Raw genomic sequence first — 55482 nt, 5'->3', positions numbered from 1 at the left:
CCCGGACAAGCTCGATATCCGCCTGGACTGGGATCATCAGTGGCTGCGTCTGAGCATTCGCGATCATGGTGCCGGCGTACCGCTGGCCATCGCCGAGCAGCTTGGTCGCCCCTTCTTCACCACCAAGGGCAAGGGCTTCGGTCTTGGATTGTTCCTCAGCCAGGCCAGTGTGACGCGTGCCGGTGGTACGGTTAAGTTGTATAACCATGAAGAAGGCGGCACCCTCACCGAATTGAAGTTGCCGCGAGCCTATGGCGCGGCCTGACAAGGAATACCCAGCATGAGCGACGAGTCCCTGTTCGAAGGTGAAGAGCATCCCCATCTGCTGCTGGTCGACGACGACCCCACCTTTACCCGCGTGATGGCGCGCGCCATGAGCCGCCGCGGTTTGCGCGTATCCACCGCGTCCAGCGCCGAAGAAGGCCTGGCGCTGGCCAAGGACGACCTGCCGGATTACGCCGTGGTCGACCTGAAGATGGAAGGCGACTCCGGCCTGGTGCTATTGCCCAAGCTGCTGGAGCTGGACGCCGAGATGCGTGTGGTGATCCTCACCGGCTATTCCAGCATCGCCACCGCGGTGGAGGCCATCAAGCGCGGTGCGGCCAACTACCTGTGCAAGCCGGCCGATGCTGACGATGTGCTCACTGCGCTGCTCTCCGAACACGCCGACCTGGACAGCCTGGTGCCGGAAAACCCGATGTCGGTGGACCGCCTGCAATGGGAGCACATCCAGCGCGTGCTGGCCGAGCATGAGGGCAACATCTCCGCCACCGCACGCGCCCTGGGCATGCACCGCCGCACGTTGCAGCGTAAATTGCAGAAGCGCCCGGTTCGCCGCTGAGGCGCTGCAGCGTATCGAGCGTGCTTTTTGTAAGAGCGGCTTTAGCTGCGAAACATCTGGCTCAGCGGCCTGGCCGCGGGTGAAATGCAATGCCCCCAGCGATCTGCGCGAGCGAATATTGGTGTCCTGTGCCCATGGCCGATAAATGCTTAGCCAGCTAACATAGGTCGTCAGACAACTCTGGTGCCCTATGTTCGCCGTCGCAGCACAAACCCTCGCCATCACTGCGCCCGTGTTCGCCATGCTGTTTCTCGGCGTGATACTCAAGCGTGTACGCTGGATCGATACCCCCTTCATCGATACGGCCTCGAGCCTGGTGTTTCGCGGCACCATGCCGACCCTGCTGTTTCTTGGCGTAGTCAAGGCCGACCTGGATGCGGCCATGCAGCCGCAACTGCTGACCTACTTTTTCCTGGCTACCGTGGCCTCGTTCTTCGTTGCCTGGGCCTGGGCGATCTGGCGGGTACCGTTCGAGGACCGTGGTATCTACACCCAGGGTGCCTTCCGTGGTAACAACGGCATTGTCGGTCTGGCGCTGGCCACCAGCATGTATGGCGACTACGGTCTGTCGGTCGGCTCACTGCTCGCGGCGCTGGTGATCCTCTGCTACAACGCGCTCTCGGCCGTCGTGTTGGCCATCTACAGCACAGGCGTGAAGCCTGGTGCCAAGGCCATCGTACGCAGCATCGTGACCAATCCGATGATCATCGGCGTGCTGTTGGCCGTACCGATCGCCTACTGGAAGATCCCGCTACCGCAGTGGTTTCTGACCTCGGCCGAGTACTTCGCGCAGATGACCTTGCCGCTGGCGCTGATTTGTATCGGCGGCACGCTGAGCCTGGCGTCGCTGCATCGCAGCAGCGGCACCGCGATCGGCTCGGGCATGATGAAAATGGTCTGGCTGCCCCTGCTGAGTACCTCTGGCGCCTGGCTGTTGGGCTTTCGCGGCGCGGACCTGGCAATCCTCTTCCTCTATTTCGCCAGCCCCACGGCGGCGGCCAGCTTCGTCATGGCCCGTGCAGTGGGCGCCAACCATGAGCTGGCGGCAGCCATCATCGTGATCACCACGCTGGCGGCGGTGGTCACCACCAACATCGGTTTGTTGTTGTTGCAATGGGGTGGCTGGATCTAGAGGAAGCGGTCACCAGCTTTTATAGGGTGCGCCGTGCGCACCGATGGCTCTGACGGTTGGTGCGCACGGCACACACTACGAATTGGTGTTGTTCTGCCACTCGTCGATCACTTCCTGCGCCGCGCGGAAGGCATCGATGCTGGCTGGTACACCAGCGTAAACCGCGCAGTGCAGCAGAGTTTCGCGAATTTCCTCGACGGTGCAGCCGTTGTTCAGCGCGCCACGCACATGGCCTTTGAGTTCCTGCGGGCATTTCAGCGCGGTCAGCGCAGCCAGGGTGATCAGGCTGCGTGTCGCGCGTGGCAGGCCGCTGCGCGTCCAGACGCCACCCCAGGCATGTTCGTTGACGAAGTCCTGCAATGGCTGGGTAAGCTCGGTGGCATTGTTCAGGGCGCGATCGACGAATGCATCGCCCATCACTTCACGACGTACCTGCAGACCGCGGTCATGGTTCTCGCTCATGTTCACACCTGCTCGCCGCGTTGTTTGTGCCAGGCGCGCCCGGCGATGATTACCAGGGTGATGGCGGTCAATGGCAGCACGTAACCCAGCATGGCTTCGCCCATCACGTCAGCGAAGGGGCGCCCCGTGGAAGACAGGATCAGGTAGAGGGTGTAGGCCACGTAATACGCCAGAAACAGTAGACCTTCCCAACGGTTGATGCGGTAACCGGCGAAGAAGATCGGCAGGCATGCAACGGCGACGGCAATCATGACCGGGAAATCGAACGCCAGGGCATTGGGCGACACCGAAATGGCGGTCGGCGAGACCAGCGAGGCCAGGCCCAGCACGCAGAGCAGGTTGAAGATGTTGCTGCCGACGATATTGCCCACGGCGATATCGCGCTCACCCTTGATGGCGGCGATGATCGAAGTGGCCAACTCCGGCAGCGACGTGCCGACAGCGACAACCGTCAAACCGATGACCAGCTCCGAAATTCCCAGTGCTCGTGCAAGCGTCACTGCGCCTTCGACCAGGAAGTTTGAACCTGCCACCAACAGCACCAGGCCGGCGATGATCAGGCCCAGGTTGACGGCCCAGGCGTAGGGCTTGGGCGCCTCGTCGAGGCCGAATTCCTTGGCGAATTCGTCATCATCGCCGCCCTTGTCCTTGCGCGCGCTGTAGATCAGGAAGCCGGTGTAGGCCAGCACACCACCGAACAGCAGAGTGCCGTCGAGGCGACTCAGTTCGCCGTCCCAGGCCAGGCCAAAGGTGACCAGGCTGGCGCCGATCATGATCGGCACGTCGAGGCGGATCAGCTGGCGCGAGACGACCAGCGGTGCGACCAGGGCAGTCACACCGAGAATCAGCAGGACGTTGGCGATATTGCTGCCGATCACGTTGCCGATGGCCAGATCGCCACTGCCGTTGAGGGCCGATTGCACGCTGACTGCGGTTTCCGGCGCGCTGGTGCCGAAGGCCACCACGGTCAGGCCGATCACCAGTGGCGGAATGCCGAACTGTGCGGCCAGCTTGGCGGCGCCGCGTACCAATACCTCGGCGCCGGCAACCAGCAGCACCAGGCCGGCGATCAGGTAGACATAGGTCATCAGGGTCATTGCAGGGTAGCTCCGAAAAAAGTGCGGTTAGTGTAGCGATGGCATTATTGGCTGCTAGATGCGCCAGAAAGATTTTGTTGCCAATTGTTCCTCAGTCCAGTGCTTCGACCCTGACCGGCACCACGCCTGCGCGCAGCATGTCCAGTTGCGTTGCGGCGGCCCGGGAAACATCGATAACCCGGCCGCGCACGAAGGGGCCGCGGTCGTTGATGCGCAGTACCACGTTGCGGTTGTTGTTGAGGTTGGTCACCCGCACGCGTGTGCCAAAGGGCAGGGTGCGATGCGCGGCGGTCAGCGCGTTCTGATCGAAACGTTCGCCGCTGGCCGTACGCTGGCCGTGGTGGCGGTCACCGTAGTAGGAGGCCTTGCCGGTTTCGCTGCCGCCTGGGCCGCCGCCGAACGTGGAGCAGCCGCCGAGCAGGGTGAGAGCGCCGAGCAGGGCAAGGGTCTGTAGCCTGGATAAAATCCGGGGCAGTGAAGGTTCCCGGATTGCATCCGGGCTACGGATCATCATGTTCATGGACTCCATAAAAAAACGCCGGGCGCGCCGGGCGTCGTTGCAGCTAGCGTAAGCGAGCCGGTCCGGCTCAGCCTTCGAGCTTTTTCTTCAGCAGTTCGTTCACTTGCCCCGGGTTGGCCTTGCCCTTGGAGGCTTTCATGGCCTGCCCGACGAAGAAGCCGAACATCTTGCCGCGCTTGGCTTCGTCGCTGGTGCGGTACTGCTCGACCTGTTCGGCGTTGGCCGCCAGCACTTCGTCGAGCATCTTCTCGATGGCGCCGGAATCAGTGACCTGCTTGAGGCCCTTCTTCTCGATAATCTCGTCGGCGCTGGCGCCTTCACCGGCGGCCAGGGCTTCGAAGACCATCTTGGCGATCTTGCCGCTGATGGTGTTGTCCTTGATGCGCAGGATCATGCCGCCCAGTTGCTCGGCGGACACCGGCGACTGGTCGATCTCCAGGTTGTCCTTGTTGAGCAGGCTGGACAGCTCGCCCATCACCCAGTTGGCCGACAGCTTGGCATCGCCGCAGGTCTTCTCCACCGCCTCGAAGTAATCGGCCAGTTCGCGGCTGGCAGACAGTACGCTGGCGTCATAGGTGGACAGGCCGAACTGGCTCTCGAAGCGCTCGCGCTTCTGCGGCGGCAGCTCGGGCAGTTGGCTGCGCAGTTCATCGAGGAAGCTGCGCTCGATCACCACCGGCAGCAGGTCCGGGCAGGGGAAGTAACGGTAGTCGTTGGCTTCTTCCTTGCTGCGCATGGAGCGGGTCTGATCCTTGTTCGGATCGTACAGGCGGGTTTCCTGCACCACCTTGCCGCCGTCTTCGATCAGCTCGATCTGGCGCTGCACTTCGTGGTTGATGGCCTTCTCGATGAAGCGGAACGAGTTGACGTTCTTGATCTCGGCGCGGGTACCGAACTCGGCCTGGCCCTTGGGGCGCACCGACACGTTGCAGTCGCAACGCAGCGAGCCTTCGGCCATGTTGCCGTCGCAGATGCCCAGGTAACGCACCAGGGCATGGATGGCCTTCACATAGGCCACCGCTTCCTTGGCCGAACGGATGTCCGGCTCGGAAACGATTTCCAGCAGCGGCGTGCCAGCGCGGTTCAGGTCGATGCCGCTCATGCCCTGGAAGTCTTCGTGCAGGCTCTTGCCGGCGTCTTCTTCCAGGTGTGCGCGGGTGATGCCGATGCGCTTGACGGTGCCGTCTTCCAGGGTGATGTCGAGGAAGCCCTTGCCGACGATGGGGTGATCCATCTGGCTGGTCTGGTAGCCCTTCGGCAGGTCCGGGTAGAAGTAGTTCTTGCGCGCGAAGACGTTACGCTCGGCAATCTCGGCGTCGATGGCCAGGCCGAACTGGCAGGCCATGCGCACGGCTTCGGCGTTGAGCACCGGCAGGGTGCCGGGCATGCCGAGGTCGACCCGGCTGGCCTGGGTGTTCGGTTCGGCGCCAAAGGTGGTGGCGCTGGCGGAGAAAATCTTCGATTGGGTGCTGAGCTGAGCGTGAATCTCCAGCCCGATGACGGTTTCCCATTGCATAAAAGTGTTCCTCAGAATCCGCTCGGTGCTTGTTTGTGCCAGTCGCTTACCTGCTGGTACTGGTGTGCGACGTTGAGCAGACGACCTTCCTGGAAGTAGTTGCCGAGCAGTTGCACGCCCACCGGCAGGCCATCGACGAAGCCGGCCGGCATCGACAGGCCGGGAATGCCGGCGAGGTTGGCGGTGATGGTGTAGATGTCTTCCAGGTAGGCGGATACCGGGTCGGCGTTCTTCTCGCCGAGCTTCCAGGCCAGGTTCGGCGTGGTTGGGCCGAGGATCACGTCGACGTCCTTGAAGGCCGCGACGAAGTCGTTCTTGATCAGCCGGCGGATCTGTTGGGCCTTGATGTAGTAGGCATCGTAGTAACCGGCGGACAGCGCGTAGGTGCCGACCATGATGCGCCGTTTCACTTCGGCGCCGAAGCCTTCCTCGCGCGAGCGCTTGTACAGGTCCTGCAGGTCTTTGGGGCTTTCGCAGCGGTAGCCGAAGCGCACGCCGTCGAAACGCGACAGGTTGGAGCTGGCTTCTGCTGGCGCGATCACGTAGTAGGCTGGAATCGCGTGCTGCATGTTCGGCAGGCTGATGTCCTTGACGGTGGCGCCGAGCTTTTTCAGCTCCTCGACCACGGTCATCACCTTCTCACCGATGCGTGTATCGAGGCCGGCGCCGAAGTATTCCTTGGGCAGGCCGATGCGCAGGCCGGCCAGCGGCTGGGCGAGGGCGGCCATATAGTCATCGACCGGCTGATCGACACTGGTCGAATCCTTGGCATCGAAACCGGCCATGGCGCCGAGCAGCAGGGCGCAGTCCTCGGCGGTGCGGGCCAGCGGGCCGCCCTGATCGAGGCTGGAGGCGTAGGCGATCATGCCCCAGCGCGAGACGCGGCCATAAGTCGGTTTGATGCCGGTTAGGTTGGTCAGCGCGGCTGGTTGGCGAATAGAACCACCAGTGTCGGTGCCGGTCGCGGCAGGCAGCAGACGCGCGGCTACCGCAGCAGCTGAACCACCCGAGGAGCCTCCCGGTACGCGGCTGGTGTCCCAAGGGTTCTTCACCGGGCCGTAGTGGCTGGATTCGTTGGCCGAGCCCATGGCGAATTCGTCCATGTTCAGCTTGCCCAGGGTGACAGTTCCGGCGGCGGCCAGTTTCTCGACCACGGTGGCGTCATAGGGCGCCTTGAAACCGGTGAGAATTTTCGAACCGCAGCTGGTCAGCACGCCATTGGTGCAGAACAGGTCCTTGTGCGCGATCGGCGCGCCGAGCAGCACACCGTTTTCACCGGCGGTGCGGCGGGCGTCAGCAGCCTTGGCCTGTTCGATGGCCAGATCTTCGGTGACGGTGATGAAGCTGTTGAGCTGCGGGTCGAGTTGCGCGATACGCGCCAGCAAGCTGCGGCTCAGCTCTTCGGCGGAGAATTGCTTGTCGGCGAGGCCGCGGGCGATCTCGGCCAGGGTCAGTTGATGCATGTCGGGCCCTTTCCTTTATTCGATGACTTTCGGCACGAGGTACAGACCGCTTTCCACGGCCGGGGCGATGGCCTGGTAGGCGTCGCGCTGGTTGCTCTCGGTGACCACGTCGGCACGCAGGCGCTGGGTGGCTTCCAGCGGGTGGGCCAAGGGTTCGATGCCCTGGGTGTCGACCGCCTGCATCTGGTCGATCAGGCCGAGAATGCTGTTCAGGGTCTCGGTGGTTTGCGGAATATCGCCTTCGTTCAGACCCAGGCGGGCCAGGTGGGCGATTTTTTCCACCTCGGAGCGTTCAAGCGCCATCGGGGGTTCTCCAGTGGAAGTGTGACAGAGAGGGCATCGGTAAGCGGCTGCAGGGAACGGATGTCGCGAGCCAGCAGTCAAAGGCCGCGATGTGCAGCCACAAGGCCCGGAAAAACAGGCAATCTACCATATTGCCGCCTTGCTCAAAATCCCTGCCGTTGTTAGAGTTTGCCGCACTTTTTACCTGCGCGTTTTCCGCGCCTGGCCTTCACCCACGCGTTGCCTAGGGTCCCTTCCTAATGTTCAAGAAACTGCGTGGCATGTTTTCCAGCGATCTGTCGATCGACCTGGGCACTGCCAATACCCTTATTTATGTGCGCGAGCGCGGTATCGTCCTGAATGAACCGTCCGTGGTCGCCATTCGTACCCACGGCAACCAGAAGAGCGTCGTGGCCGTCGGCACCGAGGCCAAGCGCATGCTCGGCCGTACGCCGGGCAACATCTCCGCGATTCGCCCGATGAAGGATGGCGTGATCGCTGACTTCAGCGTCTGCGAGAAGATGCTGCAGTACTTCATCAACAAGGTTCACGAGAACAGCTTCCTGCAGCCGTCGCCGCGCGTGCTGATCTGCGTGCCGTGCAAATCGACTCAGGTCGAGCGCCGCGCCATTCGTGAATCGGCCCTGGGCGCCGGTGCCCGCGAAGTGTTCCTGATCGAAGAGCCGATGGCTGCTGCCATCGGTGCTGGCCTGCCGGTTGAAGAGGCGCGCGGTTCGATGGTCGTCGATATTGGTGGTGGTACCACCGAGATCGCCCTGATTTCCCTGAACGGCGTGGTCTATGCCGAGTCCGTGCGTGTCGGTGGCGACCGCTTTGACGAGGCCATCATCACCTACGTGCGCCGCAACTACGGCTCGCTGATCGGTGAAGGCACTGCCGAGCGTATCAAGCAGGAAATCGGCACCGCCTACCCGGGCGGCGAGATTCGTGAAGTCGACGTACGCGGCCGTAACCTGGCCGAGGGCGTGCCGCGCAGCTTCACTCTGAACTCCAACGAAGTACTCGAAGCACTGCAGGAATCCCTGGCGACCATCGTTCAGGCGGTCAAGAGTGCGCTGGAGCAATCGCCGCCCGAGCTGGCCTCGGACATCGCCGAGCGTGGCCTGGTGCTGACCGGCGGTGGCGCGCTGCTGCGTGACCTGGACAAGCTGCTGAGCCAGGAAACCGGTCTGCCGGTGATCGTCGCCGAAGACCCGCTGACCTGCGTCGCCCGCGGCGGCGGCAAGGCCCTTGAAATGATGGATCGCCATGCCATGGACCTGCTCTCTACCGAGTGAGTCCCACGGCTGTGGACGCTTGCCGTGCCGCCTCCGGGCGGCACGCGCATATTCGAGCATTGCAGTACACTCGGCCCAACCTTCGCCAGACCGGTTCGTCCTTCGCATGAATTCGCGCGCTTTTCGCCCTCGTGGCGCACAAGGAGCAGCTCATTAAGCCGCTCTTCGCCAAAGGTCCCTCGCTGGGCATTCGCATGCTGGTATTTGCCGTCTTGTCGGCAGTGCTGATGGTGGTCGATGCCCGCTTCGATGGGCTCAAACCTGTGCGTAGCATGATGGGCATGGTGCTGACGCCTTTGTACGAGCTGGCGGAAATGCCCGTGCGGGCCTGGGAAGGCGCGACCCAGCAAATTTCCTCGCGCAGCGAATTGCTGGCCGAAAACGAGAAGCTCAAGGCCGAAGCCCTGTTGCTGCAGCGCCGCCTGCAGAAACTGGCGACCCTTACCGAGCAGAACGTGCGCCTGCGCGAGCTGCTCAATTCTGCCGCGCTGGTGGACGAGGAAGTGCTGGTCAGCGAACTGATCGGCGTCGATCCCAACCCTTACACGCACCGCATCCTGATCGACAAGGGTGAGAAGGACTGCGTCGACGAGAGCAAGAAAAACTGCGTGTTCCTCGGTCAGCCGGTGCTCGATGCTCGTGGTCTGATGGGCCAAGTGGTGGAAGTCATGCCCTATACCTCGCGCGTGCTGCTGCTTACCGACAACACCCACAGCATTCCTGTACAGGTCAACCGTAACGGCCTGCGCGCCATCGCTGTCGGCACCGGTAATCCAGAGAGCCTCGAACTGCGTCATGTCGCCGATACCGCCGATATCAAGGAAGGCGATCTGCTGGTCAGCTCCGGCATGGGCCAGCGCTTTCCGGCTGGCTACCCGGTAGCCACGGTCAAGGAAGTCATCCACGACTCCGGCCAGCCATTCGCTATCGTTCGTGCCACGCCGACCGCGGCGCTCAATCGTAGCCGCTACTTGCTGCTGGTGTTCTCCGATCGTCGCAGCCCCGAGCAGCGTGCCACCGATTCGGCCCAGGCTCAGGAGGCTGCCGACCGCGAGGCCGCGCAGGAACGTACCCAAGGTGAGCCGGCGCCAGAGTCGAGCGTCGCTCCGGCCGCGGACACGCCCGTACAGGAGGCGAACTGATGGTCGGTGTAAGGTCCCGTAATGGCTGGGTTATCTGGCTGACCCTGGCTTTCGCGCTGCTGCTTAGCGTGGCGCCGATGCTTGAGTTCATGCAGGTTGGCCGTCCGCTGTGTGTCGCCCTTATTCTCACCTACTGGGTGCTGGCGCTGCCGCATCGGGTTGGCCTGACCACTGCCTGGGTGCTTGGTTTGGCACAGGATGTGTTGCTCGGCACGCTGCTTGGGCAAAACGCGTTGATCCTCACCCTGATCACCTTTCTGGTGCTGAGCCTGCATCAGCGCCTGCGCATGTTTCCCATGTGGCAGCAGAGCATGGTGCTGATGGTGGTGTTCGGTCTCGCCCAGCTGGTTCAACTGTGGCTCAACGCTCTGACCGGCAGTCGTCCACCAACCCTGGCTTTCATTCTGCCGGCACTGGTCAGCGCTCTGCTGTGGCCTTGGATCTGCGTCATCCTGCGTGGATTGCACCTGCGCCTCAACGTCAACTGAACGCGGCCTGCCGCACGGCTGGCCGCGGTTCGCCAAGGGAGATACCCGCATGGCCGAGCTGTTTCTGGCCTCCGCTTCGCCCCGTCGCCGTGAATTGCTGGCTCAGATCGCTGTGCCTTGCGTCACGCAAATCGCCTCGATAGATGAAAATCCGTTGCCAGCCGAGCCGGCGGCAGCCTATGTAGAGCGCTTGGCGCGTGAGAAAGCGCGTGCCGGTCTGCTCGCCTTGGGTGGGCGCAAGGATGCCGTGGTGTTGGGCGCCGATACCGCTGTGGTGCTCGATGGGCGCATTCTGGGTAAACCAGCGGATTTCGCCGAGTCACGCGCGATGTTGCAGGCGCTGTCGGGGCGTAGCCATCAGGTGATGACGGCCGTGGCACTGGTCGATGGCGACCGCGAGGCGGCGCGGGTGGTCAGCAGTGAGGTGAGCTTTCGCCCTATCGGCGAGGCGGAAATCGAGGCGTACTGGGCCAGCGGCGAGCCATGTGACAAAGCAGGAAGTTATGGTATCCAGGGGTTGGCGGCCGTGTTCGTCAACCGCTTGCAGGGTAGCTATTCCGCAGTGGTCGGCCTGCCGCTGTGCGAAACTGCGGAGCTGCTTGGCGAATTCGGTATTGCCTGCTGGCAGTTGCCGGCGAAAGGGCCGCGCTGAGAACCCAGACGGTGGCAGCATAGAGTAGTTTTTGGACGTGCCCGAAAGCTTGAGTCCGCGGGGCGGTGCAGTAGCCCGGCCGGCATGATCACCAGGATGGATGCATGAGCGAAGAGATTCTGATCAATATCACGCCGATGGAGTCGCGCGTGGCGGTGGTGGAAAACGGCGTGCTGCAGGAAGTGCACGTCGAGCGTACACAGAAGCGCGGCATCGTCGGCAACATCTACAAGGGCAAAGTGGTGCGCGTGCTGCCCGGCATGCAGGCGGCTTTCGTCGATATTGGCCTGGAGCGTGCGGCCTTCATTCATGCTTCCGAGATTTCCACCCGCGAAGGAGCGGCGGTGGAGCCGATCAGCGCCCTGGTTCACGAAGGGCAGAGCCTGGTGGTGCAAGTCACCAAGGACCCCATCGGCAGCAAGGGCGCGCGCCTGACCACGCAGTTGTCCATCCCTTCGCGTTATCTGGTGTACATGCCGCGCACCAGTCATGTCGGTATTTCCCTGAAGATCGAAGATGAAGCCGAGCGCGAGCGCCTCAAGCAGGTAGTCGCCGATTGCGTCGCCGCCGAAGGCATCGAGGAAGCCGGTGGCTTCATCCTGCGCACCGCAGCCGAAGGTGCTGGCGCTGATGAAATTCTGATCGACATCCGTTATTTGCGTCGCCTCTGGGATCAGATCGGCGCGCAGATCCAGAATGCCAAGGCGCCTGTGGTGATCTACGAGGATCTGTCCCTGGCGCTGCGTACCTTGCGTGACCTGGTCAGCCCTCGTACCGAGAAGATTCGCGTGGACTCGCGGGAAACCTTCCAGAGAATCACCCAGTTCGTTGCCGAGCTGATGCCGGAGATTGCCGATCGCCTCGAGCATTACCCCGGTGAGCGGCCGATCTTCGATCTGTACGGTGTCGAGGATGAAATCCAGCGCGCACTGGAGCGCAAGGTGCCGCTGAAGTCCGGCGGCTATCTGGTGGTCGACCCTGCCGAGGCGATGAGCACCATCGACGTCAACACCGGCGCCTTCGTTGGCCATCGCACGCTTGAGGAAACCATCTTCAAGACCAACCTCGAGGCCGCTACCGCGATTGCCCGTCAGCTACGCCTGCGCAACCTGGGCGGCATCATCATCATCGATTTCATCGACATGGAAGATGAAGAGCATCAGCGCCAGGTGCTGCGCACCCTGGAAAAGCAGCTCGAGCGTGATCACGCCAAGACCAACATCATCGGCATCACCGAACTCGGCCTGGTGCAGATGACCCGCAAGCGCACGCGCGAAAGTCTCGAGCAGATTCTCTGCGAGCCCTGCAGCGCCTGTCAGGGACGCGGCAAGCTGAAGACGCCGGAGACCATCTGCTACGAGATCTTCCGCGAGATTCTGCGCGAAGCCCGTGCCTACCAGGCGGAAAGCTACCGGGTGCTGGCCAATCAGAAGGTAGTCGATCGCCTGCTCGATGAAGAGTCGGGCAACGTCGCCGATCTGGAAGCCTTCATCGGACGTACCATCAAGTTCCAGGTGGAAACCATGTATTCCCAGGAACAGTACGACGTGGTGCTGCTCTGAGCGCGGGGGCTGTCGAGGTGAGCGCCCTGGCGCGCCTCTTTTCGGCGCTGCTGCGCTGGGGCTTGGGCTTGTGCGCCGCTGTGTTGGTGCTGGCGGCGCTGTACGTCAGTCTGGGCCGTGAGCTGGTGCCGTTAGTAGCCGAATATCGGCTCGAGCTGGAAGACCGTGTCACGGCGCAGTTGGGTGTGCCGGTGCGCATCGGTCGCCTCGAAGGCCGTTGGCAGGGTTTTGCCCCGGTACTGGAGGCGCATGACGTGCGTCTGGGTAGCGACGAGGAAGGCTTGAGCCTGGAGCGTGTACGACTGGTGCCGGACGTGGGCGGTAGTCTGCTGGCCCGCCAGCCGCGCATCGCCCACCTGCAGTTCGACGGTCTGCAGCTGAACGTACAGCAGAACGCCGAAGGTGGCTGGCAGTTACAAGGGATGCCGCAGCGCAGCGGTCCCGAGGTGAATGTCGAGCAGCTACTGGAACAGTTGCAGATCGTTCACCGCATCAGCCTGCTCGACAGCCGTGTGGTGGTGCAGCCGCTGGATCAGGAGCCGCTGCTGCTCAGCTACGTCAACCTGAGCCTGCGCTATGGCAACAACACTCAGCGTCTCGACGGCCGCCTGCTGCTGCCTGATGGGCAACCGGTGGCGCTGCGTTTGCGCACGCGCATGCAGCCCGAGAGTTGGCGCGAGGCACAATCCGAGCTTTATCTAAGCCTGCCGCAGAGTGACTGGGCTGCCTGGCTGCCGAAATCGCTGCTCGGTGACTGGCAGTTACAGCGTCTGCAGGCTGGTGGAGAGCTGTGGCTGGAGGGCCAAGGCCTGGCCCTGGACAAAGGTGCCTTGCGCCTGCATGCCCCAGAGCTGGTCGGCGGCCAGGCCAAGTATGAAGCGGTGACGCTCAAGGACCTTGCCTTCAACGCCTTTTTCACTCAAGACAAGCAGGGCGCGCGGGCGCAGATCGACTCCCTGGCTCTGACCCATGGTGAGCAGCGCATCGGCGAATTGCATCTGAACCTGAAGCAAAAGGATGTGGGCGAGGCTGACGAGCGCTGGGCGCTGACGGCTGATCGTCTCGATCTTGCGGCCTGGGCGCCGCTGGTGCAGGCGCTGGTGCCGATGCCCGACAAAGCCCGCGATGTCTTGGGCGAACTGGCGCCGGTTGGTGCGATCAACAACCTGCTGCTCGATTACTACCCTCGGCGTGAAGGTGCCGAACGCCTGCAGTTCGCCGCCAATCTGGACAAGGTGGGCATTCAGGCCTATCACGGCGCGCCGGCCGCCGAGAACGTCACTGGCAGTGCCTCGGGCAATATGTTCCAGGGCGAGCTGCGCCTGAACAGCGAAAATTTCGCCCTGCACCTGGATCAGCTGTTCCCCAAGCCCTGGCGCTATCGCCATGCTCAGGCCCGCTTGAGTTGGGACTGGAGTGAAACCGGCCTGACCTTGTACAGCCCCTTCATGCGCGTGGATGGCGAGGAGGGGCAGGTCGCCGGTGACATGCTGATCCGCCTGTTGAGCGATCCCGAGGCCGAAGACTACATGGACCTGCGCGTCGGTATGCGCGACGGCGATGCTTCTTATACCGAGAAGTACCTGCCGAGCCGCGCGCCAGGCATGAGCGCCGAGCTCGATCATTGGCTGAAAACAGCGATCCGTGCGGGGCACGTCGAAGAAGGCTACTTCCAGTATCAGGGCTCGTTGAACAAGGGCGCACCGTTGGGCGCGCGCAGCCTCAGTCTGTTCTTCAAGGTCAGGGATGCCGAGCTGGCCTTCCAGCCCGGTTGGCCTGCGTTGCGCGAGGGCGTGGGTGAGGTGCTGATCGAAGACGATGCAGTGCGCGTGCGCCTACAGAGCGGGCGCTTGCAGGAAAGCCAGGTCAGCGATGTCGTGGCCAATATTCCGCTGTTGCACGACGGCAAACCACCACGTCTGCAGCTCGACGGCAAGGTGCAGAGCAGCCTGAGTGACGCTATCAAACTGTTGCAGGAAGCGCCTCTGGGGACCGCAGAAATCTTTGCCGGTTGGCAAGGTGAAGGGCCTCTGGCCGGTCGTCTGCAGCTGGATATTCCGCTACAGAAGGGGCAGGCGCCTGGTGTGGTGGTGGACTTCGCCACTGAGGGCGCAAGCCTCAAATTGGCCAACCCCGACCTGCAGCTGAGCAAGGTTCAGGGTTCATTTCGCTTCGACAGCGCTGCCGGGTTGAGCGCGCCGGATGTTCGCGCCGAGGTCTTCGGGCGTCAGGTGCGCGGCAAGATCAGCGCCGAGGGCGCACGTGGGCAGGCGCGCACGCTGTTCGATCTGCGTGGACAGGTCCAGGTCGATACCCTCAGCCAGTGGCTGGGTGGGCCGCAGAAGCTGCCAGTCAGCGGACTGCTGCCTTATCGCCTGCGCCTGACCCTGGATGGCGATGACAGCAAGCTGCGTGTCGACTCCAACCTGCGCGGTGTGGTGGTCGACCTGCCCGCGCCTTTCGGTAAGACGGCGCAGCAGGAGCGGGATACCGATTGGCGCATGACCCTCTCCGGGCGTGAGCGCCGTTACTGGGCGAACTATGGCGAGCTTGCCAGTCTGAGTCTGACCGCCCCTCCGGGAGCGCTGGCTGACGGCCGCGGTGAAGTGGTGCTCGGCGGCGGGGCCGCAGGGCTGCCTCCAGGTCAGGGCTTGCGTGTGCGTGGGCATCTGGATGAGTTGGACCTGGACGCCTGGAAGCAGCTCGGCAGCAATCATCCGGTCAAGGTGGATGCCGACAGCCAGCGCCTGTTTCGCAGTGCGCGACTGGATATCGGGCGTTTCCGCGGCTTTGGCCAAGAGGTCGAACAGCTGACCCTTGGTCTGGCGCGAGAAGGCCAGGGCTGGGCCTTGCAACTCGACAGCGAGCTGGCGGCCGGACGTGTGCTGTTGGCCGATGCCGAGGGTGTGCCTATACGTATCGATCTGCAGCACGTGCGGTTGCCGGCGCCAGATCCTGAGGCGACCAAGGCCAGCGATGCGCCTGATCCTATGGCCGATATCGACCCTCGACAAATTCCGGCGCTGGATATCGCCATCCAACGCGTGCAGCGCGGTGACAAGGTACTGGGCGCCTGGTCGCTCAAGGTACGCCCGGAAGCGCAGGGTGTGCGTTTCGATGAGCTCGACCTTGACCTGCAGGGGCTGAAAATCGGCGGTAGCGCTGGTTGGCGAGGCACGCCAGGCAGTACGCGCAGTTGGTACAAGGGGCGTCTGCAGGGCAAAAATTTGGGTGAGGTACTGCAAGCTTGGGGGTATGCGCCTAGCGTGACCAGCGAGAGCTTCCGCCTGGATGCTGACGGCAACTGGCCGGGGTCACCCGCGTGGTTTTCGCTGAAGCGCTTCAGCGGTAACCTCGATCCTTCGCTGCGCAAAGGTCAGTTTGTCGAGGTGCAGGGGTCTGCACAGGCACTGCGCGTGTTCGGCGTACTCAACTTCAACTCCATCGGTCGTCGTCTTCGCTTGGACTTCTCCGATCTGTTGGGCAAGGGCCTGAGCTACGATCGGGTCAAAGGCAACCTGCAGGCCACTGATGGTTTACTTGTGACCAATGAGCCGATCACGATGACTGGGCCTTCGAGCAACCTCGAGCTTAATGGCAATATCGATGTGCGCAACGAACATATTGACGCCAAGCTGTTGGTGACCCTGCCGGTGACCAACAACCTGCCGCTGGCGGCGTTGATCGTCGGCGCTCCGGCGATTGGTGGGGCGCTGTTCGTGGTGGACAAATTGCTCGGCGACAAGGTCGCCCGCTTTGCCAGTGTGCAGTACGACGTCAAGGGTCCGCTGCAGGACCCGGAGATCAGCTTCGACAAGCCCTTCGAAAAACCGCAATGAGGTTACGTCTTGGCGTAGGCTGTTACATCAAGCCGCATAGAGTGTCGCCATGAATCTCGCCGTAATCCAGATGGTCAGCCAGGACGACGTGCAAACCAATCTGCGCCTGGCTCGTCGCCTGCTGGAGCGTGCCGCGCAGGGTGGTGCGCGCCTTGCCGTGCTGCCGGAGAACTTCGCGGCCATGGGTCGCCGCGACCTGGCTGCCATCGGGCGTGCCGAGGCATTGGGAGAGGGGCCGATACTGCCCTGGTTGAAACGCGCTGCGCGTGACCTCAGTTTATGGATAGTGGCCGGCACCTTGCCGCTGCCCCCGGACGATGATGCCGACGGCAAACCGCGCGCCTGCTCGCTGTTGATCGATGATCAGGGCGAGCGTGCCGCTCGTTACGACAAACTGCATCTGTTCGATGTCGATGTGGCCGACAATCGTGGGCGTTATCGCGAGTCGGATGATTTTGCCCATGGCCAGCGTGTCGTGGTGGCGGATACCCCCGTGGGGCGCTTGGGGCTGACCGTGTGCTATGACCTGCGCTTCCCTGAGCTGTTCAGTGCGCTTCGCGAGGCCGGCGCCGAGCTGATCAGCGTGCCGGCGGCGTTCACTGCGGTGACCGGTGCGGCGCACTGGCAGGTATTGACCCGCGCCCGCGCCATCGAAACCCAGTGCTATGTGCTGGCAGCCGGGCAAGGCGGTGAACACCCTGGTCAGCGTTTGACGTTCGGCCATTCGGCGATCATCGACCCATGGGGCCAGGTATTGGCCGAGCAGGCTCAGGGGGATGGGGCCTTGCTGGCTCCTCGCGATGCCGCCGAGCAGGCGAGCATTCGCCAACGTATGCCGGTGCAGCAGCACCGCCGTTTTTTCTTGTCGGACGTACCGCGTCCGATCGTTGTGGAGTGACCATGAATACGATGTTGCAATCCGTCAGCGAGCATCTGCTTGCACCCGGTAACCTGACTTTCGACAGCCTCAGCAGCGTGCTGGGCGAAGTCGCAGGGCCTGGCATCGATGCCGCCGATCTGTACTTTCAAAGCCAGGTCTCGGAAACCTGGGTGCTGGAGGATGGCATCGTCAAGGAAGGCAGTTTCAACCTCGATCAGGGGGTTGGGGTGCGTGCCCAGTCCGGTGAGAAAACCGGCTTCGCCTACAGCAATGCCATCAGCCTCGATGCGCTGACGCAAGCCGCCCAGGCCGCACGTTCGATCTCGCGCGCCGGCCAGCAGGGCCGCGTGCAGGCGTTCGTCAGCCCGCATGTAACCCAGCTGTATGCCGAGGGCAACCCGCTGGATGTCATGGGCCGTGCCGAGAAGGTCGAGCTGCTGCAGCGCATCGACCGCGCCACGCGCGCACTCGACCCGCGTATCAAACAGGTTACCGTGAGCCTGGCTGGAGTCTGGGATCGTATTCTGGTGGCGGCACATGACGGCAGCCTAAGCGCCGATATCCGCCCGCTGGTGCGTTTCAACGTCAGCGTCATCGTCGAGCAGAACGGTCGTCGCGAGCGCGGTGGGCATGGCGGTGGCGGACGTACCGACTACCGCTATTTCCTGGAAGAAGACCGCGCCATGGGCTACGCCCGCGAGGCGCTGCGCCAGGCGCTGGTCAACCTTGAAGCCATCGCTGCACCCGCTGGCAGCATGCCGGTGGTGATGGGTGCCGGTTGGTCCGGTGTGCTGCTGCACGAAGCGGTCGGCCACGGCCTGGAAGGCGACTTCAACCGCAAGGGCAGTTCGGCCTACAGCGGTCAGGTCGGGCAGAAGGTCGCTTCCAGCCTGTGCACCATCGTCGACGACGGCACCCTGGCCGGGCGTCGCGGCTCGCTCAGCGTCGACGATGAAGGCACGCCGACCCAGTGCACCACGCTGATCGAGAACGGCGTGCTCAAGGGCTACATGCAGGACAAGCTCAATGCCCGCCTGATGGGCGTGGCCGCTACCGGCAACGGTCGACGCGAGTCATACGCGCACCTGCCGATGCCGCGCATGACCAACACCTACATGCTGGCTGGCGAAAGCGATCCGGAGGAAATCATCCGCTCGGTGAAGAAGGGCATCTACTGCGCCAACCTTGGCGGCGGTCAGGTCGATATCACTAGCGGCAAGTTCGTGTTCTCCACCAGTGAGGCCTACCTGATCGAGGACGGCAAGATCACCGCGCCGGTCAAGGGCGCCACTCTGATTGGCAATGGTCCGGAGGCGATGAGCCGCGTGTCCATGGTCGGCAATGATCTGGCGCTGGACAGCGGCGTCGGCACTTGCGGCAAGGACGGTCAGTCGGTGCCAGTGGGCGTCGGGCAGCCGACGCTGAAGATCGATGCGATCACCGTAGGCGGCACCGGTGCCTAATGCGATGCAGGCTCAACGCAAGCCGCGGTGGATTTCATCAAGCTCGCGGATGTACTTGAACACCTTGCGCGCGGCGGCTGGCGGCTTGTTGCGCGCGGCTTCGTGCTGCGCGTGACGAACCAGGCCGCGCAGGTGCTGAACATCAGCGTCCGGGTAGAGCTCGACGAAGCTCTCCAGCGCGCTGTCGCCCTCGGCGATCAGGCGGTCGCGCCAGCGTTCGAGAGCGTGGAAACGCTCGTTGTACTCGCGGGTGGAGCTGTCCACCTGGTCGAGCATGGCAACGATCGCGTCGACATCCTGTTCACGCATCAGCTTGCCGATGAACTGGATGTGGCGTTTGCGCGCGGCATTGGCGGTATGTTTCGGCGCTTCGGCAAGCGCGCGGCGTAAGGCATCGGTCAGCGGCATCTTGGCCAGCAGATCCGCCTTGAGCGTGGTCAGTCTCTCGCCAAGGTCCTGCAGGGCATGCAGTTCGCGTTTGACCTGGGATTTGCTCTTCTCCAGGGAGAAGTCGTCGTAGGAATCAGACATGGGGTGGGTCCAGAGGGAAACGCCGCCATGATAGCAGTAACCGTGGCTGCCGGCCCGTGGGCGGGGAGTCGAGAGCAGGCCTTGGGTTTCGCATAAAGAGTGCCTGCGCCAAGAGAATCGGGAGTGGTTATGAGTGAAGTAGAACGTATCGGGCCGCAGGCCTTGCCAGTGCTGCAAGAGCAGGTCGAGGCCATTCTCGCCGAAGCCAGGCGCCAGGGCGCCAGTGCCTGCGAGGTGGCGGTTTCGGCTGGTCAGGGGCTGTCTACCACGGTGCGTCAGGGCGAGGTGGAGACCGTCGAGTTCAATCGCGACCAGGGTTTCGGCATCACCCTGTACGTAGGCCAGCGCAAGGGCTCGGCCAGCACCTCGGCCACCGGTATCGAGGCCATTCGTGAAACTGTGGCAGCGGCTCTGGCGATTGCCAAACATACCAGCGAGGACGAGTGCTCCGGCCTCGCCGATGCTGCGCTGATGGCGCGCGAGCTGCCTGAACTGGATCTCTATCACCCCTGGTCGATCACTCCGGAGCAGGCGGTGGAGCAGGCGCTCACCTGTGAGGCTGCGGCTTTCGCGGCAGACAAACGGATCAAGAATGCTGACGGCACCAGCCTCAATACCCACCAGGGCTGCCGTGTGTATGGCAACAGCCACGGTTTCGTCGGCGGTTACGCCAGCACCCGTCATAGCCTCAGCTGCGTGATGATCGCTGAGGGCGATGGGCAGATGCAGCGCGACTACTGGTACGACGTCAATCGTCAGGGTGAACTGCTGGCCGATGCCAAGGGCATCGGCCAGCGCGCCGCCGCGCGCGCGGTCAGCCGGCTTGGTGCGCGCCCGGTGCCGACCTGCGAAGTGCCGGTGCTGTTCGCCGCCGAATTGGCTGGTGGACTGTTCAGCCACCTGCTGGCGGCAATCTCGGGTGGCAACCTGTATCGCCAGTCCTCGTTCCTCGAAGGCGCCCTCGGTCAACGCCTGTTCCCCGAGTGGCTGACCCTTGACGAGCGCCCGCATCTGCCGCGTGCGCTGGGCAGTGCGACCTTCGATGGCGATGGCCTGGCCACCTACGCCAAGCCCTTTGTGGAAAAGGGCGAGCTGGTCTCCTACGTGCTCGGTACCTATTCCGGGCGCAAGCTGGGTTTGCCGAGCACCGCCAACTCCGGCGGCGTGCACAATCTCTTCGTCACCCATGGCGATGAGGATCAGCAGGCGCTGATTCGCCGCATGGACCGCGGCTTGCTGGTTACCGAGCTGATGGGCCAGGGACTGAATCTGGTCACCGGTGATTATTCCCGCGGTGCGGCAGGCTTCTGGGTGGAGAACGGCGAGATCCAGTTCCCGGTACAGGAAGTCACCATCGCCGGTAATCTGCGCGACATGTTCCGTCAGGTCGTTGCCGTCGGTCGTGACCTCGAGCGTCGCGGCAATATCTCCACCGGCTCGGTGCTGATCGAGAAAATGACCGTCGCCGGCAGTTGAGTCGGCAGAAACGACAAGGCCACCTGCGGGTGGCCTTGTCGTTTTTATCAGGAGGAGTTACTCGCCTTCGTCGAAGTAGTTGTCGATCAGCGCGACCAGAGCGTCCAGGGCTGGTTCGTCCTGCTCGCCCTCGGTGTACAGATGCACCGGGGTGCCCTTGCCGGCTGCCAGCATCATCACCGCCATGATGCTCTTGCCGTCTACCAGACTGTCGGCGCTGCGGCCGATGCGTACCTGGCAGGGGTAGGTGCTCGCCACGCCGACGAACTTCGCTGCGGCGCGGGCATGCAGGCCAAGTTTGTTGATGATGGTGATTTCACGTGCTGGCATCGCGGCAGGATTCCTTAGCTGAGGTCGCGGTGACGCACCTGGACGTTCTTCAGCGAGTCTTTGAGTGCCTGGCTCAGGCGGTTGGCCAGGTACACCGAACGGTGGTGGCCACCGGTGCAGCCAATGGCGATGGTGACATAGGCGCGGTTGCTGGCGGCGAAGCGTGGTAGCCATTTTTCCAGGTAGGCGAGGATGTCTTGATACATCTCTTCGACCTCCGGTTGCGCGGCTAAATAGTCGATCACCGGTTGATCCAGCCCGGAATGGTCGCGCAGCTCCGGTTTCCAGTAAGGATTGGGCAAGCAGCGCGCATCGAACACCAAATCAGCGTCCACTGGCATGCCACGTTTGAAACCGAAGGATTCGACGAGAAAGGCAGTGCCGGTCTGTGTCTGGCCCAGCAGGCGCAGCTTGAGGGTGTCACGCAACTGATAGAGATTTAGCCGGGTGGTATCGATCTTCAGGTCGGCACGATCGGTGATCGGTGCCAGCAGCAGGCTTTCGTACGCAATGGCCTCGGCCAGCGAGCGGTTGTCGTTGGTCAGCGGGTGGCGCCTGCGGGTTTCGGAAAACCGCTTGAGCAGGGTTTCGTCTTCGGCATCGAGATAGAGCACATCGCAGCGGATGTTGCGTTTGCGCACTTCATCGAGCAGCTCCGGGAAGCGCTTGAGCTGGCTCAGCAGGTTGCGCGCATCGATAGAGACGGCCACCTGCGGCAGCAGCATGTCGCTATGCGGCAGGAAGCGCTCGGCAAGATCCGGCAGCAGACCGGCTGGCAGGTTATCGATGCAGTAGAAGCCGTTGTCCTCAAGTACATCGAGGGCGGTGCTCTTGCCCGAGCCCGAGCGACCGCTGACGATGATCAGGCGCATGTTTATTAACCGTTCTGAATGTCCACGACGACCTGAAAGAGATCTTCGCCGCTGTTGGCCCGGCGCAGACGTTCACGTACATCCTGGCGATCGAGCATGCTGGCAATCTGGCGCAGCAGTTCGAGGTGCGCATCGGTTGCCGCCTCCGGCACCAGAAGTACGAACAGCAGATCGACCGGCACGCCGTCGATGGCGTCGAAGTCGACTGCCGTCTCCAGGTGCAGGACTGCACTGATCGGGGCACTGCAGCCAGCCAGGCGGCAGTGGGGAATGGCAATGCCGTTGCCGAAGCCGGTGGAGCCAAGCTTCTCGCGGGCGATGAGGCTTTCGAAGATGTCCTGGGCATCCAGGTCGGGCAGATCGCGTGCAACCAGATTGGCGATCTGTTCGAGCACACGTTTTTTGCTGCCGCCCGGCACGTTCACCAGGGAACGGCCGGGGGTCAGGATATTTTCAAGTCGGATCATGGATAGGGAATGTCAGCGGGCCGTGGCGCCTTGCAGGCGTTCGAGCTGCTTTTCCTTGTGCTTGATGAGTTGACGGTCGAGTTTATCGGCCAACAGGTCGATGGCAGCGTACATGTCCTGATGTTCGGCATTGGCGACGACTTCGCCGCCGGCGATGTGCAGGGTGGCTTCGATCTTCTGCTTGAGTTTTTCGACCTCCATGGTCACCTGTACGTTGGTGATCTTGTCGAAGTGGCGTTCCAGTCGGCCCAGTTTCTCGCCGATGTAGTCACGCAGGGCGTCGGTCACATCCAGCTGATGTCCACTGATGTTGACTTGCATACCGCTTTCTCCTTGTTGCCTTGTGTAAGAGACGGGTCCTATTCGACCCGTCGCCGGAACACTTTGGCCTGAAGACCTTGTGCCTTCAGTCGATCTGGCCTACATCAGTCGCTTGCGCTCACTGGAGGGCGCTATACCGAGGGACTCGCGATACTTGGCGACCGTCCGACGGGCGACTTGGATGCCTTGTGCCTCCAGTAAACCAGCGATCTTGCTGTCACTCAATGGCTTTTTCGCGTTTTCCGCAGCAACCAGTTTTTTGATGATGGCGCGGATCGCGGTGGACGAGCATTCGCCGCCTTCAGAGGTGCTGACGTGGCTGGAGAAGAAATATTTCAGCTCGTAAATACCGCGTGGCGTGTGCATGAATTTCTGCGTGGTCACGCGTGAGATCGTCGACTCATGCATGCCCACCGCCTCGGCGATGTCGTGCAGGACCAGAGGCTTCATCGCCTCGTCGCCGTAATCGAGAAAACCACGTTGGTGCTCGACGATCTGCGTGGCCACTTTCATCAGCGTTTCGTTGCGGCTCTGCAGGCTCTTGATGAACCAGCGTGCCTCCTGCAACTGGTTGCGCATGAAGGTGTTGTCGGCGCTGGAGTCGGCGCGTTTGACGAAGCCGGCATACTGCGGGTTGACCCTCAGTCGTGGCATGGCTTCCTGGTTCAGTTCCACCAGCCAGCGGTCGTTGTGCTTGCGCACGATCACGTCCGGTACGACGTATTCCGGCTCGCTGGACTCGATTTGCGAGCCCGGTCGCGGATTCAGGCGCTGGATCAGGTCGATGACCTGACGCAGCTCGTCTTCCTTGAGTTTGGTGCGGCGCATCAGCTGTGCGTAATCGCGGCTGCCGAGCAGTTCCAGGTAATCGCCGACCACGCGCTGGGTTTCGCTCAGCCAGGGGGTGTTAGCGGGCAACTGACGCAGTTGCAGGAGCAGGCATTCGCGCAGGTCACGGGCGCCGATACCTGCTGGTTCGAACTGCTGGATGCGGTGCAGCACCACTTCCACTTCATCCAGTTCGACATCCAGTTCGGGGTCGAAGGATTCGGTCACTTCCTCGAGGTTTTCTTCGAGGTAGCCGTCGTTGTTGATGCAGTCGATCAGGGTGGCCGCGATCAGGCGATCCTTGTCCGACATGGGCGCCAGGTTCAGTTGCCAGAGCAGGTGGCTGTGCAGACTTTCGCCGCTGGAGGTGCGAGTGGTGAAGTCCCACTCGTCATCATCGTTGCTGGGCAGGCTGCTGGCGCTGGTCTGGTAGATGTCTTCCCAGGCGGTGTCGACTGGCAGCTCGTTGGGAATGCGCTCGCCCCAGTCACCTTCTTCCAGGTTATCCACCGTCGGGGTGGTTTCCTGGTAGCTCTCTTCCTTGTTCGGGGTCGGAGTGGCGCTTTCGGCGCCATCAGCCATTGGATCGCTGTTGTCGAAGTCGTCGCCTTCTTCCTGGCGCTCGAGCATGGGATTGGACTCCAGCGCCTCCTGGATTTCCTGTTGCAGGTCCAGGGTAGACAGTTGGAGGAGGCGGATAGCCTGTTGCAGCTGCGGGGTCATCGTCAGCTGCTGGCCCATCTTGAGGACTAGCGATGGTTTCATTGCAGACCTTAATTTACTGGCGAGTTACGCCTTCCACATCAGGGCGCCGAAGCGCCGCCAGGAAGCAAATTATATGCCTGAATTTCTCGTTTTTGCCTAGGGGTTGCAATATTTCTGTAGCGAAATAGCCGGCGACCTACAGGCGGAACTCGTGGCCCAGGTATACCTCTTTCACCGTCTGGTTGGCGAGGATGGTCTCGGCGTCACCTTCGGCGATCAGTTGCCCATCGTTGACGATGTAGGCGGTTTCGCAGATATCCAGGGTTTCGCGCACGTTGTGATCGGTGATCAGAATGCCGATGCCCTTGGTCTTGAGGTGATGGATGATCTGCTTGATGTCGCCAACCGAAATCGGGTCGACACCGGCAAAGGGTTCGTCGAGCAGAATGAACTTGGGGTTGGTCGCCAAGGCTCTGGCAATCTCTACGCGGCGTCGCTCACCGCCGGACAGGCTCATGCCGAGGCTGTCGGCGATATGGTGGATATGGAATTCCTGCAGCAGGTTTTCCAGCTCCGCCTGGCGTCCGGCGCGGTCCAGGTCCTTGCGCGTTTCGAGAATGGCCATGATGTTGTCGGCCACCGACAGTTTGCGGAAGATCGACGCTTCCTGCGGCAGGTAGCCGATGCCCGCGCGAGCACGGCCATGCATGGGCTGATGACTGACGTCGAGGTCGTCGATCAGCACGCGGCCTTGGTCGGCGCGCACCAGGCCGACAATCATGTAGAAGCAGGTGGTCTTGCCGGCACCATTGGGGCCGAGCAGGCCAACGATCTGACCGCTTTCGATGCTCAGGCTGACGTCACGCACGACCTGGCGGCTCTTGTAACTTTTCGCCAGGTGTTGGGCTTTGAGAATGGCCATTACTGCTGCTGATCCGCGGGTTTGTTCTTCGGTTGGATGACCATGTCGATACGCGGGCGCGGTGTGCTGACGTTGCCGCCTGTAGCGCGGCCGGCGTTTACGATCTGGCGGCGGGTGTCGTAGACGATCTTCTCGCCTTCGAAGGTATTGCCTTCCTGAATCACCTTGGCCTGGTCGATCAGTACGATGCGCTCATTGCTGGCGAAGTACTGGATGGTCTTGCCGTAGGCCTTGACGATGTCCTTGTCCACAGCCGGCTTCTGCTCGTAGTAGGCCAGGTTGCCGACCGATGTGAAGACGTCGATGTCGCCACTGGCGGTCTGGGTGATGGTGACGGTGTCGCCCGTGATCTTCAGGGTGCCCTGAGTGATGATCACATCGCCGCGGTAGACGGCTACACCTTGTCGGTCATCCAGTTCTGCGCTGTCGGCCTGGATGCGAATCGGTTGATCGCGATCCGATGGCAGTGCCCAGGCAGCCGCGCTTCCCAATGCGGCGCCGAGGCTGAGAATCAGGGGGAGGGTATTAACGAACCTCATGCTGGCCTCTTACGTTGGACTGCAGGAGCATCCTGCCGTCATTCAAGTACGCTTTCATTCCTTGTGCCGTGGTTACCCCGTTGGCCGCGACGATTCTAACGGCTTGCTCGGTCTGCGCATATTCCTTGTCAGGAATAACGGTCATGCGGCTGCTGGTGATGATGGTTGGACGGTTCTTGGCGTCGGTGCGGGCGATGCGCACGTCGTCGATCAGTTCTACCTCGACGCCGCCGGGCGAGACTTCGGCACGCTGACTGGTGACTTCCCAGGGCAACTCGGTGCCGCGATATAGCTTCAGCTTGGGGGTATCGACCAGGGTGATATCGGTGCTTTTGATGTGTTCGAGCTTGTCCGCGGTCATGCGGTAGTGCAGTTTGCCGTCATCCTGGAACTGCACGGTACGCGCGCCTACCGCATAGAAGTCGACGACGCTGTCATCGCTGGCCTGCTGGGTCAGGCGCGCGCTGTCCGGGGCAAGGTTCCAGTAACCGAGTGCGGCCACGACGACTGCAATCAGAGCAAAGATCAGGGTATTGAGGATTTTACGCGGCATGCTGTTCTCTACAGGTAGGCGGCATGGGCCGCATCCAGTGTGCCTTGGGCACGCATGATCAGTTCGCAGAATTCCCGCGCCGCACCATCACCGCCGCGCGCCTGGGTTACGCCGTGGGCATGCTGGCGGACGAAGCTGTCGGCGCTGGCCACGGCCATGCCCAATCCGACACGGCGAATCACCGGAAGGTCCGGCAGGTCGTCACCAAGATAGGCGACCTGTTCATAGCTTAGGCCGAGTTCGGCGAGCAGGCCGTCGAGTACCACGAGTTTGTCTTCACGACCCTGGAACAGGTGCTGGATGCCCAGGTTGTTGGCGCGGCGCTCCACCACTGGTGTCTTGCGGCCGCTGATGATGGCCGTGCGCACGCCCGAGTTGATCAGCATCTTGATACCGTGGCCGTCGAGCGTGTTGAAGGTCTTGAACTCGCTGCCGTCTTCGAGAAAGTACAGGCGGCCGTCAGTCAATACGCCATCGACGTCGAAGATCGCCAGTTTCACGGCGCGTGCGCGCTGCAGCAGTTCGTTCATTACATCACTCCCGCGCGCAGCAGATCGCCGAGGTTGAACGCGCCGATCGGGCGATCATTGCCGTCGACTACCACCAGGGCGCTGATCTTGTTGTCTTCCATGATCTTCAGGGCTTCGGCGGCGAGCATCTCGGCGCGAATGGTCTTGCCATGCGGCGTCATCACGTCGTCGATCCGGGCATCGCGTACATCGATGCCCTTGTCCAGTGCGCGGCGCAGGTCGCCATCGGTGAAGATCCCGGCCAGATGGCCATCAGCCTCCAGGACGGTGGTCATGCCCAAGCCTTTCTGGGTCATTTCCAGCAGGGCGTCACGCAGGCTGGTGCCGCGGGTGACTTGAGGCAGGCTCTCGCCGCTGTGCATCACGTTCTCTACCTTGAGCAGCAGGCGCCGGCCAAGGGCGCCGCCCGGATGGGAGAAGGCGAAGTCTTCGGCGGTGAAGCCGCGCGCTTCGAGCAGGGCGATAGCCAGGGCGTCGCCCAGTACCAGGCTGGCAGTGGTCGAGGAAGTGGGTGCCAGGTTCAGCGGGCAGGCCTCCTGCGAGACGCGTGCATCCAGATTGACCTCGGCGGCCTTGGCTAGCGGCGACTCAGGGTTACCGGTCATGCTGATCAGGCGGATACCGAGGCGCTTGATCAGTGGCAGCAGGGTAACGATCTCGGCGGTCGAGCCAGAGTTCGACAGTGCCAGAACGATGTCGTCCTTGGTGATCATGCCCATGTCGCCATGGCTGGCTTCTGCCGGGTGGACAAAGAACGACGTGGTACCGGTGCTGGCCAGAGTTGCAGCGATCTTGTTGCCGATATGCCCGGACTTGCCCATGCCAACCACGACCACGCGGCCCTTGCAGCTGAGAATCAGCTCGCAGGCCTTGATGAAGTCGGCATTGATACGGGGCAATAGCTCCTGCACCGCTTCAATTTCGAGGCGGATGGTGCGCTGCGCGGAATCAATCAGGTCGCGGGTCTGGTTCATTGAGTAAGGCTGTCGGGCGAAAAAAGACGGGGATTATAAACGGAAAAGCTTCCCGCGCTCACCCTCGGTGCAACGAGCCAACGTCGAAACTGTCGCAAGTCTGAACGCCGCTTTGGGGCGCTATTGGGCGGCATGTTCGGCAAATGCTATAGTTCGCGGCCATTTTGGCCCTCTCTGGATGGTGCGTGTCTTCGCTTCTGGAGGCGGCGTCTGCCAGGAAGGCCTTATTTTCAAGGAGTTCAGATGAGCGCCGAGCACGAGTACGCGATCGAGTTGCAGGGCGTCAGCTTTCAGCGTGGCGCGCGATCGATTTTCGACAAGGTCGATATCCGCATTCCGCGCGGCAAGGTCACCGGCATCATGGGCCCCTCCGGCTGCGGCAAGACCACGCTGCTGCGCCTGATCGCTGCCGAGCTGCGTCCTTCTGCAGGCGATGTTCGCGTCGACGGAGTCAGTCTGCCGAAGCTCTCGCGCGACGAACTGTTCGATATGCGCAAGCAGATGGGCGTCCTGTTCCAGAGCGGCGCGCTGTTCACCGATCTCGATGTGTTCGAGAACGTGGCGTTCCCTCTGCGCGTACACACCAAGCTTCCTGAAGAAATGATCCGCGACATCGTCCTGATGAAACTGCAGGCCGTCGGCTTGCGCGGGGCGCTGGATCTGATGCCGGACGAGCTGTCTGGCGGCATGAAGCGCCGTGTCGCGCTGGCCCGAGCCATTGCGCTCGATCCGCAGATTCTGCTGTATGACGAGCCGTTTGTCGGTCAGGACCCCATCGCCATGGGTGTTCTGGTGCGCCTGATCCGCCTGCTCAACGATGCACTGGGGATCACCAGCGTGGTGGTGTCTCACGACCTTGCAGAAACGGCCAGCATCGCCGACTACATCTATGTCGTCGGTGATGCTCAGGTGTTGGGGCAGGGCACTCCGGCCGAGTTGATGGAGTCGGATAATCCGCGTATTCGCCAGTTCATGAAGGGCATTCCGGATGGGCCGGTGCCGTTTCATTTTCCAGCGCCGGACTACCGCGAAGATCTGTTGGGGAGAGGTTGATGCGCAGAAATTCACCGCTCGAACGGCTGCGGCTGTTCGGTCGTGCGGGTATCGATGTGGTCGCGACACTGGGGCGTTCGGTGCTGTTTCTGGTCAGCGCTCTGTTCGGTCGCAGCCGTGCCGGCAAGCCTTTGCAGCTGTTGATCAAGCAACTGTTCGCGGTTGGCGTGATGTCGCTGGCGATCATCGTCGTGTCCGGCATCTTCATCGGCATGGTGTTGGCCCTGCAGGGCTACAACATTCTGGTCAGCTATGGCTCCGAGCAGGCTGTTGGGCAGATGGTCGCCCTGACTCTGCTGCGTGAACTTGGCCCGGTGGTGACCGCGTTGCTGTTCGCCGGCCGCGCCGGCTCGGCGCTGACTGCCGAAATCGGCAACATGAAGTCCACCGAGCAGCTCTCCAGCCTGGAGATGATTGGCGTCGACCCGCTCAAGTACATCGTCGCGCCGCGGCTGTGGGCCGGCTTCATCTCGATGCCGCTGTTGGCGATGATCTTCTGCGTGGTCGGCATCTGGGGCGCGGCCATGGTCGCCGTGGATTGGCTGGGCGTTTACGAGGGCTCGTTCTGGTCGAACATGCAGAACAGTGTTTCCTTTTATGACGACGTGCTCAACGGCGTGATCAAGAGCGTCGTCTTCGCCTTCGTGGTGACCTGGATCGCCGTATTCCAGGGCTACGACTGTGAACCCACTTCCGAAGGCATCAGCCGTGCAACCACGCGCACCGTCGTGTACGCCTCGCTGGCCGTGCTTGGCCTGGATTTCATTCTGACCGCTTTGATGTTTGGAGATTTCTGATGCAAAACCGCACGCTGGAGATTGGTGTCGGCCTGTTCCTCATGGCTGGTGTGCTGGCCCTGCTGTTGCTGGCCCTGCGCGTCAGCGGCCTGAGCGTCGGCAGTGCTGGCGATACCTACAAGGTCTACGCCTATTTCGACAACATCGCCGGACTGACCGTGCGCGCCAAGGTCACCATGGCCGGCGTGAGCATCGGCAAGGTCACTGCAATCGATCTGGATCGTGACAGCTACATGGGCCGGGTGACCCTGGAGCTCGATGGGGGCGTCAATAACCTGCCTGAGGATTCCACTGCGTCGATCCTGACTGCGGGGCTGCTCGGTGAGAAATACATCGGCATCAGCGTTGGTGGTGACGAGGAGGTGCTCAAGGACGGTAGCACCATCCACGACACGCAGTCCTCGCTGGTGCTGGAAGACCTGATTGGCAAATTCCTGCTCAATTCGGTCAATAAAGATGAAGCCAATTGATGAGGGCTCCTGACATGTTTAAAACCGTGCGTAATTCCCTGCTGGTGTTGCTGGCTACCATGCCGCTGCTGGCCACCGCTGCGCCAAGCGCCCATGAAGTGGTGCAGCAAACCACCGAAACCCTGCTGGCTGACCTCAAGGCCAACAAGGAGCAGTACCGCAGCAACCCCAATGCTTTCTACGACTCGCTCAACGAGATTCTCGGCCCGGTGGTGGATGTCGATGGCATCGCCCGTGGCGTGATGACCGTGCGCTACTCGCGCCAGGCCTCGCCTGAGCAGATGAGTCGCTTTCAGGAGAACTTCAAGCGCAGCCTGATGCAGTTCTATGGCAATGCCTTGCTCGAGTACAACAATCAGGACATTCGCGTGCTGCCGGCCAGTGGCAGGGCCGAAGGCGAGCGCACGTCGGTCGGTATGGAGATTCGTGACGGCAAGGGCGCGGTTTATCCGCTGTCCTACACCATGGTGTCGATGGATGGCGGCTGGAAGTTGCGTAACGTGGTGATCAACGGCATCAATGTCGGCAAGCTGTTCCGCGATCAGTTCGCTCAGTCCATGCAGAACAATCGCAACGATCTGGATAAGGTCATCGACACCTGGGCTGATACCGTTGCCAGGGCGCGTCAGGCTCGAGGCGAATCGTGAGTCAGGCGAACATCAGCGAGCGCGCTCCTGGGCAATTTCAGCTCAGTGGCGTGCTCGATTACAGCACCGGGCCACTGCTGCGTGAGCAGGGCGCACGCCTGATCGCCGCCAGCAGCGCGACGCGTTTGGCACTGGACTGCAGCGCGGTGGAAAAGTCCAGCAGCGTCGGTCTGGCGCTGTTGCTGGCGTTCATGCGTGATGCACGCAAGGCAGGGCGTGAGCTGACAATCAGTGCGCTGCCCGACGACATGCGTGAGATCGCTCAGGTCAGCGGCCTGCTGGAGTTGCTACCGCTGCAAGCGTGAAGCGCCTCCCGTCGTTCCGTCAGCACCGGTGTTGGCGGGGTTCGCAGGCGGGAGGCTTTTTTGTATGATGGCCGACCCGCGGGCTCAGGTGCCCGAATGCGTCAGTCGAGGTCGAGCATGCAGGCTGCAGAAGTAAAAAGCCTCCTAGAGGAAAAACTCCCGAATACCCAGGTGGAAGTCGAAGGCGAAGGCTGCAACTTCCAGCTCAACCTGATCAGCGACGAACTGGCCGCCCTCAGCCCGGTCAAGCGTCAGCAGCAGATCTATGCCCACCTCAATGCCTGGATCGCTGATGGCAGCATCCACGCCGTGACCATGAAATTCTTCAGCCAGGCCGATTGGGCCGCGCGTTCCTGAGCCTGCGGGCGACGAGATTCCTATGGATAAACTGATCATTACCGGCGGCGCTCGCCTCGATGGCGAAATCCGCATTTCCGGTGCGAAAAACTCTGCTCTGCCGATTCTGGCGGCCACCCTGTTGGGCGACGCCCCCGTCACCATCTGCAACCTGCCGCACCTGCACGCCATCACCACCATGATCGAGCTGTTCGGCCGCATGGGCATCGAGCCGGTGATCGACGAGAAGCTGGCGGTGGAAGTTGATGCGCGTGCGATCAAAACCCTGGTCGCGCCTTACGAACTGGTAAAAACCATGCGCGCCTCGATTCTGGTGCTCGGCCCCATGGTCGCCCGTTTCGGTGAGGCCGAGGTGGCGCTGCCCGGTGGTTGCGCCATCGGTTCGCGTCCGGTCGATCTGCACATCCGTGGCCTCGAGGCCATGGGCGCGATCATCGATGTCGAAGGTGGCTACATCAAGGCCAAGGCCCCGGAAGGCGGCTTGCGCGGGGCGCACTTCTTCTTCGACGTAGTCAGCGTGACCGGTACCGAGAACATCATGATGGCCGCGACCCTGGCCAAGGGCCGCAGCGTGCTGGAAAACGCCGCGCGTGAGCCTGAGGTGGTCGACCTGGCCAATTGCCTGATCGCCATGGGCGCGAAGATCCAGGGCGCCGGCACCGATACCATCATCATCGACGGCGTCGAGCGCCTGCACGGTGCGCGTTTCAACGTCATGCCCGACCGTATCGAAACCGGCACCTACCTGGTCGCCGCCGCTGTTACCGGTGGTCGGGTCAAGGTCAAGGACGCCGACCCTTCGACGCTGGAGGCCGTGCTGGCCAAACTGCAGGAGGCTGGCGCCGAAATCACTACCGGCCCGGACTGGATCGAGCTGGACATGAAGGGCAAGCGCCCGAAAGCCGTTAACCTGCGCACCGCTCCCTATCCGGCGTTCCCCACCGACATGCAGGCGCAGTTCATCGCCCTGAACGCGGTGGCCGAAGGCACTGGCACCATCATCGAAACCGTGTTCGAAAACCGTTTTATGCACGTCTACGAGATGCTGCGCATGGGCGCCAACATCCTGGTCGAAGGCAATACGGCTGTGGTTACCGGGGTCGACAAGCTCAAGGGCGCACCTGTGATGGCGACCGACCTGCGCGCCTCGGCGAGCCTGGTGCTGGCCGCGCTCGTGGCTGACGGCGATACGCTGATCGACCGCATTTACCACATCGACCGTGGTTACGAGTGCATCGAAGAGAAGCTGCAACTGCTCGGTGCCAAGATCCGCCGCGTACCGGGCTAAGCCTCCGTTGTCGTAGGGCCGCTCCCTGTCGGGGCGGCCGCTTCCGCTCAAGGAAACCGTTTCATGTTGACCATTGCCCTGTCCAAAGGCCGCATTCTCGATGACACCCTGCCGTTGCTTGCCGCAGCGGGCATCGAGCCGACCGAGAACCCGGACAAGAGCCGCAAGCTGATCATCCCGACCACTCAGGATGACGTGCGCCTGCTTATCGTGCGTGCCACCGATGTGCCGACCTATGTCGAGCACGGTGCCGCTGATCTGGGTGTCGCCGGCAAGGATGTACTGATGGAGTACGGCGGCCAGGGCATCTACGAGCCGCTGGATCTGCAGATCGCCAAGTGCAAGCTGATGACGGCTGGCAAGGTCGGTGCGCTGGAGCCGAAAGGCCGCCTGCGCGTGGCCACCAAGTTCGTCAACGTCGCCAAGCGCTACTACGCCGAGCAGGGCCGTCAGGTCGACATCATCAAGCTGTACGGTTCGATGGAGCTGGCGCCGCTGGTGGGCCTGGCCGACAAGATCATCGACGTGGTCGACACCGGCAACACCCTGCGTGCCAACGGCCTGGAACCGCAGGAACTGATCGCTACCATCAGCTCGCGGCTGATCGTCAACAAGGCCTCGATGAAGATGCAGCACGCGCGCATCCAGGCCCTGATCGATACCCTGCGTGGCGCCATCGAGGCGCGACACCAAGGCTGATTCCTCACCGCGACCTCTGGTCGCGGCAGCCTATCCGTGTCATAGCCAAATTCTCAGGTGCCCGCACGGTGGGCTTGCTACTCTAGCGGCGCCTGAAATTTGCCATCACACGAGGCTTAGCCATGACTGCTCCAATCGCCATTCGCCGACTCAATGCCGCTGACCAGGATTTCGCCCGACACCTGGATCATCTGCTGAGCTGGGAGAGCGTGTCCGACGATGGCGTCAACCAGCGCGTGCTGGAAATCATCCAGGCCGTGCGTGAGCGCGGCGATGCCGCACTGGTCGAATACACCCAGCGTTTCGATGGTCTGCAGGTCGCTTCCATGGCCGACCTGATCCTGCCGCGCGAGCGCCTGGAACTGGCCCTGACCCGAATCAGTGCCGAGCAGCGCCAAGCGCTGGAAGTGGCCGCCGAGCGGGTGCGCAGCTACCACGAGAAGCAGAAGCAGGACTCCTGGCGCTACACCGAAGCCGACGGCACGGTGCTGGGGCAGAAGGTCACCCCGCTGGATCGCGCCGGCCTGTACGTGCCGGGCGGCAAGGCGTCCTACCCGTCCTCGGTGCTGATGAACGCCATTCCGGCCAAGGTCGCCGGCGTGCCGGAAGTGGTAATGGTGGTGCCGACCCCGCGTGGTGAGATCAACGAGATCGTTCTCGCTGCTGCCGCCATCGCCGGCGTCGACCGCGTGTTCACCATCGGTGGCGCCCAGGCTGTGGCCGCGTTGGCCTACGGCACCGAGAGCGTGCCGCCGGTGGACAAGATCGTCGGTCCGGGCAACATCTATGTGGCCACCGCCAAGCGCCATGTGTTCGGCAAGGTGGGCATCGACATGATCGCCGGCCCGTCGGAGATCCTCGTGGTCTGTGACGGCCAGACCGATCCGGACTGGATCGCCATGGATCTGTTCTCCCAGGCTGAGCACGATGAGGATGCCCAGTCGATCCTGGTCAGCCCGGATGCCGCCTTCCTCGACCGCGTCGCTGAAAGCATCGCCAAGCTGCTGCCGACCATGGAGCGGGCCGAGATCATCCGCACTTCGCTGGAAGGCCGTGGCGCGCTGATCCAGGTAGCCGACATGGCGCAGGCCATCGAGGTGGCCAACCGTATCGCGCCCGAGCACCTGGAGCTGTCGGTCGCCGACCCGGAAGCCTGGCTGCCTGAGATTCGCCACGCCGGTGCGATCTTCATGGGCCGCTACACAGCAGAAGCCTTGGGTGACTATGTAGCGGGCCCGAACCACGTGCTGCCGACATCTGGCACCGCGCGGTTCTCCTCGCCGCTGGGTGTGTATGACTTCCAGAAGCGCTCGTCGATAATCTTCTGTTCGCCGGATGGTGCGTCGGAGCTGGGCAAGAGCGCCTCGGTGCTGGCCCGTGGTGAGTCGCTGACCGCGCATGCGCGCAGCGCCGAGTACCGTATCAAGCCCTGAGCGTAGGGTGCGCCGTGCGCACCTTGTGAATGTTTTGGGGCGCCGGGCGCACCGTACGGGATCGCGCTTTGCAGGTTGAACGAAGCGTTATCCATCGCCCCATGCAACGTATTTCGAGGAGAGAAGGGCAGATGAGCAAATTCTGGAGCCCCTTCGTCAAAGACCTGGTGCCCTATGTGCCAGGTGAGCAGCCCAAGCTGAGCAAGCTGGTCAAGCTCAATACCAACGAAAACCCCTACGGCCCGTCGCCCAAGGCCATTGCGGCGATGCAGGCCGAGGTCAACGACAACCTGCGTTTGTACCCGGACCCCAACAGCGATCGCCTGAAGCAGGCAGTGGCTGACTACTATGGCGTGCAGACCAACCAGGTGTTCGTCGGCAATGGCTCTGACGAGGTGCTGGCGCACGCGTTCCATGGCCTGTTCCGGCATGACGCGCCTTTGCTGTTCCCGGATATCAGTTACAGCTTCTATCCGGTTTATTGCGGCCTGTACGGTATCGAGCAGCAGCAGGTGCCGCTGGACGAGCAGTTCCAGATCCGCGTGGAGGATTATGCCAGGCCGAACGCTGGCATCATCTTCCCCAACCCTAATGCTCCGACGGGTTGCCTGCTGCCGCTCGACGCCATCGAGCGCCTGCTGCAAGGCAGCCCGGATTCGGTAGTGCTGGTAGACGAGGCCTATATCGACTTCGGCGGTCAGACCGCTATCGCCCTGGTCGACAAATACCCCAACCTGCTGGTCACCCAGACCCTGTCCAAGTCGCGCTCGCTAGCTGGGCTGCGCGTCGGCATCGCGGTTGGCCACCCGGATCTGATCGAAGCGCTGGAGCGAATCAAGAACAGCTTCAACTCCTATCCGCTCGATCGCATGGCCATCGCGGGTGCTGCGGCGGCGTTCGCGGATCGTGAGTATTTCGCGAAAACCTGCCAGCAGGTGATCGAGAGCCGTGAGGCAGTTGTCGCCGGTTTGCAGGGGCTGGGTTTCGAGGTGCTGCCTTCGGCAGCGAACTTCGTCTTCGCCCGTCATCCGGGCAAGGATGCAGCGACTTTGGCCGCGGGCCTGCGTGAGCAGGGCGTGATCGTGCGTCACTTCAAGCAGCAGCGCATCGCTCAGTTCCTGCGTATCACCATCGGTACGCCGGAGCAGAACCAGGCACTGATGGATGCGCTGCGTGGGCTGTAATCGATACGAGCCATAGCAAAGCCGGTGACGCGTGAGCGCCACCGGCTTTTTTCATGGCACAGAGGGGCTTACTCGTGGTGCGGCTGGCCGAGGAAGGTCAGCGAGGTGAACAGGCCGCGGCTCTCGATATTTGGGTCGTTTTCCACCGGTACGTAGACCGAGGCGCTGATGATGTTCAGTGCCTCGTTGCGCACCGTTATCTGGGCGCGACCCTCGGCATCGGTTACCGCGCTGACCTGATGCGGTGCGCCGCGATAGTCTCCGACCAGCTCTACGCCTGCCATCGGCTTGCCGTCCACCAGCACGCGCACCGGCAGCGGCTTGCCTGGGCCGACCTTGAGAGGGTCGGTTTCCGGCACTATGACCATCTTCAGGTGTTCCAGCGCAGGCAGCTTGGCGTCTTCTGAGTAGATCGCCAGGCTGTATTTGTAGGTGTGCAGCGACTGGGTCGAGTTCGCCACCTGGCTGCGGCCTTGGTTGATCCATTGGCCTTCCGGGGTCTTCGACCAGGCGCCATTGTCCAGCGCGACACCGAGTACGGCGGGTTTCTTCAAAGGTTGCAGGCGGGCGTGGTCGGCCAGACGTTCGACGGTCACCGGAATCATTCGACCTGCCGCGTCATAGGCCCAGGCGCCGCTGATCTTTTCCGCCTTGAAGGCATCGTCCTCGGCACCGTGGCCGTAGACGACTTCGATATTGCCGCGGCGCTCCTCGGTCCAGAGGCCGTGAGCGAGAGCGCTGCTGCTGGCGAACAGGCCGGCGAGAAGCAGGTAGGCAGGAATACGCATGTGAATCTCCGATTCAAAGGTTGAGGGTCAGGCTGACGCTGAGATTGCGAGGGTCGCCGGGCATTACCCAGACGTTGTTGAACGAGCGCTCGTAGTAGTTGCGATCGAACAGGTTGTTGAGGTTCAGGCCCAGGTTCAGGTCCTTGGTGGCCTGCCAGCGCGCCAGCAGATCGACCGTGGTATAAGCTGGCAGCTCGAAATCGCTGCCGGTCTGCCCGGAGCGATCACCGACGTAGTTGACTGCTGCGCCGAGTTCCGAGCCCTGCAGCGAGCCACCCTGGAACTGGTAGACGCTCATCAAACTGGCGCTGTTGCGGGCGATGCCGAGCAGGTCACTTCCTTCGGGAATGCTGTTGTCCTTGGTCACCTCAGCATCGATGTAGGCGTAGGCGCCGATCACACGTAGGGCATCGGTGAGCTGGCCGCTGACCTGCAGGTCCAGACCCTGGCTGCGCGCCTTGCCGGCGGCGATGCTGTCGCCGGGGTTGTTCGGGTCGGCAGTCAGCACGTTTTCCTTGTCGATATGGAACAGTGCCACGGTGGCGCCGAGGCGGCTGTCGAGCAGGTCGAGCTTGAGGCCGGTTTCATAGCCGAGGCCTTTCTCCGGTTTGAATACCTGCCCCTGGGCGCCGATGGTGTTGGGCTTGAACGACATCGAGGCATTGGCGAACACGCCGACCTCTGGCGTCAGTTGATAGAGCACGCCGGCGCGCGGGGTAGCGACATCCTTGCTCTGCTCGTTGCTGACGCGGGTACTGCGGTTCAGTGCGGTTTGCTCGAAACGCTCCAGACGCACGCCGAGTAGGCCGCTCCAGCGCTCGTTGAAGCTGATTTGATCCTGCAGGTTGAGGGCGTAGCTTTCGGTGTGCTCGTGGAAATCGTTGCTATTGATAATAGGCGGCTTGGGCTGACCATAGATCGGGTTGTAGATGTCCTGGCCGTAGCCCAGGCCGGTAACGCTTTGCGGGTACTTCTGGCTGTTGCGATAGTTCTCGTATTCCAGCCCAAGTAGCGTCTGATGTTGCCAACCGGCCAGTTCGAACTGCCCATGCAGCTCGGCCTGGGTGATGCTGTCATTCCATTCGAAGCTGCGCTCGCGATAGAAGCGCGTGACCTGATCGCCAACCAGGCGCGATGGTTCGGAGCTGTTGCCGTCCAGCGTGCCCTGGCTGTAATGGCTGGCCAGGCGCAGTTTCCAGGCATCGTTAAGGTAGTGCTCGAGGCTGACCTGCAGCAGCTGGTTGTCGTTGCGGATCTTGCCGTCGTTGGGCTCGCCGAGAAAGGTCGAGTGCTTGACTGCGCCCATCTTGCCGTCGACGGCGGGAATGCCACGGTCGAACACCGAGCCGGTGCGGGAAAATTCGCTGTCGATCATCAGCAGGGTGTCGGGCGACAGCTGCCAACTGAAGGTCGGGTTGATGATCTGTCGCTGGTTGCCAACGTGATCGCGAAAACTGCCGTTGTCTTCGACTGCCAGGTTGACCCGCGAAAGCAGGGTGCCGTCCTCGTTCAGCGGTGTGTTGACGTCGAGACTGCTGCGGTAGCGATCCCAGCGCCCGGCGCTGGCTTTGAACTGAGTGAAGGGCTCCAGTTGCGGGCGCTTGGTGACGATGTTGACCAGCCCGCCGGGATCGCCGCGGCCGTAGAGAGCGGCGGCCGGTCCTTTGAGCACTTCCAGACGCTCGATGGCTGATGCGTCCGGCGAGCTGTAGCTGCCGCGGTTGATGGCGAAGCCGTTGCGATACAGCTCACCAGTGGTGAAGCCACGCACGCTGTAGTTGAGAAATGTCAGGCCGCCGAAATTGTTCTGCCGCGAGACGCCGCCTGCGAAATCCAGGGCGCGGTCGATACGGCTGCTGCCGAGATCGTCTAGCACCTGGGCGGGGACTACGCTGATGGCCTGGGGAATCTCGCTGATTGGCGTGTCGGTACGGGTGGCGCTGGATGAACGTTTGGCGCGGTAGCCCTGCACTGGCCCGTCGGCTTGTTCACCGGGGGCGCTGATGATGCTGTCAGCCAGTTGGGCTGGAGATTCGGTGGCAAGAGCGCAGGGTGTTAACAGGCTGCCGGCAAGCAAGGCGGTAGTGACACGCAAGGGGGAGTCTCCGGATGATTGTGATTAATGTAATAACATTACAATAACTTCGATCGAGAAAAGTTCCCACTTGAAAATGCTCGCCGATCAATTGCCGTTAACGGGAGGGCGAATGCCGATCTCGGCGCTCAGTTCCAGCGATTTGCCGTTGCGTAGTACCTCGATGCGAATCTTGTCGCCAGGCTTGGTGCGCGCTACCTGGTTCATCGAACGCCGGCCGTCGCTGGCCGCTTCGCCGTCGATGCTGAGAATCAGGTCGCCAGGCTGCAGGCCGGCTTTCTGTGCCGGACCGTCGCGATAGACCCCGGCGACGACAATGCCAGGGCGGCCATCGAGGCCGAAGGACTCGGCCAGTTCCGGCGTCAGTGGTTGCACCTCGACGCCGAGGTAGCCGCGAATCACCTGGCCATGCTCGATGATCGCCTGCATCACTTCCATCGCGAGTTTCACCGGTATGGCGAAGCCGATGCCCTGCGAGCCGCCGGACTTGGAGAAGATCGCGGTGTTGATGCCGACCAGATTGCCGTGGGCATCGACCAACGCACCGCCGGAGTTGCCCGGGTTGATTGCCGCATCGGTCTGGATGAAGTCTTCGTAGGTGTTGAGGCCCAGCTGGTTGCGCCCGGTGGCGCTGATGATGCCCATGGTCACGGTCTGGCCTACGCCGAAGGGGTTGCCGATGGCCAGGGTGACATCGCCGATGCGAATCCTGTCGGAGCGCCCGAGGGTGATCGCCGGGAGATTGGGCAGGTCGATCTTCAAGACTGCGAGGTCGGTTTCCGGGTCGTTACCGATCACCCGTGCCAGGGTTTCGCGGCCATCCTTGAGGGCGACGACGATCTGGTCGGCACCGCTGACCACGTGATTGTTGGTCAGCAGGTAGCCTTCACGGCTCATCAGCACGGCCGAACCCAGGCTCGATTCCATGCGCTGCTGACGGGGCAGGTTGTCACCGAAGAAGCGGCGGAAGGTCGGGTCTTCGAACAGCGGATGGGTTGGTTTGCTCACCAGCTTGGTGGTGTACAGGTTGGCCACTGCAGGCGAGGCGGTGTCGACGGCTTCGGCGTAGGATACCGGGCCTTCCTGCAGGCGGCTGTAGAGCGGGGCCTGCACCAGTTGCACTTCCTGGCGTGGCAAACCCACCCATTCCGGGTAGCGCTGGATCAGCAGGAGTGCGAGCAGCACGCCAACCAGCAGGGGCCAACCGAGAAAACGCAGTGCCTGGGGCATCGAGACAATCCTGAGGGTTGCGGGGGCCAAATCCGGCCCTTAAGGTGGCGCATTATAATGAGGTGCTCGCCAATTAGGCAGCGGCCCGCAACAGCTTGTGAGGAATCTTCATGGCCATTGCCCTGACCACGCTAGTGGAAGAAGCTGACGCTTTTCTTAATGCGTCGCGCATCAGTGATTACTGCCCCAATGGCCTGCAGGTCGAGGGTCGCCCGCAGGTCCGCCGCATCGTCAGCGGCGTTACCGCCAGTCAGGCGCTGATCGAGGCTGCGATCGAGGCCGAGGCCGATGTGCTGCTGGTGCATCACGGCTATTTCTGGAAGGGTGAGAACCCCTGTGTCACTGGCATGAAGCAGCGTCGCCTGAAAGCGCTGCTGGCCAACGACATCAGCCTGCTGGCCTATCACATGCCATTGGATGTGCACCCCGAGGTGGGCAACAACGTGCAGCTCGCACGGCAGCTGGGCATCGTCGTCGAAGGGCCGTTGGAGCCGGAAAACCCGCGTACCGTTGGCCTCGTCGGCTCGCTGACCGAGCCCATGAGCGCCGTCGATTTCGCCCGCCACGTGCAGCAGGTGCTCGGGCGTGAGCCGCTGCTGGTGGAGGGCGAAGGGCTGATCCGTCGCGTCGGCTGGTGCACCGGTGGTGGGCAGGGCTACATCGACCAGGCTGTGGCGGCCGGGGTCGACCTGTACTTGACCGGCGAAGCCTCGGAGCAGACCTTCCACAGTGCGCGCGAGAATGGCGTGAGCTTCATCGCCGCGGGCCATCATGCCACCGAGCGCTATGGCGTGCAGGCACTGGGCGATTATCTGGCACGTCGTTTCGCCCTCGAGCACCTGTTCATCGACTGCCCCAATCCCGTCTGAATCATCCAGACGGGCAGGCATAACACTAGAACGTTTCGATCTAACCGGCGCCCTGAGTATAAGCAGGTGCTGTGGTAGAGTGCGCGCTCGTCCACGGCCCGCCGGCCCCATAACAGCAATCCGTGAGTAGCCATGCTCGACAAATTGACCCATCTCAAGCAGCTGGAGGCGGAAAGCATCCACATCATTCGTGAAGTGGCCGCCGAATTCGATAACCCGGTGATGCTCTATTCCATCGGTAAGGATTCAGCCGTGATGCTGCATCTGGCCCGCAAGGCATTCTTCCCAGGCAAACTGCCGTTTCCGGTGATGCACGTCGACACCCGCTGGAAATTCCAAGAGATGTACAGCTTTCGCGACAAGATGGTCAGCGAGATGGGCCTGGATCTGATCACCCACATCAACCCCGATGGTGTGGCGCAGGACATGAACCCCTTCACCTACGGCAGTGCCAAGCACACCGATGTGATGAAGACCGAAGGCCTCAAGCAGGCGCTGGACAAGTACGGTTTCGACGCCGCCTTCGGTGGCGCGCGCCGCGACGAAGAAAAGTCGCGCGCTAAAGAGCGCGTGTACTCCTTCCGCGACAGCAAGCACCGCTGGGACCCGAAGAACCAGCGCCCGGAGCTGTGGAACGTTTACAACGGCAAGGTCAAGAAGGGCGAGTCGATCCGCGTCTTCCCGCTGTCGAACTGGACCGAACTGGACATCTGGCAGTACATCTATCTGGAGCAGATTCCAATCGTGCCGCTGTACTTCGCTGCCGAGCGCGAAGTGATCGAGAAAAACGGCACGCTGATCATGATCGACGACGAGCGCATCCTCGAGCACCTGTCCGATGAAGAGAAGGCGCGCATCACCAAGAAGATGGTGCGTTTCCGTACCCTTGGCTGCTACCCGCTGACCGGCGCGGTGGAGTCCACGGCACTGACTTTGCCCGAAATCATCCAGGAGATGCTCCTGACCCGGACTTCCGAACGCCAGGGCCGCGTGATCGATCACGACGCCGCCGGGTCGATGGAAGAAAAGAAACGTCAGGGCTATTTCTGAGGATCGCGCACCATGAGTCACCAATCCGATTTGATCGGTCAGGACATTCTCGCTTACCTGGCCCAGCACGAGCGCAAGGAACTGCTGCGCTTTCTTACCTGTGGCAACGTCGACGACGGCAAGAGCACGCTGATCGGCCGTTTGCTGCATGATTCCAAGATGATCTACGAAGATCATCTGGAAGCCATCACCAAGGATTCGAAGAAAGTCGGTACCACCGGCGATGACATCGACCTGGCACTGCTGGTCGATGGCCTGCAGGCCGAGCGCGAGCAGGGCATCACCATCGATGTGGCTTACCGCTATTTTTCTACCGCCAAGCGCAAGTTCATCATCGCCGACACTCCCGGCCATGAGCAGTACACGCGCAACATGGCCACCGGCGCCTCGACGTGCGACCTGGCGATCATCCTGATCGACGCCCGTTACGGCGTGCAGACCCAGACCAAGCGCCACAGCTTCATCGCATCCTTGCTGGGCATCAAGCATATCGTCGTCGCGGTCAACAAGATGGACCTCAAGGACTTCGATCAGGGCGTGTTCGAGCAGATCAAGGCCGACTACCTGGCCTTCGCCGAGAAGATCGACCTGCGTCCGACCACCCTCGAGTTCGTGCCGATGTCGGCCCTCAAGGGCGACAACGTGGTCAACAAGTCCGAGCGCTCGCCCTGGTACACCGGCCAGTCGCTGATGGAAATTCTCGAGACCGTCGAAGTCGCTGGCGACCGCAACTTCGATGACCTGCGCTTCCCGGTGCAGTACGTCAACCGTCCGAACCTGAACTTCCGTGGCTTCGCCGGTACTCTGGCCAGCGGCATCGTGCGCAAGGGCGACGAGGTACTGGCCTTGCCGTCGGGCAAGAGCAGCCGGGTCAAATCCATCGTTACCTTCGAGGGTGAGCTGGAGCAGGCTGGTCCGGGCCAGGCCATCACTCTGACCCTGGAAGACGAGATCGACGTGTCGCGCGGCGACATGCTGGTGCATGCCGACAACCGTCCGCAGGTCACCGACAGCTTCGAGGCCATGCTGGTATGGATGGGCGAGGAGCCGATGCTGCCGGGCAAGAAATACGACATCAAACGCGCCACCAGTTACGTGCCGGGCTCGATCCCGAGCATCGTTCATCGCGTCGATGTGAACACCTTGGAGCAGGGCGCGGCCAGCGAGCTCAAACTCAACGAAATCGGCCGGGTCAAGGTGGCGCTGGATGCGCCGATCGCCCTGGATGGTTACGAATACAACCGCACCACGGGTGCCTTCATCATCATCGACCGCCTGACCAACGGTACCGTCGGTGCCGGCATGATCATCGCCGCTCCGGTCGCCCATGGTGGTGGTCAGCATGGCCGTCTGGCGCACGTGTCGACCGAGGAGCGTGCTTCGCGCTTCGGCCAGCAACCGGCCACCGTGCTGTTCACGGGCCTCTCCGGTGCCGGCAAGAGCACCCTGGCTTATGCCGTGGAGCGCAAGCTGTTCGACATGGGCCGCGCGGTGTACGTGCTCGATGGCCAGAATCTGCGCCACGATCTCAACAAGGGGCTGCCGCAGGATCGCGCAGGCCGCGCCGAGAACTGGCGTCGTGCCGCGCATGTGGCGCGTCAGTTCAACGAAGCCGGGATGATTGCCCTGGCCGCCTTCGTCGCCCCGGATGCAGAAGGGCGTGAGCAGGCCAAGCTGCTGATCGGTCGTGAGCGTGCGCTGACCGTTTATGTGCAGGCGTCGCCGCAGATTTGCGCCGAACGTGATCCGCAGGGGCTGTACGCGGCCGGTGGTGACAACATCCCAGGCGAGGGCTTCCCTTACGACGTGCCGCTGGATGCCGATCTGGTGATCGACACCCAGTCCCAGTCGGTCGACGAGGGCGTCAAGGCGGTGCTGGATCTGCTGCGTAGTGGCGGCGCGATCTAACATTCGCGATGCTGCATGGAGAGCCCCGCTTATTAGCGGGGCTCTTCGTTTGTGGGGTGTCTTTTGTAGGAGCGAATTCATTCGCGATATGGGCTTACGATGATCGGGAATGAATTCGCTCCTACCGTCCCGCGTAGCCCACAACCGCGCCCAATAAAAAGCCCCGCAATCGCGGGGCTCGGTGTTTCTGGCTGGCGGGTTACTTCTTCAGCCCGTAGCTCTCATCCAGCATGCCGGGGCCGTCGCTTTTCGGCGCGTAGTCCTTGGGCATTTCGTGGTTCTTCGGCGGGGTCAGGCGCTCGCGCTTCTCGCCTGTCTCGGTGCTATTCAGGGTGGCCAGCAGGCGTTGACGAGTCAGCTCGTCCAGGGCCAGGCGGTTGGCGCCGTCGGACAGGTGCTCCTGCACGTCCTGATAGCTCTGGGTGAGTTTCTTCACTAGGCTGGCGGTGGTGTTGAAGTGGGTCACCACTTCGCTCTGGTAGGCCTCGAAGCGTGCCTGCATTTCATCCATCTGCCGCTGCGTACGGCCCGGTGCAGCATTGGGGGCCAGGCGGGCGAGCAGAAAGCCCACGGCGATGCCGACCACCAGGGTCAGGGCGGGTATCAACCAGGCTGTAACGGTCTGTTCCACGAGTCCTTCCTCTCAAAACGGCTTTGCTTTACGTTAGCGGCTCGAACCTGCGCTGTATACGTTTACCTCGCAGGCAGTTTGCTAGACGAGTCGACCCGTTGCGGGGTCACGGAGTTCAGTGTTGCTCAGTCGCGAAATCCCTCTTTTCATTCAAGGCCCGGTGGGTCAACTCGAAGCCCTTCTGCTGGAAGTGCCGGACGCCCGAGGTGTGGCGCTGGTCTGCCATCCCAATCCGGTGCAGGGCGGTACCATGCTCAACAAGGTGGTGAGCACGCTGCAGCGCACCGGGCGTGACTGTGGTTATCACACATTGCGATTCAATTATCGCGGCGTCGGCGCCAGTGTCGGTAGCCATGACATGGGCACCGGCGAGGTCGACGACGCCGAAGCCGTCGCCGCCTGGCTCAAGGAGGAATACCCGAACCTGCCTGTCACGCTGCTGGGTTTCTCCTTCGGCGGCTTCGTCGCCGCAGCGCTGGGCGCGCGCCTGGAGGCGCAAGGCCAGGTACCGAGCAAGTTGTTCATGGTGGCGCCGGCGGTGCATCGTCTGACTGCCGAGGCACCGCCGGCCAGCCAGTGCCCGCTGGTGGTGATCCAGCCTGATGCCGACGAGGTGGTCGAGCCACAGGCCGTGTACGACTGGTCGGCCAATCTCGGGCGTGCCCACGAGCTGCTGAAAGTGGCAGAATGCGGTCACTTTTTTCACGGCAAGCTGACGGACTTGAAGGACATCCTTCTGCCGCGTTTATAAAAAACCGTCATTCCCGCGCAGGCGGGAACCCAGAGGGCCGCAGCACCTAGGCTCCCGCCTTCGCGGGAGTGACGGCAAATGAAGGCCTACCACGTCATTGCAGCAAGACAAGCGAATTACTATGACCACCCGTATCCTTACCGGTATCACCACCACCGGCACGCCGCACCTGGGCAATTATGCCGGCGCCATCCGTCCGGCCATCGTTGCCAGTCGCGACCCGCAGATGGACTCCTTCTACTTCCTCGCCGACTACCACGCGCTGATCAAGTGCGATGACCCGGCGCGCATCCAGCGTTCGCGTCTGGAAATCGCGGCCACCTGGCTGGCGCTTGGGCTGGATACCGACAAGGCGACCTTCTACCGCCAGTCCGACATCCCCGAGATTCCCGAGCTGTGCTGGCTGCTCACCTGCGTCGCCGGCAAGGGCCTGCTCAACCGTGCCCACGCTTACAAGGCTTCGGTGGACAAGAACGTTGAAGCTGGTGAGGACCCGGACGCCGGCGTGACCATGGGCCTGTTCAGCTACCCGGTGCTGATGGCCGCGGACATCCTGATGTTCAACGCGCAGAAGGTGCCGGTTGGTCGCGACCAGATTCAGCACGTGGAGATGGCGCGCGACATCGGCCAGCGCTTCAATCACCTGTTTGGCAAGGGCAAGGACCTGTTCGTCCTGCCCGAGGTGGTGATCGAGGAGGAAGTGGCGACGTTGCCAGGTCTCGATGGGCGCAAGATGAGCAAGAGCTACGACAACACCATCCCGCTGTTCGGCACTGCCAAGCAGCTCAAGGACGCCGTGGCGCGCATCGTCACCGACTCCAAGCTACCCGGCGAGCCGAAGGATGCCGAGGGTTCGCACCTGTTCACCCTGTACCAGGCCTTCGCCAGCCACGCGCAGCAGGCCGAATTCCGTGCCGAGCTGGAAGGCGGCCTGGCCTGGGGCGAGGCGAAGAATCGCCTGTACCAGCTGCTCGAAGACACCCTGGGCGAGGCGCGCGAGCGCTACAACGCGCTGATCGCTCGGCCGGCCGACCTGGAAGATATTCTCCTTGCCGGCGCCGCCAAGGCGCGCAAGATCGCCACGCCGTTCCTTGGCGAGCTGCGCGAGGCGGTGGGCCTGCGTTCGTTCCGCGAGCAGGTGCAAGTCGCTACTGGCGAGAAGAAGAAAGCCGCCAAGAGCGCCCGCTTCGTCAGCTTCCGCGATGAAGATGGCAGCTTCCGCTTCCGTCTGCTGGATGCCGATGGCGAGCAACTGCTGCTGTCGAAATCCTTCGCCGATGGCAAGTCGGCCGGAATGATCAATAAACGCCTGCAATCCGGCGAACCTCTGGATGTGCGCGTCGAAGGCCAGGTGTTCGCGGTATGGATCGATGGCGAGAGCGTGGCCAGCAGCCCCGAGTTCGCTGACGGTCAGGCGCTGGAAGATGCCATCGCCCGTCTGCGTGAGGCGTTAGCGCCGCAGGAGTGAGATGGCCGGTTCATACCGGGCGGCGGTTGCCGCCCACGGCAAGATTGCCAATCAACGGGGGCGTCGCTAAAGTGACGCCCCCGTTTTTACTTGCCCGGCTAACGAATCATGACCCCCTTAGAGCGTTATCAGGCCGATCTCAAGCGGCCCGACTTCTTCCATGATGCGGCCCAGGAAAATGCTGTCCGCCATCTGCAGCGTCTGTACGACGAGCTGATTGCGCGCGACCAGAGCAAATCCGGGTTGATGGGCAAGCTGTTCGGCAAGAAGCCGCAGGGGCCGGTCAAGGGCCTGTATTTCTGGGGTGGTGTCGGGCGCGGCAAGACCTACCTGGTCGACACCTTCTTCGATGCGCTGCCGTTCGAGCAGAAGATGCGCACGCACTTCCACCGCTTCATGAAGCGTGTGCACGAGGAGATGAAGACCCTCAAGGGCGAGAAAAACCCGCTGACCATCATCGGCAAGCGTTTCGCCGACGAGGCGCGGGTGATCTGCTTCGACGAGTTCTTCGTCAGCGACATCACCGATGCCATGATTCTCGCCACGCTGATGGAAGAGCTGTTCAAGAACGGCGTTTCCCTGGTGGCCACGTCCAACATTGTGCCGGACGGCCTGTACAAGGACGGCCTGCAGCGCGCGCGCTTCCTGCCGGCCATCGCCCTGCTCAAGCAGCACACCGACATCGTCAACGTCGACAGTGGCGTCGACTACCGTCTGCGCGCGCTGGAACAGGCTGAGCTGTTCCACTTCCCGCTCGGCCCAGCTGCCGAGGATAGTCTGCTGACCAGCTTCCGCAGCCTGTTGCCGGACTGCACCCACATGGTGGAGAACGAGGCGCTGATGATCGAGAACCGCGCGATCCACGCCGTGCGGGTCTGCGAAGACGTGGCCTGGTTCGAATTCCGTGAGCTGTGCGACGGCCCGCGCAGCCAGAATGACTACATCGAACTGGGCAAGATCTTCCATGCGGTGATCCTCGCCAACGTCGAGCAGATGAGCGTGGCCAAGGACGACATGGCGCGGCGCTTCATCAACCTGGTGGACGAGTTCTACGACCGTAACGTCAAACTGATCATCTCCGCGGAAGTGGAGCTCAAGGATCTCTACACCGGCGGTCGCCTGAGTTTCGAGTTCCAGCGCACGCTGAGCCGCCTGCTGGAAATGCAATCGCACGAATTCCTCTCGCGCCCACACCGGCCCTGACGGAAAGCGATATGAAAAAGGCGACCCACAAGGTCGCCTTTTTCATTGGTGCTACATGCCCGTAGGATGCGCCATGCGCACCAAGGCCCTGGATATTTGCGGCTTGTTCGGCGCACATGGCGCATCCTACGGGATGTCGGCGTCTGGCTTTGCTCGGGTAGAATGCGCGAATTCCGCTGGGGACTTTCATGTCTGACTCGCCGCCCGAATCTTCCTTGTCATCCCTGCCGATCGAGCAGTTGGTCGCATGCCATGAGTGCGATCTGTTGATGCGCAAGCCGGTGTTGCAGGATGGCGAGAGCGCCGAGTGCCCGCGTTGTGGTTATGAGTTGTTCAGCCACCGTCACCATGTGGTTCGGCGCAGCCTGGCCTTGGTGCTGACGGCTCTGCTGCTCTATGTCCCGGCCAACTTCCTGCCGATCATGCAACTCAACCTGCTGGGGCAGACCTCGCAGGACACCGTCTGGAGCGGTGTCATCGGGCTGTATGAAAGCGGTATGCAGGGCATCGCCGTGGTGGTGTTTCTATGCAGCATGGCAGTGCCATTGCTCAAGCTACTTTGTCAGTTGCTGGTGCTGCTCAGTATTCGCATCGACTTTGGCCGTAGCTACGGATTGTTGCTCTACCGGATCTACCATCACATGCGTGAGTGGGGAATGCTCGAGGTTTATCTGATGGGCATCCTGGTGGCGATGGTGAAACTCATGGATATGGCTGACCTGAGTCTTGGTCTTGGCCTGTTCTGTTTCATCGCGCTGTTGCTGGTGCAGGTCTGGCTGGAGGTCACCATGTCGCCGCATCAGATATGGGAAGCCTTGTCCGGGGAGGATATCCATGCGGGCGATTGAGGCTGGATTGCTGGTCTGTCATGAGTGTCATCAACTCAATCCAGCCGACACCGCGGCCAAGCACCAGTACTGCAGTCGTTGTGGTGGGCAGATTCATGTCCGTCGGCCCAACAGCCTGATCAGGACCTGGGCTTTGCTGCTGACGTCGGCGATTCTCTACATCCCTGCCAACCTGCTGCCGATCATGACGGTCAACAGCCTCGGTAAAGGTGAGCCCTCAACCATTATGGGGGGCGTTCTTGAGTTGATTCACTTCGGTATGCTGCCGATTGCTGCCGTGGTGTTCATCGCCAGCATTCTGGTGCCGACCTTCAAGTTGGTGGGCATTACCCTGTTGTTGTATTCGGTGCAGCGCCATCAACCGATGTCTGCCAAGCAACGGATCCTGATGTACCGCTTCATCGAGTGGATTGGCCGTTGGTCGATGCTGGATATATTCGTCATCGCCATTCTGGTGGCGATAGTGAATTTTGGCAGCCTGGCCAGTATCGAAGCTGGAGCTGGTGCCGCCGCCTTTGCCAGTGTGGTCATCCTGACCATGTTGGCTGCACTGACTTTCGACCCCCGCCTTATCTGGGATAACACGGAAACCGATCATGACTGACCTTCCTCTGGCCAAGACGCGTCCTGCTTCGAACTGGTCAGCCATCTGGGTTCTGCCACTTATTGCACTGCTGATTGGCGGCTGGTTGGCGTGGCGTGCATACAGCGACGCTGGCATTCAGGTCGAGCTTATATTCGCCAGCGGCGAGGGTATACAGGCCGGTAAGACCGAGCTGATGTACAAGGGCATGGCGGTGGGGAAGGTAACGGCCACCAGTCTTGATCAGAGCGGTAAGAATCGCGGCGTGGTCGCTCAGTTGGAGGTCAATAAGGAGCTTGAGCAGTATCTGCGTGAGGGCACTCGCTTTTGGCTGGTCAAACCCAACGTCAGTCTGGCCGGTATCAGCGGTCTGGAGACACTGGTTTCCGGTAACTACATTACCTTCAGCCCCGCTACTGAGGGGGAGCCGACCTATAGCTTTACCGCTTTGGCTCAGGAGCCCCCCATGGGGGACGATGTCCCGGGGTTGCATATCACGCTGAAGGCTGAGCGGCTTGGTTCGCTCAATCGTGACAGTCCGGTTTTTTATCGGCAGATCCAGGTTGGTCGAGTGAAGAGCTACATCCTCAGTGACGATCAGAACACCGTTGAGGTGAAGGTCTTCATCGAACCCGCTTATGCGCATCTGGTGCGCAAACATACGCGCTTCTGGAATGCCAGCGGGATCAGCGTCGATGCCGACCTCTCCGGGTTCAAACTGCGTAGTGAGTCATTGGCCAGCATCGTCGCTGGCGGTATCGCCTTTGCCACACCCGAGCATCGCAAGGACAGCCCGCCCACCGATCCAGCCCTGCCGTTTCGGCTTTATGAGGACTACGACGAGGCTCAGGCAGGTATCAAGATCGTCGTGAGACTCAGCGATTTTGACGGGTTGCAGGAAGGCCGAACGCCAGTCATGTACAAGGGCATCCAAGTCGGTTCGCTGAAAGCCATGAAGGTTGACCGTGACCTCAATAGCGCCACGGCCGAGCTGACGATCAATCCACTGGCCGAAGAGTACCTGGTGGAGGGCTCGGATTTCTGGGTGGTCAAACCCTCCATTTCGCTGGCTGGTATCACCGGCCTGGAGGCGTTGGTCAAAGGTAACTACATCGCTGTGCGGCCGGGAGAAAAGGGCAATCCGCCGGCACGCAACTTTGTCGCGCGGAGCAAGGCGCCGCCTTTGGATCTGGGGGCACCGGGACTGCATCTGGTGCTGTTCACCGATCAGCTCGGTTCTATCGAGGTCGGTAGTCCGGTGCTCTACAAGCAGCTCAAGGTGGGCTCGGTGCAGAGTTATCAACTGGCCCGCGACAACAGCCAAGTCGTGCTGGGCGTGCATATCGAGCCGGACTACGTACACCTGGTCAATACTTCCACGCGATTCTGGAATGCCAGCGGCATCACCCTCAAGGGTGGATTGTCTGGTGTCGAGGTCAAGAGCGAGTCGTTGCAGACTCTACTGGCGGGCGGTATCGCTTTCGAGACGCCTGACCTGCAGGCGGCGAGGTCGGATCGCCAAGTGCAGCGCTTCGCTTTACACGCTGATCGCGACAGTGCCTTGCAGTTGGGTCAGCAGATCACCATACGCGTGGCCGATGGCGATGGCCTGCAGCCGGGCACGCTGCTGCGCTACAAGGGGCTGGAGGTAGGCAAGGTCGAGAACCTTAGCCTGACCGATGACTTGCAGGCGGTGATGCTCAATGTGCGTATCACCCAGGCGGCGGAGCAGATCGCCCGTGAGGGCACGCAGTTCTGGGTGGTGAAGCCGGAGCTGAGTCTGACTCGTACCGCTAACCTCGGTACGCTGGTCAGCGGTCAGTATCTGGAGGTGCAGTTGTCGGCGCAGAAAGGCGCCCGCCGTACCGAGTTCACCGCCCTGACCAGTCCGCCGAACCAGGCTGTGCGCGAGGAAGGCTTGCGCCTGGTGCTGAGCGCGCCACGGCGGGGGTCGATCAAGCCAGGGGTGATCGTCAGCTACCGCGAGGTGCCGGTGGGCAAGGTGGTGGATTTCGAGTTGGGACCGACCTCGGATCGTGTTTTGATCCATGTGTTGATCGAGCCACGCTATGCGCCGCTGGTGCGTTCGGGCAGCCGCTTCTGGAATGCCAGTGGTATCGGTGTCGATGCTGGCCTGTTCAAGGGGCTGAAGGTGCGCACCGAGTCGCTGGAGGCCTTGATCGAGGGCGGTATTGCTTTCGCTACTCCGAACAATCCGGAGATGGGCGGACCGGCATTGCCGGGGCAGACGTTTGCACTGTTCGACGAGCCTGCTGACGGATGGCTGGATTGGGCGCCGAAGATCGTGTTGGAGCGATAAGACAATCATAGAAACGAAAGGGGCCGCAGTGAGCGGCCCCTTTCATTTTTGCGGCTATAAAAGCTCGCGGCTAAAGCGGAATGCCGCCCAGCTGCTCCTACACGTGCGTGGGTCGTAGGAGCGGCTTCAGCCGCGATGGGTCAGGCCAGCTCGGCAGTTTCCTCCTGCGCAGGCTCCTGGGCTTTGGCACTTTCGCGTGGCTTGATGAACTTCCAGTCCGCCTCGTCGATATAGATGCCGTTGGGGCCGCTGCCGCCTTCCAGGTCGATGGCCACGTGGGCCGAGACCTGCGGTTTCACCGAGGCAAGGATCGGCACGAAGCCGAGCTGCAGGCTGGTTTCGATCAGGGCCTGCTGGTTACGCTCGTCGATGTCCGCCGCCTCGTCGAGGTAGTAGGGCAGACGCACGCGTCCGGCCTGCTCACGATCCATCAGGTGCAGCAACAGGTACATATTGGTCAGCGCCTTGATGGTCATGGTGGTGCCGTTGGAGGCGGCACCATCGATGTCCGTGTGGATGATCGGCTGGCCATGCACCTTGGTGATCTCGAAAGCCAGTTCGAACAGATCCTTCAGGCCCAGCTGGTTGCCGTTGGCGGCGACCAAGCGTGACAGATAGTCCTTGGCCTCTTCGTTCTTCGCATCCTGATCGGCTGATTGCGACAGGTCGAACACCGACAGGGTCTCGCCCTCTTCGTACTGGCCAGCGCTGTGGATGATCTGATCGATATGGCGCAGGGCTTCCTTGTTCGGTGCCAGGACGATGCGGAAGCTTTGCAGGTTGGAGACCTGGCGCTTGTTGATCTCGCGGTTGAACAGCGCCAGTTGGTGCTCGAGGTTGTCGTAGTCGCTGCGGATATTGCGCAGGGTACGGGCGATATCGGTGACCGCCGCACGGCGCGCCTTGGCCAGGGTCAGGGCTTCGTCCTGGCGGTGAGCATAGGCGTTGACCAGCAGTTGCAGGCGACGCTCGACGTCGTCCTCGCTGTCGAACTTGGCAACGCCCTTCAGGCGTACCTGGGCGTAGAGCGCTTCGATCTGGCCGTCGATGCGCTGCAGCGCCTGCCAGGTGTCCTGGTAGTCGTTGAGCAGCGGCAGCAGGTTGTCCAGCGAGTCGTCCACCGGGTCCATGAACGGTGTGCCGAAGGGCAGGTCGGCTGGCAGCAACTGGCGACGGCGCAGGGCGTCTTCCAGGGTGCGCTCCTTGGCTTCCAGGTCGGCCAGTTGACGGCCGACCAGTTGCAGCTTGGCGGAGAGTTGCTGCACGCGCTCGGCGAAGGCATCGCTGGCACGCTTGAGTTCGTCCTGCGCGCCTTCCAGTTCGGCCAGGCGCTCCAGCTTCTGCGGTTCCTCGGCGGCCAGGGTCTGGCTCTTGCGGAAGTCTTCCAGGGCTTTCTGTGCATCGAGCACGGCCTGGTACAGCGTCTCAGCCTGGGCCTTGCTGGCGGCGCGGTCGGCGGCGACCGACTGCTGGGTCTTGAGCTGCTTGAGCTCGCGTTCCAGACGATCCTTCTGGTCGCGCAGGGCGGCGCGGTCGGCCAGGGCCTGCAGGGCGGGCGGTTCGATATGGCTGAGGTCGATGGACAGGCCCGGCACGGCGAAGGTGTCGCCCTTGAAGCGATCCAGCACGGCTTCGACGGCCTTGACCCAGTCGTCGCCGTCGGCCTTGATGCCTTTCTCGCCGAGCGGCAGGCTGAACAGCTGGCCGTTGAACAGGCGCATCAGGCGGTCGACGTCGGCCTGGCTGAACTCCTCACGCAGGCGCGAGTAGCTGTTGTTGTCGGCGTGGTCGAGCTGCTGCTTGACCGACTTGAGGCGTTTTCCCAGATCGCGCAGGCGCTCGTCCAGGTCTTCGCTGGAGAACTGCCGCGACTGTGCCAGGGCGCCGGCCAGTTCGTCGTGGGCATCCTTGGCGGCGAGCAATTGTTCTTCCAGCACCTTGGCGTTTTCCACCAGGGCGAAGCGGTTCCTCAGTACCGACAGCTCACCCAGCCAGCGCTGGATTTCGCTGATCTCACGCTCCAGGCGCATCAGCTCACTGGTGCCGCCACGCTGTTCGTTCTGCAGACCGTCCTGCTCGTTGCGGTAGTGTTCGGCCTGGATCACCAGCTCTTCCTTGCGTGCATCGGCATAGTCGTGCCAGGTGCCGAGCAGGTTGTCGAGCAGCGGCGAAAGGCGATGCAGCTTGCCGCGCAGCAGTTCGCGCTGGCCAACGCCGGCCGCCAGTGCCTCGATCTGCGGGCCGGCAGTCACCAGGGCCTGGTAGTCCTGCTCCATGCGGCGCACGTCGCGGAAGGCTTCCTCGGTGGCGGCGATATAGTCGACGCTGCCCGAGCGCAGGCTGTGCTCGAAGGCATCGAGGAACAACTGCTTCAATTTCGCCGCGGTGATCTCCCTCATATGGAGGAGGTTGATAAACAGAGCGCGGAAGGTCTTCAGGCTCTGCTCGCTGGTCGAGCGCAGCGGGATCAGGGTCAGATCCAGCGGGATGCTGGTGTGACCGCCGACCAGCAGGCGCCGCAGTTCGTCGGGCTTCAGCTCGTAGGCGGTGATGCCGGCCTGGCCGAGGTTCTTGAACAGCTCGCGCTGACGCAGGCAGGTGCCGTTGCTCTGGTAATGCTCCAGATCCAGCTCACCGGCGTAGGCGAAGAACTGGTGGCCGACGCCGCCGCCCGGGCCGCGACCGGCCACACCGATCACATGCGGGCCGTGGGGCAGGGCAACTTCGACGAGGATGTAGCTGGTGTCCGAGGCAAAGTAGAACTTGCGCGAGGCTTCCAGGCTGTACTTGCCGAAGCTCATGTCCGACATGCGCGCCAGGATCGGGAACTGCAGGGCGTTGATCGAGGCGGATTTGCCCAGGTTGTTGGCGCCGTAGACCGACAGCGGGTTTTCCAGCGGGAACAGGCCGAGGCTGTAGCCGGCGGTGTTCAACAGGGCGAAGCGGCGGATGCCGTAGCGTTCCTGGCTCATGCGTCCATCTCCTGTGCGGCGCGTTCTTCGGCCATGGCGCGGGCCAGGGCATCTTCCTCGGATTCTTCAGCGTCCACTGCTTCGAGCGGATCGGCGTCGCCGTCATCGTCCAGCAACACCGGCGCCGGCAACGGCAGGTCGCTGCTGTGCAGGCTGGCAGCCAGGTCGCGGTCGTGTTGCACCGACAGGCAGACGTCGAGGAAACGATGCATCGGCGGCAGGAAGCGGTACACGCCGTTGCTGTCCTCGGCGAAACCAAGCTGCACGAGACGGCGGATGATCTTGTCTTCCAGCTCCTCGAAGGTGGTCACCTCGGCCTGCAGGAACAGGTCGCGGTACTTCTCCAGCAGCGCCGGCAGCTCGTCACGGCCGATGCTGCCGCCGTCGAGTACGGAGAGCGGGTCGCGGCCCTGGTCGGCCAGGTGCTCGACGAGGATGAAGGTGAACAGCGCCAGGCGTTGGGCGGTCTTGTTAACCTGCGGGGCGACCTGCTCGGGCACGAAGTAGTAGAAGCCGCGCGGGTCGCACACCAGCTCGAAGCCGAGGGCGCGGAACAGTGCACGATACTGATCCTGCATGCTGGACAACTGGGCGTAGCACTCTGGCTCGCTGCGCGAGATGTGGTAGCCCTTGAACAGGTCGCGGAAGGCGGCCGCAAGCTGGGTCATTTCTTTTAGATCGATGTTCATACGCAAGTCATCTGACGAATGTGGGAGCGGGGGGGGGGGGGGGGGGGGGGCGGGGGGGCGCGCGGGGGGGGGGGGGGGGGGCGGGGCCAGAAAAACGGGGGGAGTCAACACGGGGGAGCCCCAGGGGGGGGCAACACCGAACGGCGCGGGGAGCACCGC

General features: G+C 62.2%; 54 protein-coding genes (1 of these 54 cut by a window edge). 31 read left to right on the top strand and 23 right to left on the bottom strand.

All coding sequences use genetic code 11. From position 1 onward, the window contains the following. From EGJ86_RS01920 to EGJ86_RS01910, 3 genes are all read left to right on the top strand, one after another. On the top strand, positions 1 to 265 hold the 3' portion of the coding sequence (locus tag EGJ86_RS01920) for an ATP-binding protein (protein WP_099522507.1). Its footprint begins 989 nt before the window's first position; the window shows 265 of its 1254 coding nt (coding positions 990–1254); its start codon lies off the left edge, out of view; its stop codon occupies positions 263 to 265. A gap of 15 nt (positions 266 to 280) precedes the next feature. Further along, a complete protein-coding gene (locus tag EGJ86_RS01915) occupies positions 281 to 841 on the top strand; it encodes a response regulator transcription factor (RefSeq protein WP_106732704.1) in 561 nt (186 codons plus the stop codon). A 190-nt stretch (positions 842 to 1031) separates the two neighbouring features. Next, positions 1032 to 1973 (top strand): AEC family transporter, encoded by a 942-nt coding sequence (locus EGJ86_RS01910; protein WP_125833755.1) that lies wholly within the window; start codon positions 1032 to 1034, stop codon positions 1971 to 1973. A 75-nt stretch (positions 1974 to 2048) separates the two neighbouring features. Here EGJ86_RS01910 and EGJ86_RS01905 read toward each other — a convergent pair whose 3' ends face one another. The 6 genes from EGJ86_RS01905 to gatC all read right to left on the bottom strand — a co-directional run bounded on the left by EGJ86_RS01905 (position 2049) and on the right by gatC (position 7334). After that, entirely contained in the window at positions 2049 to 2435 is a 387-nt protein-coding gene (locus tag EGJ86_RS01905; RefSeq protein ID WP_125833754.1) for a carboxymuconolactone decarboxylase family protein, read from the bottom strand. Positions 2436 to 2437: 2 nt separating this feature from the next. Further along, entirely contained in the window at positions 2438 to 3532 is a 1095-nt protein-coding gene (locus EGJ86_RS01900; protein ID WP_125833753.1) for a calcium/sodium antiporter, read from the bottom strand. A gap of 91 nt (positions 3533 to 3623) precedes the next feature. After that, a complete protein-coding gene (locus EGJ86_RS01895) occupies positions 3624 to 4046 on the bottom strand; it encodes a septal ring lytic transglycosylase RlpA family protein (protein WP_106732709.1) in 423 nt (140 codons plus the stop codon). Between the two features lie 73 nt (positions 4047 to 4119). Beyond that, positions 4120 to 5568, bottom strand: coding sequence for an Asp-tRNA(Asn)/Glu-tRNA(Gln) amidotransferase subunit GatB (gene gatB, locus EGJ86_RS01890; RefSeq protein ID WP_125833752.1), 1449 nt, complete (start codon positions 5566 to 5568; stop codon positions 4120 to 4122). Positions 5569 to 5579: 11 nt separating this feature from the next. Next, on the bottom strand, positions 5580 to 7031 hold the full coding sequence (gatA, locus tag EGJ86_RS01885) for an Asp-tRNA(Asn)/Glu-tRNA(Gln) amidotransferase subunit GatA (protein ID WP_125833751.1): 1452 nt from the start codon (positions 7029 to 7031) through the stop codon (positions 5580 to 5582). 15 nt (positions 7032 to 7046) lie between these two features. Then, on the bottom strand, positions 7047 to 7334 hold the full coding sequence (gatC, locus tag EGJ86_RS01880) for an Asp-tRNA(Asn)/Glu-tRNA(Gln) amidotransferase subunit GatC (RefSeq protein ID WP_021488054.1): 288 nt from the start codon (positions 7332 to 7334) through the stop codon (positions 7047 to 7049). Between the two features lie 239 nt (positions 7335 to 7573). Here gatC and mreB point away from each other — a divergent pair, with 239 nt between their 5' ends. From mreB to tldD, 8 genes are all read left to right on the top strand, one after another. Continuing rightward, positions 7574 to 8611 carry a rod shape-determining protein MreB gene (gene mreB, locus EGJ86_RS01875; RefSeq protein ID WP_013714086.1) on the top strand — a complete coding sequence of 346 codons (1038 nt, stop codon included), beginning with the start codon at positions 7574 to 7576 and terminating at the stop codon, positions 8609 to 8611. Positions 8612 to 8805: 194 nt separating this feature from the next. Next, positions 8806 to 9753: a rod shape-determining protein MreC gene (gene mreC / locus EGJ86_RS01870; RefSeq protein WP_372237953.1), complete on the top strand. Its 948-nt coding sequence runs from the start codon at positions 8806 to 8808 to the stop codon at positions 9751 to 9753. Beyond that, on the top strand, positions 9753 to 10241 hold the full coding sequence (gene mreD / locus EGJ86_RS01865; RefSeq protein WP_125833749.1) for a rod shape-determining protein MreD: 489 nt from the start codon (positions 9753 to 9755) through the stop codon (positions 10239 to 10241). Before mreC ends, mreD begins: the two co-directional genes overlap by 1 nt. Before the next feature lie 49 nt (positions 10242 to 10290). After that, entirely contained in the window at positions 10291 to 10893 is a 603-nt protein-coding gene (locus EGJ86_RS01860) for a nucleoside triphosphate pyrophosphatase (protein WP_125833748.1), read from the top strand. A gap of 104 nt (positions 10894 to 10997) precedes the next feature. Then, positions 10998 to 12455 carry a ribonuclease G gene (rng, locus tag EGJ86_RS01855; protein ID WP_125833747.1) on the top strand — a complete coding sequence of 486 codons (1458 nt, stop codon included), beginning with the start codon at positions 10998 to 11000 and terminating at the stop codon, positions 12453 to 12455. 17 nt (positions 12456 to 12472) lie between these two features. Beyond that, positions 12473 to 16294: a YhdP family protein gene (locus tag EGJ86_RS01850; protein ID WP_125833746.1), complete on the top strand. Its 3822-nt coding sequence runs from the start codon at positions 12473 to 12475 to the stop codon at positions 16292 to 16294. A gap of 49 nt (positions 16295 to 16343) precedes the next feature. Continuing rightward, the gene (locus EGJ86_RS01845) at positions 16344 to 17192 is read left to right on the top strand and encodes a carbon-nitrogen hydrolase family protein (RefSeq protein WP_099522494.1); all 849 of its coding nucleotides are present in this window, start codon (positions 16344 to 16346) and stop codon (positions 17190 to 17192) included. Positions 17193 to 17194: 2 nt separating this feature from the next. Then, a complete protein-coding gene (gene tldD, locus EGJ86_RS01840; protein ID WP_125833745.1) occupies positions 17195 to 18637 on the top strand; it encodes a metalloprotease TldD in 1443 nt (480 codons plus the stop codon). A gap of 12 nt (positions 18638 to 18649) precedes the next feature. Here tldD and yjgA read toward each other — a convergent pair whose 3' ends face one another. Then, positions 18650 to 19168: a ribosome biogenesis factor YjgA gene (gene yjgA, locus EGJ86_RS01835; protein ID WP_055983985.1), complete on the bottom strand. Its 519-nt coding sequence runs from the start codon at positions 19166 to 19168 to the stop codon at positions 18650 to 18652. Positions 19169 to 19297: 129 nt separating this feature from the next. On the opposite strand from yjgA, the gene pmbA reads away from it, so the two are divergent. Then, positions 19298 to 20644 carry a metalloprotease PmbA gene (gene pmbA, locus EGJ86_RS01830; RefSeq protein ID WP_125833744.1) on the top strand — a complete coding sequence of 449 codons (1347 nt, stop codon included), beginning with the start codon at positions 19298 to 19300 and terminating at the stop codon, positions 20642 to 20644. Positions 20645 to 20701: 57 nt separating this feature from the next. On the opposite strand, the gene EGJ86_RS01825 is transcribed toward pmbA, so the two are convergent. The 10 genes from EGJ86_RS01825 to EGJ86_RS01780 form a co-directional block, all read right to left on the bottom strand. Beyond that, positions 20702 to 20974 (bottom strand): HPr family phosphocarrier protein, encoded by a 273-nt coding sequence (locus EGJ86_RS01825; protein WP_099522491.1) that lies wholly within the window; start codon positions 20972 to 20974, stop codon positions 20702 to 20704. 14 nt (positions 20975 to 20988) lie between these two features. After that, complete coding sequence (rapZ, locus tag EGJ86_RS01820; protein ID WP_125833743.1) at positions 20989 to 21846, bottom strand: RNase adapter RapZ; 858 nt, start codon at positions 21844 to 21846, stop codon at positions 20989 to 20991. A gap of 5 nt (positions 21847 to 21851) precedes the next feature. Next, entirely contained in the window at positions 21852 to 22313 is a 462-nt protein-coding gene (ptsN, locus tag EGJ86_RS01815) for a PTS IIA-like nitrogen regulatory protein PtsN (RefSeq protein WP_125833742.1), read from the bottom strand. A 12-nt stretch (positions 22314 to 22325) separates the two neighbouring features. Beyond that, on the bottom strand, positions 22326 to 22634 hold the full coding sequence (gene hpf / locus EGJ86_RS01810) for a ribosome hibernation-promoting factor, HPF/YfiA family (RefSeq protein ID WP_003459233.1): 309 nt from the start codon (positions 22632 to 22634) through the stop codon (positions 22326 to 22328). A 99-nt stretch (positions 22635 to 22733) separates the two neighbouring features. Further along, the gene (locus EGJ86_RS01805) at positions 22734 to 24227 is read right to left on the bottom strand and encodes an RNA polymerase factor sigma-54 (RefSeq protein ID WP_125833741.1); all 1494 of its coding nucleotides are present in this window, start codon (positions 24225 to 24227) and stop codon (positions 22734 to 22736) included. Between the two features lie 136 nt (positions 24228 to 24363). Continuing rightward, positions 24364 to 25089: an LPS export ABC transporter ATP-binding protein gene (gene lptB / locus EGJ86_RS01800; protein ID WP_013714100.1), complete on the bottom strand. Its 726-nt coding sequence runs from the start codon at positions 25087 to 25089 to the stop codon at positions 24364 to 24366. Beyond that, entirely contained in the window at positions 25089 to 25628 is a 540-nt protein-coding gene (gene lptA, locus EGJ86_RS01795) for a lipopolysaccharide transport periplasmic protein LptA (protein ID WP_021488070.1), read from the bottom strand. Before lptA ends, lptB begins: the two co-directional genes overlap by 1 nt. Further along, positions 25615 to 26181, bottom strand: a complete 567-nt coding sequence (gene lptC / locus EGJ86_RS01790) for an LPS export ABC transporter periplasmic protein LptC (protein WP_125833740.1) — start codon at positions 26179 to 26181, stop codon at positions 25615 to 25617. The genes lptA and lptC overlap by 14 nt, the downstream gene beginning before the upstream one ends. An 8-nt stretch (positions 26182 to 26189) precedes the next feature. After that, complete coding sequence (locus EGJ86_RS01785; RefSeq protein WP_099522487.1) at positions 26190 to 26711, bottom strand: HAD family hydrolase; 522 nt, start codon at positions 26709 to 26711, stop codon at positions 26190 to 26192. Further along, positions 26711 to 27685 carry a KpsF/GutQ family sugar-phosphate isomerase gene (locus tag EGJ86_RS01780; RefSeq protein ID WP_125833739.1) on the bottom strand — a complete coding sequence of 325 codons (975 nt, stop codon included), beginning with the start codon at positions 27683 to 27685 and terminating at the stop codon, positions 26711 to 26713. The genes EGJ86_RS01785 and EGJ86_RS01780 overlap by 1 nt, the downstream gene beginning before the upstream one ends. A 243-nt stretch (positions 27686 to 27928) precedes the next feature. Between EGJ86_RS01780 and EGJ86_RS01775 the strand changes: the two genes are divergently transcribed. The 10 genes from EGJ86_RS01775 (at position 27929) to hisC (ending at position 35918) form a co-directional block, all read left to right on the top strand. Next, a complete protein-coding gene (locus tag EGJ86_RS01775) occupies positions 27929 to 28738 on the top strand; it encodes an ABC transporter ATP-binding protein (protein WP_106732740.1) in 810 nt (269 codons plus the stop codon). After that, the gene (mlaE, locus tag EGJ86_RS01770; RefSeq protein ID WP_125833738.1) at positions 28738 to 29535 is read left to right on the top strand and encodes a lipid asymmetry maintenance ABC transporter permease subunit MlaE; all 798 of its coding nucleotides are present in this window, start codon (positions 28738 to 28740) and stop codon (positions 29533 to 29535) included. Before EGJ86_RS01775 ends, mlaE begins: the two co-directional genes overlap by 1 nt. Next, entirely contained in the window at positions 29535 to 30005 is a 471-nt protein-coding gene (gene mlaD / locus EGJ86_RS01765; RefSeq protein ID WP_017678927.1) for an outer membrane lipid asymmetry maintenance protein MlaD, read from the top strand. The genes mlaE and mlaD overlap by 1 nt, the downstream gene beginning before the upstream one ends. 14 nt (positions 30006 to 30019) lie before the next feature. Beyond that, on the top strand, positions 30020 to 30652 hold the full coding sequence (locus EGJ86_RS01760; protein WP_125833737.1) for a phospholipid-binding protein MlaC: 633 nt from the start codon (positions 30020 to 30022) through the stop codon (positions 30650 to 30652). After that, positions 30649 to 30957, top strand: coding sequence for a lipid asymmetry maintenance protein MlaB (locus EGJ86_RS01755; protein WP_125833736.1), 309 nt, complete (start codon positions 30649 to 30651; stop codon positions 30955 to 30957). The genes EGJ86_RS01760 and EGJ86_RS01755 overlap by 4 nt, the downstream gene beginning before the upstream one ends. 117 nt (positions 30958 to 31074) lie before the next feature. Then, positions 31075 to 31314, top strand: a complete 240-nt coding sequence (locus EGJ86_RS01750; RefSeq protein ID WP_003459267.1) for a BolA family protein — start codon at positions 31075 to 31077, stop codon at positions 31312 to 31314. A 22-nt stretch (positions 31315 to 31336) separates the two neighbouring features. Then, positions 31337 to 32602 carry a UDP-N-acetylglucosamine 1-carboxyvinyltransferase gene (murA, locus tag EGJ86_RS01745; RefSeq protein WP_125833735.1) on the top strand — a complete coding sequence of 422 codons (1266 nt, stop codon included), beginning with the start codon at positions 31337 to 31339 and terminating at the stop codon, positions 32600 to 32602. 63 nt (positions 32603 to 32665) lie between these two features. Beyond that, entirely contained in the window at positions 32666 to 33301 is a 636-nt protein-coding gene (gene hisG, locus EGJ86_RS01740; RefSeq protein ID WP_125833734.1) for an ATP phosphoribosyltransferase, read from the top strand. A gap of 122 nt (positions 33302 to 33423) precedes the next feature. Further along, the gene (gene hisD, locus EGJ86_RS01735; RefSeq protein WP_125833733.1) at positions 33424 to 34734 is read left to right on the top strand and encodes a histidinol dehydrogenase; all 1311 of its coding nucleotides are present in this window, start codon (positions 33424 to 33426) and stop codon (positions 34732 to 34734) included. A gap of 131 nt (positions 34735 to 34865) precedes the next feature. Beyond that, positions 34866 to 35918 (top strand): histidinol-phosphate transaminase, encoded by a 1053-nt coding sequence (gene hisC, locus EGJ86_RS01730; protein WP_125833732.1) that lies wholly within the window; start codon positions 34866 to 34868, stop codon positions 35916 to 35918. 68 nt (positions 35919 to 35986) lie between these two features. On the opposite strand, the gene EGJ86_RS01725 is transcribed toward hisC, so the two are convergent. From EGJ86_RS01725 to algW, 3 genes are all read right to left on the bottom strand, one after another. Beyond that, positions 35987 to 36706: a DUF4198 domain-containing protein gene (locus EGJ86_RS01725; protein ID WP_125833731.1), complete on the bottom strand. Its 720-nt coding sequence runs from the start codon at positions 36704 to 36706 to the stop codon at positions 35987 to 35989. A gap of 13 nt (positions 36707 to 36719) precedes the next feature. Then, positions 36720 to 38801 carry a TonB-dependent siderophore receptor gene (locus EGJ86_RS01720; protein ID WP_125833730.1) on the bottom strand — a complete coding sequence of 694 codons (2082 nt, stop codon included), beginning with the start codon at positions 38799 to 38801 and terminating at the stop codon, positions 36720 to 36722. An 87-nt stretch (positions 38802 to 38888) separates the two neighbouring features. Next, entirely contained in the window at positions 38889 to 40031 is a 1143-nt protein-coding gene (algW, locus tag EGJ86_RS01715; RefSeq protein WP_099522475.1) for a Do family serine endopeptidase AlgW, read from the bottom strand. A 110-nt stretch (positions 40032 to 40141) separates the two neighbouring features. Between algW and EGJ86_RS01710 the strand changes: the two genes are divergently transcribed. The 3 genes from EGJ86_RS01710 (at position 40142) to cysN (ending at position 43858) form a co-directional block, all read left to right on the top strand. After that, entirely contained in the window at positions 40142 to 40900 is a 759-nt protein-coding gene (locus tag EGJ86_RS01710) for a Nif3-like dinuclear metal center hexameric protein (RefSeq protein ID WP_125833729.1), read from the top strand. A gap of 132 nt (positions 40901 to 41032) precedes the next feature. Next, the gene (gene cysD / locus EGJ86_RS01705) at positions 41033 to 41950 is read left to right on the top strand and encodes a sulfate adenylyltransferase subunit CysD (RefSeq protein WP_099522473.1); all 918 of its coding nucleotides are present in this window, start codon (positions 41033 to 41035) and stop codon (positions 41948 to 41950) included. A 12-nt stretch (positions 41951 to 41962) separates the two neighbouring features. Beyond that, positions 41963 to 43858, top strand: coding sequence for a sulfate adenylyltransferase subunit CysN (cysN, locus tag EGJ86_RS01700; protein ID WP_125833728.1), 1896 nt, complete (start codon positions 41963 to 41965; stop codon positions 43856 to 43858). 199 nt (positions 43859 to 44057) lie between these two features. Here the strand turns inward: cysN and EGJ86_RS01695 are convergent, their stop codons facing one another. Then, positions 44058 to 44489, bottom strand: coding sequence for a YhcB family protein (locus tag EGJ86_RS01695; RefSeq protein ID WP_099522471.1), 432 nt, complete (start codon positions 44487 to 44489; stop codon positions 44058 to 44060). 121 nt (positions 44490 to 44610) lie between these two features. On the opposite strand from EGJ86_RS01695, the gene EGJ86_RS01690 reads away from it, so the two are divergent. The 6 genes from EGJ86_RS01690 to EGJ86_RS01665 all read left to right on the top strand — a co-directional run bounded on the left by EGJ86_RS01690 (position 44611) and on the right by EGJ86_RS01665 (position 51662). Next, a complete protein-coding gene (locus EGJ86_RS01690) occupies positions 44611 to 45240 on the top strand; it encodes an alpha/beta hydrolase (protein WP_125833727.1) in 630 nt (209 codons plus the stop codon). A gap of 121 nt (positions 45241 to 45361) precedes the next feature. Next, positions 45362 to 46708: a tryptophan--tRNA ligase gene (locus tag EGJ86_RS01685; RefSeq protein WP_125833726.1), complete on the top strand. Its 1347-nt coding sequence runs from the start codon at positions 45362 to 45364 to the stop codon at positions 46706 to 46708. Positions 46709 to 46816: 108 nt separating this feature from the next. After that, the gene (gene zapE, locus EGJ86_RS01680; protein WP_125833725.1) at positions 46817 to 47911 is read left to right on the top strand and encodes a cell division protein ZapE; all 1095 of its coding nucleotides are present in this window, start codon (positions 46817 to 46819) and stop codon (positions 47909 to 47911) included. A gap of 188 nt (positions 47912 to 48099) precedes the next feature. Then, positions 48100 to 48759, top strand: a complete 660-nt coding sequence (locus tag EGJ86_RS01675) for a paraquat-inducible protein A (protein WP_125833724.1) — start codon at positions 48100 to 48102, stop codon at positions 48757 to 48759. Beyond that, positions 48746 to 49363, top strand: a complete 618-nt coding sequence (locus EGJ86_RS01670; RefSeq protein WP_125833723.1) for a paraquat-inducible protein A — start codon at positions 48746 to 48748, stop codon at positions 49361 to 49363. Before EGJ86_RS01675 ends, EGJ86_RS01670 begins: the two co-directional genes overlap by 14 nt. Further along, positions 49356 to 51662, top strand: a complete 2307-nt coding sequence (locus tag EGJ86_RS01665) for a PqiB family protein (protein ID WP_125833722.1) — start codon at positions 49356 to 49358, stop codon at positions 51660 to 51662. Before EGJ86_RS01670 ends, EGJ86_RS01665 begins: the two co-directional genes overlap by 8 nt. A 140-nt stretch (positions 51663 to 51802) precedes the next feature. On the opposite strand, the gene mksF is transcribed toward EGJ86_RS01665, so the two are convergent. Together mksF and mksE are read right to left on the bottom strand one after the other, a co-directional pair. After that, complete coding sequence (gene mksF / locus EGJ86_RS01660) at positions 51803 to 54634, bottom strand: Mks condensin complex protein MksF (protein ID WP_125833721.1); 2832 nt, start codon at positions 54632 to 54634, stop codon at positions 51803 to 51805. Continuing rightward, positions 54631 to 55323 carry an Mks condensin complex protein MksE gene (gene mksE, locus EGJ86_RS01655; protein WP_125833720.1) on the bottom strand — a complete coding sequence of 231 codons (693 nt, stop codon included), beginning with the start codon at positions 55321 to 55323 and terminating at the stop codon, positions 54631 to 54633. The genes mksF and mksE overlap by 4 nt, the downstream gene beginning before the upstream one ends. Between the last annotated feature and the right edge of the window lie 159 nt (positions 55324 to 55482).

Origin of the sequence: Pseudomonas sp. o96-267 (assembly GCF_003935465.1) — a bacterium.
GTDB lineage: Bacteria > Pseudomonadota > Gammaproteobacteria > Pseudomonadales > Pseudomonadaceae > Aquipseudomonas > Aquipseudomonas sediminis.
This window is presented reverse-complemented; position numbering and strand designations above follow the sequence as displayed.

Excerpts from the sequence above, each read along its gene's own strand:
- rng (WP_125833747.1), top strand. The coding sequence starts at position 10,998 with ATGAGCGAAGAGATTCTGATCAATATCACGCCGATGGAGTCGCGCGTG.
- tldD (WP_125833745.1), top strand. The coding sequence starts at position 17,195 with ATGAATACGATGTTGCAATCCGTCAGCGAGCATCTGCTTGCACCCGGT.
- cysN (WP_125833728.1), top strand. The coding sequence starts at position 41,963 with ATGAGTCACCAATCCGATTTGATCGGTCAGGACATTCTCGCTTACCTG.
- EGJ86_RS01775 (WP_106732740.1), top strand. The coding sequence starts at position 27,929 with ATGAGCGCCGAGCACGAGTACGCGATCGAGTTGCAGGGCGTCAGCTTT.
- hisC (WP_125833732.1), top strand. The coding sequence starts at position 34,866 with ATGAGCAAATTCTGGAGCCCCTTCGTCAAAGACCTGGTGCCCTATGTG.
- EGJ86_RS01910 (WP_125833755.1), top strand. The coding sequence starts at position 1,032 with ATGTTCGCCGTCGCAGCACAAACCCTCGCCATCACTGCGCCCGTGTTC.
- mreC (WP_372237953.1), top strand. The coding sequence starts at position 8,806 with ATGCTGGTATTTGCCGTCTTGTCGGCAGTGCTGATGGTGGTCGATGCC.
- mksE (WP_125833720.1), bottom strand. The coding sequence starts at position 55,323 with ATGAACATCGATCTAAAAGAAATGACCCAGCTTGCGGCCGCCTTCCGC.
- EGJ86_RS01665 (WP_125833722.1), top strand. The coding sequence starts at position 49,356 with ATGACTGACCTTCCTCTGGCCAAGACGCGTCCTGCTTCGAACTGGTCA.
- gatC (WP_021488054.1), bottom strand. The coding sequence starts at position 7,334 with ATGGCGCTTGAACGCTCCGAGGTGGAAAAAATCGCCCACCTGGCCCGC.
- murA (WP_125833735.1), top strand. The coding sequence starts at position 31,337 with ATGGATAAACTGATCATTACCGGCGGCGCTCGCCTCGATGGCGAAATC.
- rapZ (WP_125833743.1), bottom strand. The coding sequence starts at position 21,846 with ATGCGCCTGATCATCGTCAGCGGTCGCTCGGGCTCGGGCAAGAGCACC.
- EGJ86_RS01710 (WP_125833729.1), top strand. The coding sequence starts at position 40,142 with ATGGCCATTGCCCTGACCACGCTAGTGGAAGAAGCTGACGCTTTTCTT.
- EGJ86_RS01860 (WP_125833748.1), top strand. The coding sequence starts at position 10,291 with ATGGCCGAGCTGTTTCTGGCCTCCGCTTCGCCCCGTCGCCGTGAATTG.
- lptB (WP_013714100.1), bottom strand. The coding sequence starts at position 25,089 with ATGGCCATTCTCAAAGCCCAACACCTGGCGAAAAGTTACAAGAGCCGC.
- mlaD (WP_017678927.1), top strand. The coding sequence starts at position 29,535 with ATGCAAAACCGCACGCTGGAGATTGGTGTCGGCCTGTTCCTCATGGCT.
- lptC (WP_125833740.1), bottom strand. The coding sequence starts at position 26,181 with ATGCCGCGTAAAATCCTCAATACCCTGATCTTTGCTCTGATTGCAGTC.
- EGJ86_RS01905 (WP_125833754.1), bottom strand. The coding sequence starts at position 2,435 with ATGAGCGAGAACCATGACCGCGGTCTGCAGGTACGTCGTGAAGTGATG.
- yjgA (WP_055983985.1), bottom strand. The coding sequence starts at position 19,168 with ATGTCTGATTCCTACGACGACTTCTCCCTGGAGAAGAGCAAATCCCAG.
- mlaE (WP_125833738.1), top strand. The coding sequence starts at position 28,738 with ATGCGCAGAAATTCACCGCTCGAACGGCTGCGGCTGTTCGGTCGTGCG.
- EGJ86_RS01685 (WP_125833726.1), top strand. The coding sequence starts at position 45,362 with ATGACCACCCGTATCCTTACCGGTATCACCACCACCGGCACGCCGCAC.
- EGJ86_RS01915 (WP_106732704.1), top strand. The coding sequence starts at position 281 with ATGAGCGACGAGTCCCTGTTCGAAGGTGAAGAGCATCCCCATCTGCTG.
- EGJ86_RS01845 (WP_099522494.1), top strand. The coding sequence starts at position 16,344 with ATGAATCTCGCCGTAATCCAGATGGTCAGCCAGGACGACGTGCAAACC.
- EGJ86_RS01895 (WP_106732709.1), bottom strand. The coding sequence starts at position 4,046 with ATGATGATCCGTAGCCCGGATGCAATCCGGGAACCTTCACTGCCCCGG.
- EGJ86_RS01725 (WP_125833731.1), bottom strand. The coding sequence starts at position 36,706 with ATGCGTATTCCTGCCTACCTGCTTCTCGCCGGCCTGTTCGCCAGCAGC.
- cysD (WP_099522473.1), top strand. The coding sequence starts at position 41,033 with ATGCTCGACAAATTGACCCATCTCAAGCAGCTGGAGGCGGAAAGCATC.
- ptsN (WP_125833742.1), bottom strand. The coding sequence starts at position 22,313 with ATGATCCGACTTGAAAATATCCTGACCCCCGGCCGTTCCCTGGTGAAC.
- EGJ86_RS01675 (WP_125833724.1), top strand. The coding sequence starts at position 48,100 with ATGTCTGACTCGCCGCCCGAATCTTCCTTGTCATCCCTGCCGATCGAG.
- EGJ86_RS01670 (WP_125833723.1), top strand. The coding sequence starts at position 48,746 with ATGCGGGCGATTGAGGCTGGATTGCTGGTCTGTCATGAGTGTCATCAA.
- EGJ86_RS01760 (WP_125833737.1), top strand. The coding sequence starts at position 30,020 with ATGTTTAAAACCGTGCGTAATTCCCTGCTGGTGTTGCTGGCTACCATG.
- gatB (WP_125833752.1), bottom strand. The coding sequence starts at position 5,568 with ATGCAATGGGAAACCGTCATCGGGCTGGAGATTCACGCTCAGCTCAGC.
- EGJ86_RS01780 (WP_125833739.1), bottom strand. The coding sequence starts at position 27,685 with ATGAACCAGACCCGCGACCTGATTGATTCCGCGCAGCGCACCATCCGC.
- lptA (WP_021488070.1), bottom strand. The coding sequence starts at position 25,628 with ATGAGGTTCGTTAATACCCTCCCCCTGATTCTCAGCCTCGGCGCCGCA.
- pmbA (WP_125833744.1), top strand. The coding sequence starts at position 19,298 with ATGAGTGAAGTAGAACGTATCGGGCCGCAGGCCTTGCCAGTGCTGCAA.
- mreB (WP_013714086.1), top strand. The coding sequence starts at position 7,574 with ATGTTCAAGAAACTGCGTGGCATGTTTTCCAGCGATCTGTCGATCGAC.
- EGJ86_RS01900 (WP_125833753.1), bottom strand. The coding sequence starts at position 3,532 with ATGACCCTGATGACCTATGTCTACCTGATCGCCGGCCTGGTGCTGCTG.
- gatA (WP_125833751.1), bottom strand. The coding sequence starts at position 7,031 with ATGCATCAACTGACCCTGGCCGAGATCGCCCGCGGCCTCGCCGACAAG.
- hisG (WP_125833734.1), top strand. The coding sequence starts at position 32,666 with ATGTTGACCATTGCCCTGTCCAAAGGCCGCATTCTCGATGACACCCTG.
- hisD (WP_125833733.1), top strand. The coding sequence starts at position 33,424 with ATGACTGCTCCAATCGCCATTCGCCGACTCAATGCCGCTGACCAGGAT.
- algW (WP_099522475.1), bottom strand. The coding sequence starts at position 40,031 with ATGCCCCAGGCACTGCGTTTTCTCGGTTGGCCCCTGCTGGTTGGCGTG.
- mreD (WP_125833749.1), top strand. The coding sequence starts at position 9,753 with ATGGTCGGTGTAAGGTCCCGTAATGGCTGGGTTATCTGGCTGACCCTG.
- hpf (WP_003459233.1), bottom strand. The coding sequence starts at position 22,634 with ATGCAAGTCAACATCAGTGGACATCAGCTGGATGTGACCGACGCCCTG.
- mksF (WP_125833721.1), bottom strand. The coding sequence starts at position 54,634 with ATGAGCCAGGAACGCTACGGCATCCGCCGCTTCGCCCTGTTGAACACC.
- EGJ86_RS01825 (WP_099522491.1), bottom strand. The coding sequence starts at position 20,974 with ATGCCAGCACGTGAAATCACCATCATCAACAAACTTGGCCTGCATGCC.
- EGJ86_RS01785 (WP_099522487.1), bottom strand. The coding sequence starts at position 26,711 with ATGAACGAACTGCTGCAGCGCGCACGCGCCGTGAAACTGGCGATCTTC.
- EGJ86_RS01750 (WP_003459267.1), top strand. The coding sequence starts at position 31,075 with ATGCAGGCTGCAGAAGTAAAAAGCCTCCTAGAGGAAAAACTCCCGAAT.
- EGJ86_RS01805 (WP_125833741.1), bottom strand. The coding sequence starts at position 24,227 with ATGAAACCATCGCTAGTCCTCAAGATGGGCCAGCAGCTGACGATGACC.
- zapE (WP_125833725.1), top strand. The coding sequence starts at position 46,817 with ATGACCCCCTTAGAGCGTTATCAGGCCGATCTCAAGCGGCCCGACTTC.